This window comes from Faecalicatena sp., assembly GCF_058819085.1.
The window spans coordinates 1-57,671 of sequence record NZ_JBZUUL010000006.1 but is presented as its reverse complement, the minus strand read 5'-3'; the positions used below and the strand labels follow the sequence as shown (position 1 = coordinate 57,671).

General features: G+C 46.4%; 49 protein-coding genes (1 of these 49 running past the window's edge). 39 read left to right on the top strand and 10 right to left on the bottom strand.

Features of this window, described 5'->3' with window-relative positions; all coding sequences use genetic code 11:
* The 8 genes from prmC to AC4OGX_RS04545 form a co-directional block, all read left to right on the top strand.
* On the top strand, positions 1-781 hold the 3' portion of the coding sequence (gene prmC / locus AC4OGX_RS04580) for a peptide chain release factor N(5)-glutamine methyltransferase (protein WP_493328759.1). Its footprint begins 86 nt before the window's first position; 781 of the gene's 867 nt are visible here — the last part of the coding sequence; its start codon lies off the left edge, out of view; the stop codon is at positions 779-781.
* A 42-nt stretch (positions 782-823) separates the two neighbouring features.
* Positions 824-1,897 carry a peptide chain release factor 1 gene (prfA, locus tag AC4OGX_RS04575; protein WP_493328758.1) on the top strand — a complete coding sequence of 358 codons (1,074 nt, stop codon included), beginning with the start codon at positions 824-826 and terminating at the stop codon, positions 1,895-1,897.
* Positions 1,898-1,991: 94 nt separating this feature from the next.
* Complete coding sequence (locus AC4OGX_RS04570) at positions 1,992-3,191, top strand: helix-turn-helix transcriptional regulator (RefSeq protein WP_493328757.1); 1,200 nt, start codon at positions 1,992-1,994, stop codon at positions 3,189-3,191.
* A gap of 360 nt (positions 3,192-3,551) precedes the next feature.
* A complete protein-coding gene (locus tag AC4OGX_RS04565; RefSeq protein ID WP_493328756.1) occupies positions 3,552-4,964 on the top strand; it encodes an MFS transporter in 1,413 nt (470 codons plus the stop codon).
* A 16-nt stretch (positions 4,965-4,980) separates the two neighbouring features.
* Positions 4,981-7,758, top strand: coding sequence for a family 78 glycoside hydrolase catalytic domain (locus AC4OGX_RS04560; RefSeq protein ID WP_493328755.1), 2,778 nt, complete (start codon positions 4,981-4,983; stop codon positions 7,756-7,758).
* A complete protein-coding gene (locus AC4OGX_RS04555) occupies positions 7,755-8,597 on the top strand; it encodes an MBL fold metallo-hydrolase (protein ID WP_493328754.1) in 843 nt (280 codons plus the stop codon). Before AC4OGX_RS04560 ends, AC4OGX_RS04555 begins: the two co-directional genes overlap by 4 nt.
* Positions 8,594-9,508 (top strand): ROK family protein, encoded by a 915-nt coding sequence (locus tag AC4OGX_RS04550; protein ID WP_493328753.1) that lies wholly within the window; start codon positions 8,594-8,596, stop codon positions 9,506-9,508. The genes AC4OGX_RS04555 and AC4OGX_RS04550 overlap by 4 nt, the downstream gene beginning before the upstream one ends.
* Entirely contained in the window at positions 9,495-10,901 is a 1,407-nt protein-coding gene (locus tag AC4OGX_RS04545) for a glycoside hydrolase family 1 protein (RefSeq protein WP_493328752.1), read from the top strand. Before AC4OGX_RS04550 ends, AC4OGX_RS04545 begins: the two co-directional genes overlap by 14 nt.
* A gap of 75 nt (positions 10,902-10,976) precedes the next feature.
* Here AC4OGX_RS04545 and AC4OGX_RS04540 read toward each other — a convergent pair whose 3' ends face one another.
* Positions 10,977-11,594, bottom strand: coding sequence for a VanZ family protein (locus tag AC4OGX_RS04540; protein WP_493328751.1), 618 nt, complete (start codon positions 11,592-11,594; stop codon positions 10,977-10,979).
* A gap of 296 nt (positions 11,595-11,890) precedes the next feature.
* Between AC4OGX_RS04540 and AC4OGX_RS04535 the strand changes: the two genes are divergently transcribed.
* The 5 genes from AC4OGX_RS04535 (at position 11,891) to AC4OGX_RS04515 (ending at position 17,593) form a co-directional block, all read left to right on the top strand.
* Positions 11,891-13,633, top strand: coding sequence for an ABC transporter ATP-binding protein (locus tag AC4OGX_RS04535; protein ID WP_493328750.1), 1,743 nt, complete (start codon positions 11,891-11,893; stop codon positions 13,631-13,633).
* A gap of 182 nt (positions 13,634-13,815) precedes the next feature.
* Entirely contained in the window at positions 13,816-14,712 is an 897-nt protein-coding gene (locus AC4OGX_RS04530; RefSeq protein ID WP_493328748.1) for a DUF2156 domain-containing protein, read from the top strand.
* 47 nt (positions 14,713-14,759) lie between these two features.
* Complete coding sequence (locus AC4OGX_RS04525; protein ID WP_493328747.1) at positions 14,760-15,947, top strand: pyridoxal phosphate-dependent aminotransferase; 1,188 nt, start codon at positions 14,760-14,762, stop codon at positions 15,945-15,947.
* A gap of 58 nt (positions 15,948-16,005) precedes the next feature.
* Positions 16,006-17,070, top strand: coding sequence for a histidinol-phosphate transaminase (gene hisC, locus AC4OGX_RS04520; protein WP_493328746.1), 1,065 nt, complete (start codon positions 16,006-16,008; stop codon positions 17,068-17,070).
* A gap of 13 nt (positions 17,071-17,083) precedes the next feature.
* Positions 17,084-17,593 (top strand): COG2426 family protein, encoded by a 510-nt coding sequence (locus tag AC4OGX_RS04515; protein ID WP_493328744.1) that lies wholly within the window; start codon positions 17,084-17,086, stop codon positions 17,591-17,593.
* Between the two features lie 7 nt (positions 17,594-17,600).
* Here AC4OGX_RS04515 and AC4OGX_RS04510 read toward each other — a convergent pair whose 3' ends face one another.
* Positions 17,601-17,945 carry a helix-turn-helix domain-containing protein gene (locus tag AC4OGX_RS04510; RefSeq protein WP_493328743.1) on the bottom strand — a complete coding sequence of 115 codons (345 nt, stop codon included), beginning with the start codon at positions 17,943-17,945 and terminating at the stop codon, positions 17,601-17,603.
* Between the two features lie 187 nt (positions 17,946-18,132).
* On the opposite strand from AC4OGX_RS04510, the gene AC4OGX_RS04505 reads away from it, so the two are divergent.
* The 10 genes from AC4OGX_RS04505 to AC4OGX_RS04460 all read left to right on the top strand — a co-directional run bounded on the left by AC4OGX_RS04505 (position 18,133) and on the right by AC4OGX_RS04460 (position 33,019).
* A complete protein-coding gene (locus AC4OGX_RS04505; protein ID WP_493328742.1) occupies positions 18,133-18,591 on the top strand; it encodes a hypothetical protein in 459 nt (152 codons plus the stop codon).
* A gap of 84 nt (positions 18,592-18,675) precedes the next feature.
* The gene (gene ispG / locus AC4OGX_RS04500) at positions 18,676-19,737 is read left to right on the top strand and encodes a flavodoxin-dependent (E)-4-hydroxy-3-methylbut-2-enyl-diphosphate synthase (RefSeq protein WP_493328741.1); all 1,062 of its coding nucleotides are present in this window, start codon (positions 18,676-18,678) and stop codon (positions 19,735-19,737) included.
* A complete protein-coding gene (locus AC4OGX_RS04495) occupies positions 19,725-24,236 on the top strand; it encodes a PolC-type DNA polymerase III (protein ID WP_493328740.1) in 4,512 nt (1,503 codons plus the stop codon). The genes ispG and AC4OGX_RS04495 overlap by 13 nt, the downstream gene beginning before the upstream one ends.
* Positions 24,237-24,987: 751 nt before the next feature.
* Entirely contained in the window at positions 24,988-26,223 is a 1,236-nt protein-coding gene (gene glyA, locus AC4OGX_RS04490) for a serine hydroxymethyltransferase (RefSeq protein WP_493328739.1), read from the top strand.
* Positions 26,224-27,109: 886 nt separating this feature from the next.
* Positions 27,110-28,420 carry a phenylacetate--CoA ligase family protein gene (locus tag AC4OGX_RS04485; protein WP_493328738.1) on the top strand — a complete coding sequence of 437 codons (1,311 nt, stop codon included), beginning with the start codon at positions 27,110-27,112 and terminating at the stop codon, positions 28,418-28,420.
* A gap of 3 nt (positions 28,421-28,423) precedes the next feature.
* Complete coding sequence (gene iorA / locus AC4OGX_RS04480; protein WP_493328737.1) at positions 28,424-30,169, top strand: indolepyruvate ferredoxin oxidoreductase subunit alpha; 1,746 nt, start codon at positions 28,424-28,426, stop codon at positions 30,167-30,169.
* A gap of 2 nt (positions 30,170-30,171) precedes the next feature.
* On the top strand, positions 30,172-30,741 hold the full coding sequence (locus AC4OGX_RS04475) for an indolepyruvate oxidoreductase subunit beta (RefSeq protein WP_493328736.1): 570 nt from the start codon (positions 30,172-30,174) through the stop codon (positions 30,739-30,741).
* Positions 30,742-30,760: 19 nt separating this feature from the next.
* Positions 30,761-31,180, top strand: coding sequence for an ACT domain-containing protein (locus AC4OGX_RS04470; protein ID WP_493328735.1), 420 nt, complete (start codon positions 30,761-30,763; stop codon positions 31,178-31,180).
* Between the two features lie 49 nt (positions 31,181-31,229).
* Positions 31,230-32,561 (top strand): phenylacetate--CoA ligase family protein, encoded by a 1,332-nt coding sequence (locus tag AC4OGX_RS04465; protein ID WP_493328733.1) that lies wholly within the window; start codon positions 31,230-31,232, stop codon positions 32,559-32,561.
* A gap of 14 nt (positions 32,562-32,575) precedes the next feature.
* The gene (locus tag AC4OGX_RS04460) at positions 32,576-33,019 is read left to right on the top strand and encodes an ACT domain-containing protein (protein WP_493328731.1); all 444 of its coding nucleotides are present in this window, start codon (positions 32,576-32,578) and stop codon (positions 33,017-33,019) included.
* Between the two features lie 231 nt (positions 33,020-33,250).
* Here the strand turns inward: AC4OGX_RS04460 and AC4OGX_RS04455 are convergent, their stop codons facing one another.
* Positions 33,251-33,448 carry a cold shock domain-containing protein gene (locus AC4OGX_RS04455; RefSeq protein WP_493328729.1) on the bottom strand — a complete coding sequence of 66 codons (198 nt, stop codon included), beginning with the start codon at positions 33,446-33,448 and terminating at the stop codon, positions 33,251-33,253.
* A 352-nt stretch (positions 33,449-33,800) separates the two neighbouring features.
* Between AC4OGX_RS04455 and AC4OGX_RS04450 the strand changes: the two genes are divergently transcribed.
* From AC4OGX_RS04450 to AC4OGX_RS04390, 13 genes are all read left to right on the top strand, one after another.
* Positions 33,801-34,226: an RrF2 family transcriptional regulator gene (locus AC4OGX_RS04450; protein ID WP_493328728.1), complete on the top strand. Its 426-nt coding sequence runs from the start codon at positions 33,801-33,803 to the stop codon at positions 34,224-34,226.
* Between the two features lie 144 nt (positions 34,227-34,370).
* Positions 34,371-34,811 (top strand): RrF2 family transcriptional regulator, encoded by a 441-nt coding sequence (locus tag AC4OGX_RS04445; protein WP_493328727.1) that lies wholly within the window; start codon positions 34,371-34,373, stop codon positions 34,809-34,811.
* A gap of 111 nt (positions 34,812-34,922) precedes the next feature.
* The gene (gene cysK, locus AC4OGX_RS04440) at positions 34,923-35,852 is read left to right on the top strand and encodes a cysteine synthase A (RefSeq protein WP_493328726.1); all 930 of its coding nucleotides are present in this window, start codon (positions 34,923-34,925) and stop codon (positions 35,850-35,852) included.
* Positions 35,853-36,000: 148 nt separating this feature from the next.
* Complete coding sequence (locus tag AC4OGX_RS04435) at positions 36,001-36,258, top strand: HPr family phosphocarrier protein (RefSeq protein ID WP_493328725.1); 258 nt, start codon at positions 36,001-36,003, stop codon at positions 36,256-36,258.
* 24 nt (positions 36,259-36,282) lie between these two features.
* Positions 36,283-37,905, top strand: a complete 1,623-nt coding sequence (gene ptsP, locus AC4OGX_RS04430; protein ID WP_493328723.1) for a phosphoenolpyruvate--protein phosphotransferase — start codon at positions 36,283-36,285, stop codon at positions 37,903-37,905.
* A 282-nt stretch (positions 37,906-38,187) separates the two neighbouring features.
* Positions 38,188-39,519, top strand: a complete 1,332-nt coding sequence (locus AC4OGX_RS04425; protein ID WP_493328722.1) for a putative DNA modification/repair radical SAM protein — start codon at positions 38,188-38,190, stop codon at positions 39,517-39,519.
* 16 nt (positions 39,520-39,535) lie between these two features.
* Positions 39,536-40,297 carry a TIGR03915 family putative DNA repair protein gene (locus tag AC4OGX_RS04420; protein WP_493328721.1) on the top strand — a complete coding sequence of 254 codons (762 nt, stop codon included), beginning with the start codon at positions 39,536-39,538 and terminating at the stop codon, positions 40,295-40,297.
* Between the two features lie 126 nt (positions 40,298-40,423).
* Positions 40,424-40,867 (top strand): NfeD family protein, encoded by a 444-nt coding sequence (locus AC4OGX_RS04415; RefSeq protein ID WP_493328720.1) that lies wholly within the window; start codon positions 40,424-40,426, stop codon positions 40,865-40,867.
* Between the two features lie 3 nt (positions 40,868-40,870).
* Positions 40,871-41,803, top strand: a complete 933-nt coding sequence (locus AC4OGX_RS04410; protein ID WP_493328719.1) for an SPFH domain-containing protein — start codon at positions 40,871-40,873, stop codon at positions 41,801-41,803.
* 118 nt (positions 41,804-41,921) lie between these two features.
* Complete coding sequence (locus AC4OGX_RS04405) at positions 41,922-42,644, top strand: LytR/AlgR family response regulator transcription factor (RefSeq protein ID WP_493328717.1); 723 nt, start codon at positions 41,922-41,924, stop codon at positions 42,642-42,644.
* Positions 42,637-43,488, top strand: a complete 852-nt coding sequence (locus tag AC4OGX_RS04400; protein ID WP_493328716.1) for a sensor histidine kinase — start codon at positions 42,637-42,639, stop codon at positions 43,486-43,488. Before AC4OGX_RS04405 ends, AC4OGX_RS04400 begins: the two co-directional genes overlap by 8 nt.
* 136 nt (positions 43,489-43,624) lie before the next feature.
* Positions 43,625-46,003 carry an ATP-dependent DNA helicase gene (locus AC4OGX_RS04395; RefSeq protein WP_493328715.1) on the top strand — a complete coding sequence of 793 codons (2,379 nt, stop codon included), beginning with the start codon at positions 43,625-43,627 and terminating at the stop codon, positions 46,001-46,003.
* A 46-nt stretch (positions 46,004-46,049) separates the two neighbouring features.
* On the top strand, positions 46,050-46,715 hold the full coding sequence (locus tag AC4OGX_RS04390) for a helix-turn-helix domain-containing protein (protein WP_493328713.1): 666 nt from the start codon (positions 46,050-46,052) through the stop codon (positions 46,713-46,715).
* On the opposite strand, the gene AC4OGX_RS04385 is transcribed toward AC4OGX_RS04390, so the two are convergent.
* The 6 genes from AC4OGX_RS04385 to lysA form a co-directional block, all read right to left on the bottom strand.
* Positions 46,712-47,635 (bottom strand): sensor histidine kinase, encoded by a 924-nt coding sequence (locus tag AC4OGX_RS04385; RefSeq protein ID WP_493328712.1) that lies wholly within the window; start codon positions 47,633-47,635, stop codon positions 46,712-46,714. The genes AC4OGX_RS04390 and AC4OGX_RS04385 overlap by 4 nt on opposite strands.
* A gap of 10 nt (positions 47,636-47,645) precedes the next feature.
* Complete coding sequence (locus AC4OGX_RS04380) at positions 47,646-48,476, bottom strand: ABC transporter permease (protein ID WP_493328711.1); 831 nt, start codon at positions 48,474-48,476, stop codon at positions 47,646-47,648.
* The gene (locus tag AC4OGX_RS04375; protein WP_493328710.1) at positions 48,469-49,383 is read right to left on the bottom strand and encodes an ATP-binding cassette domain-containing protein; all 915 of its coding nucleotides are present in this window, start codon (positions 49,381-49,383) and stop codon (positions 48,469-48,471) included. Before AC4OGX_RS04375 ends, AC4OGX_RS04380 begins: the two co-directional genes overlap by 8 nt.
* An 87-nt stretch (positions 49,384-49,470) precedes the next feature.
* Positions 49,471-50,151, bottom strand: coding sequence for a response regulator transcription factor (locus AC4OGX_RS04370; protein WP_493328834.1), 681 nt, complete (start codon positions 50,149-50,151; stop codon positions 49,471-49,473).
* A 272-nt stretch (positions 50,152-50,423) separates the two neighbouring features.
* Entirely contained in the window at positions 50,424-50,843 is a 420-nt protein-coding gene (locus tag AC4OGX_RS04365; protein WP_493328709.1) for an Hsp20/alpha crystallin family protein, read from the bottom strand.
* 84 nt (positions 50,844-50,927) lie between these two features.
* Complete coding sequence (lysA, locus tag AC4OGX_RS04360) at positions 50,928-52,166, bottom strand: diaminopimelate decarboxylase (protein WP_493328708.1); 1,239 nt, start codon at positions 52,164-52,166, stop codon at positions 50,928-50,930.
* Positions 52,167-52,296: 130 nt separating this feature from the next.
* On the opposite strand from lysA, the gene AC4OGX_RS04355 reads away from it, so the two are divergent.
* Positions 52,297-53,130, top strand: coding sequence for a LysR family transcriptional regulator (locus AC4OGX_RS04355; RefSeq protein ID WP_493328707.1), 834 nt, complete (start codon positions 52,297-52,299; stop codon positions 53,128-53,130).
* Positions 53,131-53,189: 59 nt separating this feature from the next.
* On the opposite strand, the gene AC4OGX_RS04350 is transcribed toward AC4OGX_RS04355, so the two are convergent.
* Positions 53,190-54,062, bottom strand: coding sequence for a LysR family transcriptional regulator (locus AC4OGX_RS04350; RefSeq protein WP_493328706.1), 873 nt, complete (start codon positions 54,060-54,062; stop codon positions 53,190-53,192).
* A 139-nt stretch (positions 54,063-54,201) separates the two neighbouring features.
* On the opposite strand from AC4OGX_RS04350, the gene AC4OGX_RS04345 reads away from it, so the two are divergent.
* Positions 54,202-54,903: a TIGR01906 family membrane protein gene (locus AC4OGX_RS04345; protein ID WP_493328705.1), complete on the top strand. Its 702-nt coding sequence runs from the start codon at positions 54,202-54,204 to the stop codon at positions 54,901-54,903.
* Between the two features lie 286 nt (positions 54,904-55,189).
* The coding region (locus tag AC4OGX_RS04340; protein WP_493328704.1) for a phosphoribosylformylglycinamidine synthase at positions 55,190-57,671 on the top strand (2,482 nt) is incomplete at its 3' end.

Sequence of the window (57,671 nt, the reverse complement as noted above, 5' to 3'; positions counted from 1 at the left end):
TTTGGAGCATGTGACCGGAGTCAGCCGGGCGAGGTACTATGTCATGCCGGGAAAAGAGCTGAGTGAAGCCGAGGAGCAGAAGTATCTATATTATATAGAAGAAAGAGCCGGGCGTGTCCCGCTTCAGCATCTGACCGGGGTGCAGGAGTTTATGGGACTTTCGTTCCGGGTGAATGAACACGTATTGATTCCAAGACAGGATACAGAGACCGCTGTGGAAGAGGCGGTCAGGGTGATCAGACAGGAGGCTTCGGACATTCCTGTCTTCCGTATTCTGGATATGTGTACAGGGTCCGGCTGTATTCTTTTAAGTGTTCTGCATTATGGCAGGAAAGAGGGCACAGTCAGATTGGAGGGCATCGGAGCCGATATTTCCGAAGAGGCCCTGCAGGTTGCACGGGAAAATGCGGGAGCACTTCATATAGAAGCTGGTTTTCAGAAAAGCGATCTGTTTGAGAAAATAGACGGCACATATCAGATGATCATTTCCAATCCGCCCTATATCAGGACGGATGTGATTGAAACTCTCCAGGAGGAAGTGAAGCGCCACGATCCCTGGATCGCATTGGACGGGAAAGAAGACGGTCTTTATTTTTACAGGAAGATCACTGTACAGGCAGGACGATATCTTACCCGGGGCGGTACACTGATCTTTGAGATCGGATCTGACCAGGGGGAAGCGGTGAAGACACTGATGCAGGAAGCCGGTTACAGGAATATCATGGTAAAAAAGGATCTCGCAGGTCTTGACCGTGTCGTCATTGGCGTGTATGATAGGTAAGTAAGCGTTGGAAACGCAGGTAGTGAGAAAGGATAGAGAAAGATGTTTGACAGATTAGAAGATTTGCTGATCCGTTACGAAGAAGTGATGGGCGAATTACAGGAGCCGGATGTGGCGAATGACCCGGAGCGTTTTCGGAAACTGATGAAGGAACAAAGTGATTTGGGTCCGATCGTAGAAGCATTTAAAGAATATAAGCAGTGTAAGCAGAATATAGAGGACAGCCTTGTTATGCTGGATGAGGAGTCTGACGAGGAGATGCGCGAGCTGGCAAAGGAAGAGCTCAATGAGTCCAAGGCCCGTGTCGAAGAGTTAGAGCAGGAGCTTAAGATTCTGCTTCTTCCAAAAGACCCGAACGACGACAAGAACGTTATCGTAGAGATCCGTGCAGGTGCAGGCGGAGATGAGGCTGCATTGTTTGCGGCAGAGGTTTACCGCATGTATGTACATTATGCAGAGGGACGCCGCTGGAGGATCGAGATGATCTCCCTCAACGAGAACGGCATCGGCGGTTTCAAGGAGTGTGTCTTCATGATCACAGGACAGGGTGCGTATTCCCGTTTGAAGTACGAAAGCGGTGTACACCGTGTACAGCGTGTGCCTGAGACAGAGAGCGGCGGAAGGATCCATACCTCCACGATCACGGTTGCGATCATGCCGGAGGCGGAGGAAGTGGATGTAGTGATCGATGATAAGGATATCCGTATCGACGTGATGCGTGCGTCAGGTAACGGTGGACAGTGTGTCAATACGACGGACTCCGCGGTACGTCTGACCCACTATCCGACGGGGATCGTCATCTACAGCCAGACAGAGAAGTCCCAGTTGCAGAACAAAGACAAGGCATTCAGGCTGCTGCGTTCCAAGCTGTATGAGCTGGAGCTTGAGAAGCAGCAGGCATCCGAGGCTGAGGCAAGAAGAAGCCAGATCGGAACCGGTGACAGATCCGAGAAGATCAGAACCTACAACTTCCCGCAGGGAAGAGTCACAGACCATCGGATCAAGCTGACACTGCATAAGCTGGATACGATTATGAACGGAGATCTGGATGAGATCATCGACAGTCTGATCGCGGCAGACCAGACAGCGAAGCTGGCGAAGATGAATGAAGAATAAGAGATAGAGGCAACGATCAGGAAAGAGGAAATTGGACGTTTGAAAAAATGACCAGTTTCCTCTTTTAAAAATATGGGAAAAGAAGGACAGGCGGATGGATACACTTTACTACGTCTTAAAACGGCTCTCCGGATTACTAAATGTGGGTATTTTCTGCATGAACAGCCAGGACAGAAGCCTTATGAGTTATCAGGAGAATTTGGACAGCAGTCCAATCTATCACAGTGCGCCTCTAAGAGAGGGACTTCTGGAAGGGGCTCAAAACCAGGAGGAACCTTATATCTATCGGGATGAGTATAAGGTTTATTTTGCCTGTATACGGGCCGAAGACTTATTTTATCTGATCGGTCCGATGAGCCTGGAACTGTTAGAACGCATGGAGCTGCACCAGTTTTACAGGGCCTATGGGATTGAGGCCGCGAATGAGAAGAGATTGAAGCACTTTACATTTTCAGAAATGCTGGACATCGTCGAGACAGTTACGAATCTGGTGACAGGCAGAGAGTATACAGACAAGGAATTGATCTATGCGAACCGGATCGTGACAGATACGAAAGAGCAGGAGGAACGGGAACATGTGATGTTCCGTAAGGAAACGGGGGAGGAAGAGCTGTACCACCACACCTATCAGGAAGAGCGCAAACTCTTAGACAGCGTGAGAGAGGGGCGGGTTGAGGATGCCTTAAGCTACAGCAGGAGTATGGATGCTGACCTTGGAAAACTTTCCAAAAAGGAGCTGAATCACTGGAAAAATGTGGCGGTCGTTGCGATCACGCTCTGTACAAGGGCGGCGATAGACGGCGGGATCTCGCCTTACATTGCCTATCAGATCAGTGATTTCTATATTCAGAAAAGCGACAGCTGTACGGATATTGCCAGGATGATCCGGTATCGTGACCGTGCAGTGGAGGAGCTTACCCGGCAGGTGCGGCAGAAAAAGGGGAGAAGGACATCGAACTATGTGGAACGCTGTAAGGATTATGTGGACAAGAACTACCGGAAGAAAATATATCTTTTCGATATCGCGGAAAACCTTGGCCTGAGTGAGACCTATCTGTCCCGGCTGTTTAAGAAGGAGACTGGTGAAAGGCTGCAGGATTACATTGTCGGTGTCAGACTGGAACATGCGGCCAATCTTTTAAAGTATTCCAGGGAGCCAATATCGGATATTGCAGAATACGTTAATTTCCCGTCCCAGAGTTATATGGGGAAAGTATTTCAGAAAAAGTATAAGATGTCGCCGAAGCAGTACCGGGAGAGCCAAAGCCCATCGGAGTATTTCGATGAAGCATAATAATATTATGGGCTGTATGTTTAAAGTGGATGATATAACCATCAGGACAAAAAATAGCTATCCTCTACGGCAATAGAGGATAGTTGGTAACTATAAATTACTATGATATCCGAAGCGTAATCATCAGACGATGCAAGGTCTTTTGATAACTTCTAAGTAAATTATACCCGGGGGACTTGAATTTTTCAAGTCCCCTTTTTAAAACATTTTACAAACAGCGCGGGTGAACTGCAGCACATTTCTAAAATAAGGACAAAATAAATACAAAAACTGCAAAATAATGATATTCCAATAGTGACATTTCAAGTATCATATAACCACTGAAAGGCAAAATGAAAGATTCACTAAAGGAGGAGTACTATGTTAAACCTGGCTACAAAACATAATGACCCGGAAAAGACTCTGGGCTGGAATGAGAGGATCGGTTACGCATCCGCGGCATTTGGATGGAATATGATCAACGGAATCATCGGAACCTTCCTGACCGTCTACTTTACCAATGTTGCATTTTTGGACGCTGCGATCATTTCTACCATCATCGCAGTTTCCAAGGTGTTCGATGGAATCTCTGACCTGATCGTCGGACGTATGGTTGATAATACGAAGTCTAAAATGGGAAAGGCCCGGCCATGGCTGATGAGGATGTGCATTCCCTTCGCGATCGCGACGCTTCTGTTATTCTTTGTACCACAGAGTTTCCCGGCAGCAGTAAAGTATGTATATGTGTTTATTATGTATAACATCGTAAATACGGTCTGCCTGACCTGCATACAGGTCCCGTATTATTCTATGATCTCACTGTTGACGAGAAATGCGTATGAGAGAGGCTTTTTAGGAAATATCCAGCAGATCTTCCAGACGCTGGGAAATGTATTTATCAACTCTGTGTTTACGATCATGCTGGTAAAATTCTCAAGCAGCACAGAGACGTATTTTACACAGCAGGCATTTACTGTAACGATCGCGATTCTGTGCCTGCTCATGGTGATCGCAAACTTTATTACTGTATTTGCTACAAAAGAGCGTGTAACAGACCAGCCGGCAGGAGAAAGCAGACAGCAGGTGGAAAAGGTCAGCGCCATGACCGCGGTGAAGTCACTGCTCTCTAACAAATACTGGGTTATGATGTTCCTTGCTATGCTTTGCATTTTCTTTGTTATCATATTCTACTCCATCGGCGGGGTCTACTATGCGATCTATGTTCTCGGCGACATGGGACAGGTCAGCTGGATGAACAATGCGATTTCCATCGCGCAGTTCGCCGTGATGTTTGCAACACCGTTCTTCATGAAAAAGTTTGGAAAACGGCCGATCTATGCGGCAGGCATGCTTTGTCTGAGCATTGGATTTTTCGCTTTCGGACTGTTTGAGGACAGCGTACCGCTGATGATCGCATGCAATGCATTAAAGGGAGTCGGACTTGGAATGTCCGGTGGAATGGCCCTGGGAATGGTTGCAGATGCCATCCTGTACGGAGAGTTAAAAACAGGAGTCAATGCAGTCGGCATGGGAAATGCGGGTACTTCTGCTGCGCAGAAGCTGGGCCTTGGGCTTGGTCAGGCAATCTTCGGATGGGTTCTTGCAGGTGCAGGATTCGACGCTTCCCTGGATGCGCAGGGGATCGCACAGCCTGAAAGTGTGATCACAGCGATCAAGTTTATGTATAACTACATACCTATGATCATGTGTGCTGTTATCTTTGTCATGATGCTTTTGTTCTTCCATCTTGATAAGGATTTAAAGAAACTGAAAATAGAAAAAGGAATGGAATAAAACAGGAGGAAATCGGATGAAGGTATCAGAAGTTCGAATCAATGGGATGGATCATCCGCTTGGATATCTGACAGAATGGATCAGCTGTTCCTGGAGGGTGACCGAAACGGCCGCAAAGAGTCAGAAGATGGCAGAGATCACAGTGGCAGCGGATGAAAAGATGCAGGATATCATCTTTGTAAAGAGTGGGGAGGATCTGTGCCAGGCGGGTGAAACCATAGAGCTGGAGCTAAGGCCCTATACCAGATATTATGTGCAGGTAAAAGTGACGACAGACTTAGGGGAGACCGCGGTGAGCACTCCTGTCTGGTTTGAAACGGCGAAACAGGAGGATGAATGGACCGGTACCTGGATCACGACGGACTGCGATGACACCTTTCATCCCACATTTATCAAAGAATTTGCTGCTGAGAAGGAGGTCGTATCCGCACGGCTTTTTATCTCCGGGCTGGGACTCTATACGGCATTTTTAAACGGCAGAAGGATCGGAGAAGAGGTCCTGACTCCCTATTACAGCAATTATCATGATGAGATACAGTATATCACCTATGATATTCTTGACCTGTTAAAGAAAGAGCCCGGGGCAGCCAACAGAATTGAGGTCTCTCTCGGCAACGGCTGGTATAAGGGCCGTTTCGGTCTGGGGGACCGCAGGGAAAACTTTGGAAGCAGATTTCAGATAATCGCGGATATCCGCCTTGTTTATACAGATGGAACGAAAGAAACCATCGGCACCGATGCTTCCTGGAAATATCAGGGATCTGACACCGCATTCAGTGACATTTATGACGGCGAGGTCATTGACCGTCTGCTCTGGGAAGCGAAAGAAAATCCGGAGAAGAACGCTGTTCCCACCAGGGCAGAGGGAAAACTGACGGCCAGATACAGCCTGCCTGTACTGGAGATGGAGACCCTTCCGGTCAAAGCGATCCTCCATACCCCGGCAGGCGAGACTGTGCTGGATTTTGGACAGAATTTCGCAGGTTACGTGGCATTTCATTCCAGAGCGCCAAAGGGGACGAGGATCGTGCTGGATTTCGGAGAGATCCTCCAGCATGGCAGTTTTTACAACGAAAACTATCGGTCCGCAAAGGCACAGTTCACCTACATTTCCGACGGAAGAGAAGAAGTTGTGAAGCCCCAGTTTACTTTTTACGGGTTCCGCTATGTGAGAGTCACCGGATGGGAAGGAGAGCTTAAGGCGGAGGATTTTACCGGGATCGCCGTGTATTCGAAGATGAAGGTGACAGGGTATATCGAAACCGGACATGAGGGTGTGAACCAGCTGTTTTCCAATACTATGTGGGGGCAGAAATCCAACTCCATCGACTTCCCGACAGACTGTCCGCAGAGAGACGAACGGCTGGGCTGGACCGGCGATGTCCAGATCTTCTCCGGGACGGCCAGCTATCATATGGATACGGCCGCATTTTATCATAAATTTCTCCATGATCTGCGAACGGAGCAGAAGAAGCTGGATGGGATCGTGCCGGGAGTCATTCCTGTATTCGAGGCTGAAGCTGCGATATTCAGCAGTATCTGGGGAGATATCGCCACGTTCCTTCCAATGGTGCTGTATGAGCATTACGGGGATAAAAATGCGTTAGAGGCGTATTATCCGATGATGAAGGAGTGGGTCGATAAGATCACAAGGGAGGATCAGAAAAGAGGACAGAGATTTCTCTTTGATTTCGGTGACCAGCTGGGAGACTGGCTGGCACTGGACGGGCGTACGCAGCAGAGCATGAAAGGCGGGACAGATGATTACTATATCGCCTCCTGTTATTATGCAATGTCGGCCAAAAAGACGGCCGATGCGGCAAAGGCGCTTGGGCTGCCGAAGGAGGAAGCGGTCTATCGTAAGCTTCACGAAAAGATACGTCAGGCGGTGATCCGGGAATATTTTTCCGCTGCAGGCAGGCTTTGCATCGATACGCAGACCGGCTATATCGTAGCTTTATACAGCGGCATCTATCCTGACAAAGAGCGGATCCTTGAGGGGCTTAAGGACCGTCTTTATAAAGATTGTTATAAACTCAAAGGCGGCTTTGTGGGGGCACCTGTTATGTGCCGCGTGATGGCGGAAAACGGCCTGGAGGAGGAAGCTTTTTATTTCCTGATGCAGGAGGAATATCCGGGCTGGCTGCACTGTGTGAATCTGGGCGCAACGACCGTATGGGAGAGATGGAATTCAGTCCTGGATAACGGCCTGGTAAGCGGAATCATGATGAACTCCCTGAACCATTATTCCTTCGGCACGGTGATGGAGTATCTCTACCGGAATGTGGCAGGACTAACGGCACTTGAACCAGGATTTAAGCGGGTGAAGATCAATCCGCTCATCCACAGGAAGCTTGGATTTATAAAGATGTCCTATGAATCTGTTTACGGAACTTACCGGGTGGAATGGGAGATCAAAAAGGATGGAAACGTGCATGTGCTGGCGGAGGTGCCTTTTGGCTGTACAGCAGAGATCCATCTGCCATTTTATAAGGGCGGGATAGAAAAGGTGGATGCCGGAATCTATGAATATGACTACCAGCCGGACCGTGATCTGCGCACCTTGTACACGAGAAAAACTCTGTTTAAAGAGATGGTGAAAGATGCAGAGGCAATGGAGATCATCGGCAGGATCTCTCCGGCTCTGAAGCATTTCCTGGAAAGCGGCGAGGAAGAGTTCTTACATGAGAGTCTGTCAACACTCTCAAGGATGGCTTTCCTGGGATTCCCTAAGGAAATGGTGGAAGCACTTGCCGGGGAGCTGACGAATTTAAAGGAGGTGCAGCAACGATGAATTTCTATACAAGCGAAGCGGTAAATGAGCATCTGACCTGCATCCGAAGCAGATCAGGAGAGCTTTTGTATCTGTTAGAAGGAGAAAAGGAGGCACTGCTGATCGACAGCTGTGCGGGAGTCGGTCATTTAAAAGAATATGTATTAAGCCTCACAGACCTTCCTGTTTCCCTGGTGTTGACCCACGGGCATGTGGATCATGCCATGGGGGCACCGGAATTTGAAACAGCCTACTTAAACCGAAAGGATCTGCCCATCTATCAGAGGCAGTGTGTCCTGGAGGAGAGGAAAGGGTACCTCGCAGCAGCCCTGAGAGAAGAGGCGGCAGAGATTGGGGACGGCGAATATGTAAAGACAGACCCGGACAAACACTTTCATCCTTTGACGGATGCAATGACAATAGATGCAGCGCCCTTTCACCTGGACTGTTATGCATTCCCGGGGCACACACCGGGAAGTATGGCTTTTCTGATCCGTGAGATGGGGATTTTGATTCTGGGGGATGCCTGTAACAATTCTACCTTCTTATTTGATCAGGACAGTTCTTCACTGGAAGCATACCGGGAGAGTGTGCTGAAAAATAAAAAGCGTCTGGAGGGAAGGTTCCAGCGGGTGTTTTTATCCCACCATGTGATGGAAACGGACACTGCTATCCTGGACAATATCCTGGAAGTCTGCGATCAGGCTTTAGCCGGAAAAGCGGATGATCTTCCTTTTGAATTCATGGGGATGACGGCTTATATTGCCAAAAAGTGCAATGAGCGGTTCGAGAGGGACGATAAAAAGAGCGGGAACATCATTTATAATAAGAGTAAACTTTATAAGGAAGGATATCGATGAAATATTTGGCGATAGATGTAGGGGGCACATTTACAAAGTATGCAGTCATCACGCAGGAGTGCCGGATCACAGAGAAGGATAAAATACCGACGACGATAGAACCGCTGGAGGATTTTCTTACATCCCTCGTAAAGATCTACGAGAAATATAAGGGAGAGGTGGAGGGAATTGCTCTGAGTATGGCCGGGATCATTGACAGTGAGGCCGGCTTCATGCATACAGGGGGGAATCTGACCTGTATCAAAGACCTGAATATTGTGGACATATTGGAACAGCGGTGCGGTGTGCATGTGACGGTGGAAAATGACGCAAAGTGTGCCGCACTGGCAGAGGTGTGGAAGGGATCCCTTGCAGACTGCAGCGATGCAGTGGTAGTCGTCTGCGGAACCGGGGTCGGCGGAGCAGTGATCCATGACCGAAAGGTGTTAAGAGGGTTCCACAATATGGCAGGCGAGTTCAGCTACATACTGACAGAGACTGCCCTAAAGTATTCCCTGGATCATACACTGGCAGGCAGCACAGGGATCAAAAACCTGCTTCGATTCGTGTCGGAAAGTACCGGGATACCCGCGGATGAGTTAGACGGGGAGAGAGTCTTTGCCATGGCTGAGTCAGGCGATGAAAAGGCTGTCTCGGGGATCCGGAGGTTTGCGCGTCGTCTTGCCGTCCAGATCAATAACTATCAGTTTATGTTTGACCCACAGCGTATCGCCATCGGCGGGGGGATCAGCGCACAGCCCTTATTTTTAAGGCTGATCAGAGAAGAACTGAAGAAGATCAATGAGGTGTATCCGTGGGATCTTCCGATGGCCGATGTGACGGCATGCAGATTCTTTAATGATGCAAATCTGATCGGAGCGGTTTATGCGCATATACAGGCAGTAAAGGAGGAGAAACATGTTTCCGGATAATTTTCTATGGGGCGGGGCAGTGGCCGCCAATCAGTGTGAAGGTGCTTACAACGAAGACGGAAAGGGGCTGTCCATACAGGATGTGATGCCCCATGGGATCAAAGGGCCGAGAACTGCCGGACCGACAGAAGATAATATGAAATTGACCGGCATAGATTTCTATCACCGCTATAAAGAAGATATCAAATTACTGGCGGAGATGGGATTTAAGGTATTTCGAACATCTATAGCCTGGAGCCGGATCTTTCCGAAGGGGGATGAAAAAGAGCCGAATGAAAAGGGGCTTTTGTTCTATGACCGCCTATTCGATGAGTGTCACAAATATGGAATCGAGCCTTTGGTCACGCTGTCCCATTATGAGACCCCCTTGTATCTGGCAGAGCATTATGACGGCTGGATCAATCCGAAGATGATCGGTTTTTATGAGAAGTATGTCACCACGGTATTTCAAAGATATAAGGACAAGGTCAAATACTGGCTGACCTTCAATGAGATCAACTCGATTATGAACTCTCCGTTTATGAGCGGCGGGATCAGCACACCAAAGGAGAAGCTCTCAGAATCCCAGCTCTATCAGGCCATCCATCATGAGATGGTGGCAAGCGCATCGGCAGTTAAAATTGCACACGAGATCAATCCCGATTTTCAGGTGGGATGTATGATCCTGAGTATGCCGGTGTACCCCTTGTCACCCAACCCGGATGATGTGATCAGGGCAATGGAAGAAACCCATCTGCATGAGATGTTTACGGAGATCCATGTGCGCGGAGAATATCCCGGATATATGAAGCGGTATATGAGAGAGCACGGGATTCGGATCAGGTTTGCCCCCGGTGATGAGGAGATTTTGAAGCATACGGTGGATTTTATCTCTTTCAGTTATTATGTCAGTGTCTGTGCGACTGCGGACGAGGAAAAAAATATCCGGGGAGAGGGCAATCTGCTGGGAGGGGTTCCGAATCCGACTCTAAAAGCAAGTGAGTGGGGATGGCAGATCGACCCGAAAGGACTTCGGTACATTTTAAATCAATTCTGGGATAAGTACCGAAAGCCGTTATTTATCGTGGAGAACGGACTTGGCGCGAAAGATCAGCTTGTGGATGATGGCAGCGGCGGGAAGACCGTGATCGATGATTACCGGATCAAATATATGAGAGATCATCTGCTTGAGGTCGCGGAGGCGATCGAAGACGGTGTGGAGGTGATGGGATATACAAGCTGGGGGTGTATCGATCTGGTAAGTGCATCGACAGCAGAACTAAAGAAACGTTATGGAATGATCTATGTGGACCGCAACGATGATGGGAGCGGAACGCTAAACAGATATAAGAAGAAAAGCTTTTACTGGTATCGGGATGTGATCGCGAGCAATGGGAAAAGTCTTTTTGATTAAACGGGGCCTTCATGGGCCCCGCTTTTTCGTTCATTTTCAGACCGGATTTATATAGAAGGAGTACATAGAAGGAATTTACATAAAGAATGTACGGATCATCCATCTCCAATTGTAGAACAGAAATTCCCCCAGAATACTCAGCACCAGATAGGCAGCCGCTTCCTTCTCTGAAACAGCGGCTTCCCGTTTTCCACCTTTAGGATGGAAGATACATACGAAGATGATCCAGGTGACATATCCAAGTACTGCGCCAAGTGTGTTCATGATCAGATCATCAATATCTGTCACACGGTTATTGAATAGCTGGCAGATCTCAATGGCAAAGGAGTACCCGGCCCCTGCACATAACACCTTAATCGGGGAGCGCATCTCCTTCCAGATAAAGGGAAGGAGGAATCCCAGAGGCATAAACATGAAGATGTTCAGGATCTGCGAAAATCCCGTTACATCTGTCAGAGGGATCAGGTTCATCTTATCAAAAGTCAGGATACTGTCATAATGTCCGATATCCCAGATTGTTCCGATTCCGGTCACAGACAACACCATGTATAGATATACAAGGAGGATTACGACCCAGATAAAATGCGGTCCTGTCAGATAATGGCTGCGCTTTTTCAGACGCAGAGCCATGTAAACAAAGCAGGGCAGCATAATACAGAGAAGTGGATAAAGGATCGTGATAATTGTGCTCATATGATTTCCTCCTGTGGGGTATTCTGAATTTGGTTGGTTTGCTTAAAACAGCAGCATTGCTGTGAAGAGCAGATCACATATTGAGATACTTTCATTTTTACAGATTCTTTTTAACATTTACTGGCTATTTTATTAAGAATTGTTTAATTAAGTGAAAATCCAAGGAACTGTGTGCTGGCCTGCCAGCAGTCGGTGAAATGTCAGATGAAGCAAAAATCAGGGGTGAGAGGTTTACAAATATGGTAAAACAGGAGTAATATGGTATTCGTAAAATGTTTTACAGGAGAGGAAAGATAATGAGAGAGAAATTGAAGAAGTTATTTGCCTATTATAAGCCTTACAGGGGGTTGTTTTACAGTGATATGTTTTTTGCCATTTTAGGAGCCGCAGTTACGCTGGTTCTGCCGCTGATCGTCAGATATATTACGAATGAGGTGGTATTTTTTGATGCGGCAGAGGCGAAGCATGCGATCGTTGTACTGGGGGCAGTGATGATCGGACTTGTGCTCCTGGAGGTTTTCTGTAATTTTTATATTGCGTATTTCGGACATATCATGGGAGCGAAGATGGAAGCGGATATGCGCAGTGATATCTTCGGACATTATCAGAAGCTGACATTTGCCTTCTATGATAACCAGAAGGTGGGACATCTTCTGTCCAGGATCACCAGTGACTTGTTCGATATCAGTGAACTTCTGCATCACGGGCCGGAGGATCTGGTGATCTCTATCATCAAGATTATCGGTTCTTTTATCATATTACTTACAGTCAATGTAAAGCTGGCGCTGGTCGCGTTTGCCTTCATCCCTGTGATGGCGGTGTTTGCTTTCTATTATAATGGTAAGATGAAGCGGGCGTTCAGGCGGACCAGAGAGCGGATCGCGGATATCAACGGGCAGATCGAGGACAGCCTTTCCGGGATCCGTGTGGTAAAATCTTTCGCAAATGAAAAAGTAGAAATGAAAAAGTTCAAAGTAGGGAATGATAACTTTGTGGCCGCAAAGAAACAGAATTATAAATATATGGGAATCTATTATTCAGGACTTGGAGCCATGAGTACATTGATCACCGTTGTTGTGCTGCTTTCCGGTGTGGGGATGATGCTCTCTAAGAGTATTGTTGTGACGGACCTGATCACATTCCTTCTGTATATCAATAATTTCACAGAACCTGTGAAAAAGCTGGTGAACTTTACAGAGCAGTTCCAGAACGGATACTCCGGATTTGAGAGATTTCTGGAGGTGCTTTCCATTGCACCGGATATTGCAGATGAACCGGATGCGGTTTCACTGGAACAGGTAAAGGGTGAGATAGAGTTTAAGGATGTTTCCTTCTATTATGAAAACGAGGACGATAAAGTGCTTGAGGATCTGAACCTGAAGGTGGGGGCAGGAGACTATATTGCACTGGTGGGCCCATCCGGTGTAGGGAAGACCACACTGTGCAGCCTGATCCCGAGATTTTACGAAGTCAGCGGAGGCAGTATCTATCTGGACGGCACGGATATCCGTCATATCAAGCTGGATGAGCTGAGAAATCATATTGGAATTGTACAGCAGGATGTTTACCTGTTCGCAGGGACGATCATGGATAATATCCGTTACGGAAGGCCGGAGGCGACGGATGAAGAGGTGATCCGTGCAGCAAAATGTGCGAATGCCCATGAGTTTATTATGAACTTTCAGGACGGGTATATGACAGATATCGGGCAGCGCGGCGTGAAGCTGTCAGGAGGACAGAAACAGCGTTTATCCATTGCACGGGTATTTTTAAAGAATCCGGAGGTCCTGATCTTTGACGAGGCAACCTCAGCGCTGGACAATGAGAGTGAGAAGGTGGTTCAGCAGTCCATGGAAAACCTGGCGAAGAACAGGACTACCTTTGTCATTGCACACAGGCTTTCCACGATCCGCAATGCTCAGCGTATCCTTGTTCTGACAGAAAAAGGGATCGCAGAAGAAGGAAATCATGAAGAACTGATGGAAAAGCAGGGGATCTATGCGGCACTTTACGCTATGCAGTTTAGAAAAAGCGAGTAAAGAGAAAAAACGAGTAGACATTGTCAGGCGGACAGAAATTTGTTATACTGTCAAAGTATATACCCAAAAAGTCATATAGTGATATTTGTGTTATGGGTAGATCCGCAGCATCAGCTGCAAAAGAAAAGACATTGATTAGGAAAAACATTCATCAAAAAACATTCAGAAAGAGAAGGTTAAGAATGGACGAGATTAAATTTAAACGGCCGGAATTAGAGGATAGAGAGATCATAGATTCTTATTTCGCGAAAGCACCCAGCAGAAGCTGTGAGAGAACATTTGCCAATGTATATCTCTGGTCCCGCCATTACCATGTGAAGTATGCAGTGATAGAGGATGCGCTGATCTTCCAGGATGACGAGGTGGATCTTGCATTTGCATATCCTGCAGGGGAAGCACAGTGTGTTAAGAATGCGCTAGAGTTTCTGTCAAGATATAGCCAGGAGCGGGGATATCCGTTAAAACTTTATAATGTGACGAAGGAGAACTTTGCCCAGCTTGAGACCTGGTATCCCGGTGAATTCCAGGTAGAATATGACCGTGATGCGGCGGACTATGTCTATGAGTCTGAGAAGCTTGCGCTGCTGCCTGGAAAGAAGCTGCACAGCAAACGTAACCATATTAACAAGTTTAAAACATTATATCCGGACTGGAGTTATGAGAAACTCTCAGATGAGAATCAGGAGGAGTGTTTCCAGATGGCGCTCAAATGGCGGAACCAGAACGGCTGTGATGATGACCCGGATAAAAATGCAGAGATGTGTGTGACACTCAATTCACTCAGGCTTTACAAAGAATTGGGCCAGACAGGCGGGGTTTTAAGGATCGGCAATGAGATAGCCGCATTTGCCATCGGAGAGCCGATCTGTGAGGATACCTTCGTTGTACACATTGAAAAAGCATTTCCTCATATAGACGGTGCTTACCCGATGATCAACCAGCAGTTTGTATTACACGAATGCAAGGATTATAAGTATGTGAACAGAGAAGAGGATACCGGTGCCGAAGGGCTGAGAAGGGCAAAGATGTCATATCGTCCGGCATTCATGGTTGAGAAGGGAGTCGTTACGAGAGTATAACGGCAGGAAACGTACAAAAAAGAGTGAAAAGAAAAGGAGAGAGGATCATGATTTCAAAGAAAATGGAAAATATGGTTGCAAACAGTTCTGCGATCCGTGCAATGTTTGAAGAGGGAAACCGTCTGGCAGGTATCTACGGTGCCGAAAACGTATATGATTTTAGCCTGGGTAATCCGAACGTTCCGGCACCGGAGAGTGTAAAGGCTGCGATCCGGGAGCTGATCGACGAGGAAGATCCGGTTGTTCTGCACGGCTATACCAACAGCAACGCAGGATACGAGGATGTAAGAACAGCTGTGGCAGAGTCTTTGAATGAAAAATTCGGAACAGATTTTGCGGCGAAGAATATCACGATGACCGTGGGAGCTGCAGGCGGCTTGAATGTTATCCTGAAATCCCTGCTGAACCCAGGCGATGAGGTCATTGCTTTTGCGCCATATTTCGGTGAGTACAGAAGCTATACGAACAATTACGACGGCGTGCTTGTGGAAATCTCACCGGATACGGAGACATTCCAGCCAAAACTTGACGAATTCGAGGCTAAGATCACTGCAAAGACAAAAGCTGTAATCGTAAATACACCGAACAATCCGACCGGAGTGGTATATTCCGAAGAGACTATCAGGAAGATGGCTTCTATTATGGAAGCAAAGCAGAAGGAATTCGGAACAGAGATCTACCTGATCTCTGATGAGCCATACAGGGAACTGGCTTATGACGGAGTGGAGGTTCCTTATCTGACCAAGTATTACGCCAACACGATCGTCGGCTATTCTTACAGTAAATCACTTTCCCTCCCGGGAGAGCGTATCGGATATCTGGTGATCCCGGATGAGGCTGCTGACAGTGAAAATCTGATCGGTGCGGCGAATGTTGCGACAAGAATACTGGGCTTCGTCAATGCCCCCACTCTGCAGCAGAAGGTAGTCAAGAAATGTCTGAATGAGAAGACAGATATTTCCTACTACAACAGAAACCGTGAGACATTGTACAACGGCTTAAAAGAGCTGGGATTCGAGTGTATCAAGCCGGAAGGTGCCTTCTATCTGTTCGTGAAGTCTCCGGTGGCAGATGAAAAAGAATTCTGTGCGGCAGCAAAGAAATATAATATCTTGATCGTGCCGGGCAGCTCCTTCGCGTGTCCGGGGTATGTGCGTCTTGCATACTGTGTATCTTACGAGACGATCGTCAATTCTCTGCCGAAGTTTGCAGAGCTGGCAGCAGAGTATAAGTAAGTGACAGAGCAGGCATAGGTTAAGTACAGTATGAGTCAGAAGAAGTAGGAGTCAAAAGATGGAATTAAACCCGAAGATTTTAGAAAATATCCGAAAAGTAGAACCTTATGTTCCGGGTGAGCAGCCGCAGAATAAGGTCATCAAGCTGAACACGAACGAAAATCCATATCCTCCGGCCCCGGGCGTTGCCGAGGCACTCAAAAGCATGGATGTGGACCGTTTCCGGCTGTACCCGGACCCGGCAGCATCCGGTCTGGTGGATGTACTGGCCAGGTATTATGGGGTAGGAAGTGACCAGGTCTTTGTGGGCGTGGGGTCAGATGATGTGTTGGCTATGTGCTTTTTGACCTTTTTTAACTCAGAAAAACCGATCCTTTTCCCGGATATCACCTATTCCTTTTATAAGGTCTGGGCAGAACTTTACAGGATTCCATATGAGTGCCAGGAGTTAGATGAGAACTTCCGCATCCGCAGGGAAGACTACTATAAGGAAAACGGGGGGATCATTTTCCCGAATCCGAACGCCCCGACAGCGGTATATGAGGAATTGGATTTTGTGGAGGATATCGTCAGATATAATCAGGATGTTATTGTGATCGTGGATGAGGCATACATAGACTTTGCAGGAAGATCTGCACTGGAACTGCTCGGGAAATATAAAAATCTCCTTGTTGTCCAGACATTTTCCAAGGCAAGGTCCATGGCAGGAATGCGGATCGGCTATGCAATAGGTGCACCTGAGCTGATCCAATATCTCAATGATGTGAAGTATTCCTTTAATTCTTATACGATGAACCAGCCGTCACTTATCTATGGGGTGGAGGCTGTGAAGGACAAGGAATATTTTGAAGAGACAATCAGAAAGATCGTTGAGACAAGAGAATGGGCGAAGGGAGAGTTAAGGAAGCTGGGCTTTGAGTTTCCTGATGCAAAGGCTAATTTTATCTTTGCAGCGCATCCTGAGTATGATGCAAAAGAGCTGTTCGAGGCATTGAAAAAAGAGAACATCTATGTCAGATACTGGGGAAGTAAGAGAATCGAACAGTATCTGCGAATTACCATCGGTACGAGAGAAGAGATGGAGACCCTTTTTGCATTTTTAAAAACATACATGAATAAATAGGAGAATATGATATATGAAAGAAGCTTTAATTGACTGGTTTGTTGTGAATCTGGGGGGGAAGGTGAGCAAGCAGTTTATTGTTTTTGTGATTTCCATGGTACCTATCCTGGAATTGAGAGGTGGCCTGATCGCGGCAGGTCCGGCAGTGCTGGACGTAGAAAAATGGCAGGCGATTCCGATCTGTATTATCGGGAATCTGATTCCGATCCCATTTATATTACTGCTGATCACAAAGGTTTTTGACTGGATGAAGGGGACGAAAAAGCTGCGTCCGATGGTTGAAAAGCTGGAAGCAAAAGCAATGAGCAAGAGTAAGAATATTGAGAAATACGAGTTTTGGGGCCTGGTGGCTTTTGTGGGAATCCCGCTTCCGGGCACAGGTGCATGGACAGGGTCTTTGATCGCGGCACTTCTTGGGATCAGGTTTCGGAAGGCATTCCCTGCGATCGTGCTGGGTGTGCTGATCGCCGCAGTTATAATGACCATTTTATCCTATACCGTGATCGGAGGGATTTTTGCTTAGTCTTTAGCTATTGCTTTTTATCCTGTTCTTTAAAGCTTAAGTATTCCAGATAGTCAAGGCCTTTGTCCTGGGAATCCGGGGAGAGAGAGGTATATATTTTTAGTAGTTTTTTAAGATTGGGATCAGGCCTTCCCTCGACAGAGAGAGGATAGTATTCGCAGCCGGTCAGCAGGTAGTCTATGGATACACCGAAAAACCTTGCGATTTCTATCAGCCGTTCATAATCAGGCTGCTTGCCTTTCGTCTCATATCCGGCTACAGTGGAACGGGTGATCCCCAGTTCATCGGCCAGCTCTGACTGTGTAATGCTTTTTTCTTCCCTTAATTCTTTTAACGTGGCTGCAAACCTCATAAAGCACCTCCTAAATACTGGAATATTTTAACAGTTCTTCTCTATTTATTAAGGGAATGTGTCAAAAATCAACGAAATATATCATAATGAGCCCATACGGCACATTGCTGTCCGCAGGGGCTACCCGTTGACAGAGTACCTGAAAATCCGTATAATAAAGTGGAAGAAAAAGAAGGGAAGACCATGGATGATCGCGAATAATAACGAAGAAAAGAGAAATCAAATCTGGAAAGCCGTTATGGCAGTTTCCACAGTGCTGATTATCATCATAGCAGCCTTTTTTGTGGTGAAGCTGTTTACTGCCAATCCACTGGAGGGCAGATGGAGCCATGAGGACAGCAGCCTTGTTATGACGGTGGAGAGTAATGGGACGGCTGTGATCGAATGGCCGGATGAATTTGATGGTGCAGATGTGTCAGTAGAGATGGATTACAGCATTGATAAAGACACCAAGACATTTACCTTAAGCGTCAGCGATGAAGAATTAAAAAAAGCAGCCGAAGCTTCTGGCAAGACTGTGACGGCAGAGGAGCTATCGTCTTTTGTACGCACTCTGGAAGCAAGCTATGACTACAGTATTGAGCAGAAGGAGCTGACACTGACAGAGAGAGAATATGGGAATCAGATGGTATTTGATAAGAAGTAATGGATAAACAGGGAAGATACTCCCTGTTTATTCTGCATTCTGGTTATATTTTTAATACACATTTCATCGAGAAAGGAGTTTATTATGGAGAATTTGCGTGAGAAGACAAGAGAAGTCAGAATCGGGAATGTAGTGATCGGCGGAAGTAATCCGATCGCGATCCAGTCCATGACCAATACGAAGACGGAGGATGTTCAGGCTACCGTAGCTCAGATCCTGAAACTGGAGGCAGCGGGGTGCGAGATCATCCGCTGTGCAGTCCCCACGATGGAGGCTGCCCGGGCACTCTCTGAGATCAAGAAACAGATTCACATCCCGCTGGTTGCGGATATTCATTTTGACTACCGTCTTGCCATTGCTGCTATCGAAAATGGAGCGGACAAGATCCGAATCAATCCGGGCAATATCGGGAGTGAAGAACGTCTGCGTGCGGTCGTTGAAAAAGCAAAGGAATACAAGGTGCCGATCCGGGTCGGAGTCAACAGCGGTTCTCTGGAAAAGCCCCTGCTTGAAAAATACGGCGGCGTGACGGCGGAGGGGATCGTAGAGAGTGCACTGGACAAGGTTAGAATGATCGAGGAAATGGGGTATCACGATCTGGTCGTCAGCATTAAGTCTTCGGATGTTATGATGTGTGTCAGAGCCCATGAATTGATCGCCAAAGAGTGCCCATACCCTCTGCATGTGGGGATCACAGAGGCTGGAACAGTATATTCCGGCAATGTAAAATCTTCGGTCGGCCTGGGAATTATCTTACATGAGGGGATCGGTAATACGATCCGTGTTTCTCTGACAGGAGATCCGCTGGAGGAGATCAAGACGGCCAGGCTGATCTTGAAGACACTTGGCCTTAGAAAAGGCGGGATCGAGGTCGTTTCCTGCCCGACCTGTGGAAGGACCAAGATCGATCTCATCGGCCTTGCAAACCAGGTAGAGAACATGGTTGCCGATATTCCGCTGGATATCAAGGTGGCTGTCATGGGATGTGTCGTGAACGGCCCTGGGGAAGCAAAAGAGGCGGATATCGGGATCGCAGGCGGAATCGGGGAAGGTCTGCTGATCAAAAAAGGTGAGATCGTGAAGAAGGTAAAGGAAGAAGAGCTTTTGGAAACGTTACGTCAGGAGTTGTTAAATTGGAAAAGATAGGAAACGCAAAGATATTTTTTGAGGTATTTCCGACTTTGAAGGTGGAGGATGATATCCAGCTGCTGTTTGAAGATGTGGAGGTAAAGAAGATCACAACGAATTCAGACCGTGATTTTCTGCGCGTCCACATTTTCAGCCGCCATTTGATCCAGAAAAAGCATATCTGGCAGATGGAGCAGAAGATCAAGGAGCAGCTTTTCGGAAAGACGAAGGTCAGTATCAGGATCATAGAAGAGTATTCCCTGTCCGAGCAGTATACAGTGAGCACTCTGATGATGGAATATAAGGACAGTATCGTACAGGAGCTGAAACTTCAAAGTGTGCTTGCAGCGAATATGTTTGAGCAGGCTGAGATGAGCTTTGAGGGCCGCGAGATCATGAACCTGGAGCTTTTAGATACCATCGTGTCTGAAGGGAAGAGAGATTATATCGTGGATCTGCTTCACGAGATTTATGACCAGCGGTTCCATATCAAAGCGGACATCCGTGTTACATACCGGCAGGAAGAGGAAAGGAAGACGACCCGCGAATACGATGAGCAGAGGATCCAGCAGGAAATCAATGCGATCTTTGAACGCCGTGCCAGACAAAAGGGTGAGGAGCGTCCCAAAGACGAGGATGCACAGCAGTCAGGTAAGAAACAGGAGGGTGCAGGCGAAAAGAAGAGTGCTTCTGGCGGGAAGAAAGAGTTTAAGAAGGATTTCAAGAAGAAGGACTTTTACAGGCCTCTGAAACAGGGAGACGATCCGAGCCTGATCTACGGCAAGAGCTTTGAGGATGAGCCGATCACTCTGGACCAGGTGGTTACGGAGATGGGTGAGATTACGATCCATGGCAAGATCATTAACTTTGATACCCGGGAGATCCGAAATGAGAAGACAATCCTGATGTTTGCAGTCACGGATTTTACAGATACCATTACAGTCAAGATGTTTACGAGGAATGACCAGCTTCCTGAGCTGCTGGGCGACTTGAAAAAGGGGGCCTTTGTTAAGATCAAGGGAATCACCACGATCGATAAGTTTGATGGGGAGCTCACCATCGGTTCCGTCACCGGGATCAAAAAGAGCGGGGATTTTACCGTGTCCAGGCAGGATCTAAGCCCGCAGAAGAGGGTGGAGCTGCACTGCCATACAAAGATGAGCGATATGGACGGCGTATCCGAGGTCAAAGATCTGGTAAAAAGAGCGCATGACTGGGGGCATCCCGCGATCGCGATCACGGACCACGGTGTAGCACAGTCTTTCCCGGATGCGAACCATTATATCGAGACCCTGGATAAAAACGACCCGTTCAAGGTGCTTTACGGCGTGGAGGGATATGTCGTGGACGATCTGACAGAGATCGCCGTGGGAGCAGAGGAGGAGACTCTGGATGACACATTCATCGTATTTGACCTGGAGACGACAGGATTTAGTGCGATCAAGGATAAAATCATCGAGATCGGTGCGGTGAAGGTGGTCAATGGAGAGATTGTGGACCGCTTCAGTACTTTTGTCGATCCAAAGCGTCCGATCCCATTTGAAATCACGCAGCTTACCAGCATCACGGACGAGATGGTGATCGGCCACCCGGATATTGAGACGGTCCTGCCGCAGTTCCTTGCATTTATCGGGGATGGAGTTCTGGTCGCACATAATGCGGGGTTTGATGTCGGCTTCATAGAACAGAACTGCCGCAGGCAGGGCATTGAGCCTAAATTCACCTATGTCGATACCGTTGCCATGGCACGCGTCCTGCTTCCCACTTTGTCCAAATACAGGCTGAATGTGGTTGCAAAGGCACTCGGCATCTCTCTTGAGAATCACCATCGGGCGGTAGACGATGCGGCAGCAACAGCAGAGATCTTCGTGAAGTTCGTAGAAATGCTGAGGGAGGAGAATATCACTACTTTAAAGGCCCTGAATGAGTTTGGTGATATGAACCCGAATGCGATACGAAAGATGCCTACCTATCATATCATTATTTTAGTGAAGAATGATATCGGGCGCTACAACCTGTATAAGCTGATCTCGGATTCCCACCTGATCTACTATGCAAGGCGGCCAAGAATCCCGAAGAGTGTGCTGAACCAGCACAGGGAGGGTCTGATCATAGGAAGTGCCTGTGAGGCGGGAGAACTCTATCAGGCGATCCTGGAGAAAAAGTCCGCAGAGTCCATAGCACGGCTTGCTGATTTTTATGACTATTATGAAATACAGCCTCTTGGGAATAACCGGTTTATGGTGGAGAGTGAAAAGTTTCCCGATATCAATTCGGATGAGGATCTGCAGAATATAAACCGTGAGATCGTAGAGCTGGGAGAAAAGTTTAAAAAGCCGGTTGTTGCGACCTGTGATGTGCATTTTCTGGATCCGGGAGATGAGGTATACCGCCGGATCATTATGGCGGGAAAGGGATTCAGTGATGCAGATAACCAGGCGCCTCTTTATCTTCGGACAACCGAGGAGATGTTGGATGAATTCGAGTATCTGGGGTCTGCCAAGGCGCGTGAGATCGTGATCGAGAATCCGAATAAGATCTGTGATATGATCGAAAAAATGTCTCCGATCAACCCGAATAAGTGTCCTCCGGTCATTGAGAATTCCGAGCAGGATCTGAGAGATATCTGTTACAACAAGGCCCATGAGATATATGGGGAAGATCTTCCCGAGCCTGTTTCCACCCGGCTTGAGAAGGAATTGAACTCGATCATATCCAACGGCTACTCCGTGATGTATATCATCGCGCAGAAGCTGGTGTGGAAATCCAATGCGGACGGATATCTGGTTGGATCCCGTGGTTCCGTAGGTTCCTCCTTCGTAGCCACCATGGCGGGGATCACGGAGGTAAACCCTTTAAGTCCCCATTATTACTGTAAGAAATGTCATTATAACGATTTTGATTCAGAGGAAGTAAGAGCTTTTGCGGGAGGCTGTGGATTTGACATGCCGGACCGGGTCTGCCCGAACTGTGGGGAAACGCTGGTCAAGGCGGGATTCGATATCCCGTTTGAGACCTTCCTTGGATTCAAGGGAGATAAAGAGCCTGATATCGACCTGAATTTCTCGGGAGACTATCAGTCCAAGGCCCATAAGTATACGGAAGTAATTTTCGGGGAAGGACATACATTTAAGGCCGGGACTATCGGTACCCTGGCGGATAAGACCGCCTATGGATATGTGAAGAATTACTATGAGGAACGGGAGCAGAGAAAACGAAGATGCGAGATCGAACGGATTTCTGTAGGGTGCACCGGGATCAGAAGAAGTACCGGGCAGCACCCGGGCGGTATCGTCGTACTGCCCCACGGCCATGATATTAACGAATTTACTCCGGTGCAGCATCCGGCCAATGATATGACCACGGACATCACAACAACGCACTTTGACTACCACTCCATCGACCATAACCTGCTGAAGCTGGATATTCTCGGACACGACGATCCGACCATGATCCGAACGCTGGAGGAGTACATCACTTCGGATGCCATGGACAACGAATATAATGAGGAAAATCCATTCAATGCAACGAATATTCCTTTGGATGATAAGAAGGTACTGTCCTTGTTCCACGATACAAGTGCGCTGGGGATCAAGCCGGAGGATATCGACGGCTGTAACCTAGGGTGCCTTGGAATCCCTGAATTCGGTACGGATTTCGTAATCCAGATGGTACAGGATGCAAAGCCACAGTCACTTTCCGATCTGATCCGTATTTCCGGTCTGTCCCACGGGACAAATGTGTGGCTGGGAAATGCGCAGGAGCTTGTAAAGTCGGGAAAGGCAACTATTTCTACCTGTATCTGTACCCGTGACGATATTATGATCTACCTGATCAATCAGGGGGTGGACAGTGCGCTGTCCTTTACGATCATGGAGAGCGTTCGAAAAGGAAAGGGCTTAAAGCCGGAGTGGGAAGAGGCTATGAAGGAAAAAGATGTGCCGGACTGGTATATCTGGTCCTGTAAGCAGATCAGCTATATGTTCCCGAAGGCCCATGCGGCGGCGTATGTCATGATGGCATACCGGATCGCTTATTGTAAGATCAACTATCCGCTGGCATATTACGGCGCTTATTTCGGAATTCGCGCAAATGCGTTTTCCTACGAGATCATGTGCCAGGGAAAAGAGAAACTGAATTATTATATGAAGGACTATAAGAAGAGGTCAGATTCGTTAAGCAACAAGGAGCAGGATGTGTTAAAAGACATGAAGATCGTGCAGGAAATGTATGCGAGGGGGTATGAATTCCTTCCTTTGGATATCTACAAGGCAAAGGCAACGAAATTCCAGATCATAGACGGAAAGCTGATGCCTCCGCTCTCCAGTATCGACGGAATGGGAGATAAGGCAGCAGAGGCAGTGGAGGATGCGGCGAAAGACGGACCGTATCTGTCACTGGATGACTTCCGGCAGAGGACTAAGGTCAGCAAGACCGTGATCGACCTGATGGCAGACTTAGGGCTGTTTGGAAACCTGCCGCAGAGCAATCAGCTGTCACTGTTCGATTTCGGATAAGAGGGCGCTTCGAAGAGAGGGGCGCTTCGCGGACAAAAAAGCCGGAGCGCTTATGGATGACACATGCCGCTTCGAATACAGGCGCTACGCTAAGCAGCTGTAGGAGAAAAACAGACGGATGACCGGGCACCGAACGCATTCACCGTGTAAGCTTGATGCTTACGACGGTTCAGGCGTTCTTGGAAATTGATTCGGGATCAATTTCCAGCCCGGTCATCCGTCTGTTTTTCTCTAACGGCTGCTAAGCTTGCTGGATGTATCCGAAGCGGCATGTGTCATCCTTAAGCGGCTCCGGCTTTTTTGTCCACTGCGCTTGGGAGTTCAAGGCGGGAGGTAGAGTGGCAGCGGAGGCGTGGCGAAAGCAGGAGTGTAAGGGCGGCAGTGTGGGGGATGCCAGACCAGGCGTTTTGCTAGTCGGTGGTGATGTTGCCGTTGCTTATTCTAGTTTCCCAGTCTCGTTGAAGAAACAAGGATCAATTTAAAAAAGGGGCAATATCATTTCTATTATTGTCCTGCCTGGGCCATTATGATGATTAGAAGAGCAGTTAAAACCGCTGTCCTGAAAAAGATTTACAAAATTTTGATGTGGACAGAAAAGTCTGGTAATAATAGAATGGCAGATGTTTAGATTAGAAAGAAATACTTGAAAAACAAAGTAGACTTTCTATTCTATGCTGTGATATAATGCTTCAATAGCGTAACAGGAGCTAATCACTCCAAGAGGGTATTTTAAATTCAGGAGGTAAGGACTATGTACGATTTCGAGGAAATTGTGAAGGAAGATATGGAAGTTGCAAACGCGATCCAGGCGGAGATGGAGAGACAGAATTCACACATCGAGCTGATCGCTTCCGAGAACTGGGTAAGTAAGGCTGTCATGGCAGCGATGGGCAGCCCTATGACGAATAAATATGCAGAAGGCTATCCGGGCAGAAGGTATTACGGTGGATGCCAGTGTGTTGACGTGGTTGAGAACCTTGCCAGAGAGAGGGCGAAGGAACTTTTTCACTGCGAATATGCCAATGTGCAGCCCCATTCAGGTGCTCAGGCCAATATGGCAGCGATGTTTGCAATGGTAGAGCCGGGAGACAAGGTCCTCGGAATGAATCTGGATCATGGCGGACATTTAAGCCATGGTTCACCGGTCAATATTTCCGGCAAATACTTCAATTTTGCTTCATACGGTGTCAATGATGACGGCTTCATAGATTATGATAAAGTACTTGAAGCTGCAAAACAGCACCAGCCCAAATTGATCATTGCAGGAGCAAGTGCCTACGCAAGAACCATCGATTTCAAACGTTTCCGCGAGATTGCAGATGAAGTCGGCGCTTACCTCATGGTAGATATGGCGCATATCGCAGGACTTATTGCAGCAGGTGTGCATCCAAGTCCTATCCCATATGCACATGTTACCACAACAACAACTCATAAGACCCTGCGCGGCCCAAGAGGCGGCATGATCCTTTCCAGCAAAGAAATGGATGAAAAGTTCAACTTCAACAAAGCCGTATTCCCGGGAACCCAGGGAGGTCCGCTGATGCATGTGATCGCAGCCAAGGCAGTCAGCTTCAAAGAAGCCCTTCAGCCGGAATTTAAGGAATACCAGATCCAGATCGTAAAGAACGCCAAGGCTCTGTGTAAAGGCCTGATGGACCGCGGAATCAAGATCGTATCCGGCGGCACAGATAACCACCTGATGTTAGTAGACCTCACAGGCTTCGATGTGAGCGGAAAAGAATTAGAGAAGCGCCTGGATGAGGCTCATGTGACCTGTAACAAAAACACCATCCCGAACGATCCACGTTCCCCGTTTGTCACCAGCGGCGTAAGGCTCGGAACCCCCGCTGTAACCACCCGTGGAATGGTAGAGTCCGATATGGATCAGATCGCGGAGATCATCGCGATGGTGATCGAAGATGAGGCAAACGTAGAAAAAGCGAGAGGACTCGTCCAGACACTTACAGCGAAATACCCTTTAAAGTAAGGGGGACGCCCGTCAGAAGCTCCGGCGGCAGAGGCTGGAACGGGGCTTTTTAAAAGCTGACCACTTATGTAAGAATTGTTAACGAAAAACGCCATGCCCCAAGGGGAACCAGCGGGATTCACCGCATAATCCTGATGATTATGCGGATCAGCCCGCTTAAAAATTTGTTTTTGAAAACAAATTTTTCCCCCTCAGGACATGGCGTTTTTCGCAAACAATTCTAACATGCGTTATACGCTTTCTAAAAAGCCCCGTCCCAGCCTCAGCCGCCGAAGCTCCTGACGGGCTCGGCTCCTTCCGGGGGGAAACGGTGGAAGTGGATGGATTCGTCTGGTGGAACAAACAGCCTGCAAGACAGAACCTGTTGTGCATGATCTTCTCCACGGAAAAAACTTCCGTAAGTTCGTAACCATACGCTTGGCCCGGTCCGAAAATCCCCGGTAAACAGGCTTACTGCAATATGGATGAGCCAGCTGTGGGGAATGTGGGACAGGGATGGCAGGGGTGGGAGGGATGGCTTTTCGGATGTCTTAGAACGCGCGCTAGAATCTGTTAAAGAAAAGGCGGGGGAAAGGAAGGCCGGAATTTGCCGTTCAACGGCAGAATTCCGTGGCATACTTGACGGGAAATCATCAGGATTTCCCGTCAAATATGCCAGTGCCGCCCTTTCCCCCGCCTTTTCTTTTACAGATTCTAAGCAAGTGGCCCGACATCCGAAGAGCCATCCCTCCCACCCCTGCCATCCCTGTCCCGTATTCTCCACAGCGTCCCCCTCCTCTATATTCACAAGCCTGCTTACAATTTTTCAAATTAATGCTTTAAATGGGCGAAGTGTTGTGTTATACTTATCTGAAACGAATGTTTTATGGCTAAGGAGGATTTTGGAATGATTTGGGCAAAGGAAGAGACTCTGCCAAGGGCTGAGATCGAGAAGATCCAGTTGGAACGATTGAAAGAGACGGTATCGTATATTTATGAGCGTGTTGAGCCTTACCGTAAGAAGATGGATGAGGCGGGTGTTAAGCCGGAAGAGATCCGGACATTGGATGATTTAAGAAAGATGCCGTTTACATATAAAGCAGATTTCAGAGACCACTACCCGGACGGACTGTTTGCAGTCGACAAGAAGGAGATCGTCAGATACCATGCCAGCTCCGGGACGACAGGAAAGCCGACGGTAGTAGGATATACCCAGAACGACCTGGATATCTGGCTGAACAATGTGGCAAGGATTGCCTGCATGGGTGGTGCGACTTCCGAGGATGTGGCGCAGATTTCATTTGGATACGGAACCTTTACAGGAGCACTGGGGCTGCACGGGGGATTGGAGAAGATCGGAGCATCCGTGATCCCGATGTCATCAGGCAACACGAATAAGCAGATCATGTTTCTTCAGGATATGGGAGTAACGCTTTTAGTTGCAACACCATCCTATGCACTGCATTTAGGTGAGGTATTAAGGGACCGGGGAATCGACCCGTCTAAGGATCTGAATATACATATCGGGCTTTTTGGCGGTGAGGGAATGACGGAACCGATGCGCGACGAGATGCACAAGGCCTGGGGCGATCAGTTTGTCTGTACACAGAACTACGGAATGAGTGAATTATGCGGACCGGGCGTGGCAGGAGAGTGTACCGAATTATGCGGAATGCACATCAATGAGGATTGGTTTATCCCGGAGATCATCGATCCGGAGACAGAAGAGATCCTTCCGCCGGGAGAGACCGGAGAGCTGGTTATTACCTGCCTTGGCAAGGAAGCGCTTCCGCTGATCAGATACCGTACAGGAGACTTGACAAGGCTTATGTATGAGCCGTGTAAATGCGGCAGGACAACGGTACGCATGGCGAACCTGTCAGGACGTGCGGACGATATGCTCGTGATCAGAGGAGTCAATGTATTCCCTGGACAGATTGAAGAGGTATTGTTCAAGATCGATGAGATCGGACCTCATTATGAGATCCTGGTAGAGAGAAAGAACAGACTGGATGTGATGACGATTACCGTTGAGCTGATCGATGACAGGCTTCTGGACAGCTACGCACTGCTGAGTGAACTGGAGCAGCGCATCAAGTCAGCATTAAAGTCACAGCTTGGACTTGCGACCCATATCAGGCTGGTCGCACCGAATTCCTTAAGGCGTTTTGAAGGGAAAGCAAAGAGAGTGACAGATTTACGAAAGGATGGTTTATAAAAGATGTCAGAAAAAGTGATCATGTTGGGTAATGAAGCCATTGCCAGAGGGGCTTATGAAGCAGGGGTAAAGGTTTCCTCTGCTTATCCTGGTACTCCAAGTACGGAGATCAGTGAATATCTGGTAAGGTACAAAGAGGATCTTTATGAAGAGTGGGCGCCCAATGAGAAGGTAGCTGCTGAGGTTGCAGTAGGCGCCAGTTTAGCCGGTGTGCGTTCCATGGCATGTATGAAGCATGTGGGACTGAATGTGGCGGCTGATCCGCTGTATTCTGTTTCTTATATGGGAGTAAACGGTGGTCTTGTACTTATGGTTGCGGACGATCCGGGATTATACAGCTCCCAGAATGAACAGGATACGAGAATGGTGGCAAGGGCTGCACAGATCCCGGTCATCGAGCCGTCCGATAGTGCAGAAGCAAAAGATTTTGTGAAGGTTGCGTTCGAGCTGAGTGAAAAGTTCGACAGACCGTTCATTTTCAGAATCACCACAAGGCTTGCACATTCCCAGGGACTGGTAGAGCTCTGTGAGCGTGCAGACATTGAAGATAAGCCTTATGAGAAGAATATCCGCAAGAATGTCATGATGCCGGGCAATGCAAAGCTTCGCCACATTGAGATCGAGAAAAGGAACCTGGAGCTGGCAGAGGCAGCCAATACACTTTCTATTAATAAGATGGAGATGAATGACACCAAGATCGGAGTCATCACAAGCGGAATCCCATATCAGTATGTGAAGGAGGCACTTCCGAATGCATCTGTATTGAAGCTGGGAATGGTAAATCCGCTCCCGAGAAAGATGATCGAGGAGTTCGCATCCAAGGTGGATACCCTCTATGTGGTGGAAGAGTTAGATCCTGTGATCGAGGAGCAGGTGAAGTCCTGGGGGATTCAGGTGACCGGCAAGGAGATCTTTACCGTGCAGGGCGAGTACAGCGCTAATATGTTGAGAAAGGCCATCCTGAAAGAGGACCAGGATATCAAGGCTCCTGCAGAAGCACCACAGCGTCCGCCGATCCTATGCCCGGGATGTCCGCACCGCAGTGTTTACTATGTGTTAAACAAGTTAAAGATGCATGCTGCCGGGGATATCGGATGCTACACTCTGGGAGCGGTTGCACCTCTGAGTGTTGTCGATACAACGATGTGCATGGGCTCCAGTATTTCCACTTTACACGGCATGGAAAAGGCAAAAGGAAAGGAGTACATCAAGAACTGGGTGGCAGTGATCGGTGATTCTACATTTTTACATACAGGAGTGAACTCCCTGATGAACATGGTTTACAACAATGCCACAGGAACCGTCATGATCCTTGACAACTCCACAACAGGAATGACAGGACACCAGGATCATGCAGCTACAGGTAAAACGCTCCAGGGTGATCCTACTTATGCGATTGACATTCCGGGACTCTGCCGTGCCATGGGTGTGAAAAATGTGATCGAGGTAAATGCGTTTGATATTGCCACACTGGAGAAGGTAGTAAAAGAAGAGACCGCAAAGGATGAGGTTTCTGTTATCATTACCAAGTCACCATGTGTTCTTCTGGATAAGTCCAAAAAGCCGCTCTACACTGCCCATGAAGACAAATGTAAGAAGTGCGGCATGTGTATGAAGCCGGGATGTCCTGCAATGACAAGAAATGCAGACGGAACGATCCACATTGATGACACCATGTGTACCGGATGCGGCCTGTGTGAATCCTTATGTAAATTTGATGCGATAGAACTGGTAAAGGCGGGTGAATAGAGATGGCAACGAAGAATATCATGATTGTAGGTGTAGGCGGTCAGGGAACCCTGCTTACCAGTAGGATTTTAGGGGGACTCCCTCTTGCAGCAGGCTATGATGTCAAGCTTTCTGAGGTACACGGCATGGCACAGCGGGGCGGAAGTGTGGTAACTTTTGTCAGATATGGAGAAAAGGTTGCAGAACCGATCGTGGAAGAGGGGCAGGCGGACGTCATTATCGCGTTTGAGCGTCTGGAAGCCCTGAGATATGCACATTTCCTGAAAAAAGACGGAGCATTAATCGTGAATGACTGGCGGATCGATCCGATGCCGGTGGTGATCGGAGCGGCAGAGTATCCGGACGGAATCCTGGAGAAGTTAGAGGCCGAGTATAAAGTATACAAGGTAAATGCGACAGAAGAGTCCAAGAAGCTTGGAAACCCGAGAGTATTCAATCTGATCGTCCTCGGAATCGCAGCGCAGCATATGGATTTCACAAAAGATCAGTGGTATGATGTAATTGAAAAGACTGTACCGCCGAAAACAATTGAGATCAATAAGAAAGCGTTTGATGTGGGATACGCATTATAAGGTAAAGGCAGGTGAGAGGATGATTAAGCAGTTATCAGTATTCGTGGAAAACAGACCGGGCAGCCTGATGCAGGTGACCTCCGCGCTGACAGAGGCACATATCAACATCCGGGCGGTGGCATCATTTGATACGCCGGAGTTTGGAATCTTGCGCATGGTGGTGGATCAGCCGTCAGAGGCTAAGGATTATCTGACATCACGGGGATTTGTTGTAAGGATACACGATGTGATCGGGGTGGAGCTAAAGGATGAGAAGGGGAATCTCAATCGTATGCTGTCCATCCTGGCAGACGGGGAGATCAATGTAAGCTACATTTATTCCTTCGTGATCCGGCAGGAGAAGGCGCCGGTCATGGTGTTCAGCACGGATGATTATGAGAAAGCAGCAAAGGTATTGGAAAGCGCAGATGTAAAGATGATAGAGGATACGGATTTATAAGACATACGTCTTTATAAGTTAGAAAAAAAGACAAGGAGTTATCAGGGATATGGCGGCAGTGACATTAGAAAACTGGGTGGAGAGGATCAGAGACCCGAAAATTGAGTGCATGAGTGCTGATGAGATGGCAGCTCTGCAGAGTAAGCGGCTGGTAGATGTTGTAAGCAGGGTATACAACAATGTAGAGTTCTACCGCAAAAAGATGAAAGACCTGGGTGTGGAGCCTGGGGATATCAAAGGAATCGAGGATATTAACAAGCTTCCGTTTACCACAAAGGAAGACTTGAGAGACAACTATCCATTTGGGCTTCTTGCGATTCCGAAGAAGGATGTTGTCCGTGTGCAGGGGACATCCGGTACAACAGGCAAGCTGACGCTGGCTTCCTATTCCCAGAAGGACGTGGATGTCTGGGGAGAGTGTGTGGCAAGATGTCTGACCATGGCCGGATTGACAGAGGAAGACATCATCCATGTCTGCTATGGCTATGGATTGTTTACCGGAGGCATGGGGCTGGATTATGGTGCGAAGGCGCTGGGAGCTACGGCAATCCCCATGTCCGCCGGGAATACCAAGCGTCAGATGATGTGTATGGAAGATTTCGGTGCAACTGCATTTGCCTGTACCCCGTCCTATGCACTTCACCTAGCAGAGTCTCTGGAGGAGGCCGGGGCAGTAGACCGCCTCAAGTTAAAAGCAGGAATCCACGGTGCAGAGCCATGGACCGTGGAGATGCGCAAGAAGATCGAAAGTATCCTGAATATCAACTGCTTTGATATCTACGGACTGTGTGAGATCTCCGGCCCGGGTGTGGCACAGGATTGTATCCATCATGCAGGACTGCATATCAATGTAGATTATTTCTATCCGGAAGTATTGAACCCTGCTACTCATGCGTCCTGTGCGGATGGTGAGACAGGTGAGCTTGTATTTACCACACTTGCTAAGGAGGCAATGCCTCTCTTACGTTACCGTACAAAGGACTTGACCAGCATCGATCACAGTACCTGCGCATGTGGAAGAACCACCCCCAGGATCTCCAAGTTCACCGGACGTACCGATGACATGAAGGTCATCCGCGGAGTCAATGTATTCCCGACCCAGGTGGAGACAGCGCTTCTTAGCATGGGCGGTGCAGTAGCGCCTCATTATCTGATGATCGTAGACAGAGAGGATAACCTGGATGTTCTGACCGTCATGGTAGAGGTGGATGAGAGCATGTTCTCTGATGAGATCAGAAAGCTGGATGCACTCAAGAATAAGATCAGCGGTGTCTTAAAACAGGCACTCGGAGTATCTGCCCGCGTTAAACTGGTAGAACCAAAGACAATACAGAGAAGTGAAGGAAAAGCGGTACGTGTCATTGACAAACGTAACCTGTAAAGGAGGTAAGCACGATGGGAATTACAATACAGCAATTATCCGTATTTCTTGAAAACCGTGAAGGAAGACTGGATGAGGTCCTTGCAGTACTTGCCAGCAATGATGTCAATATCGTAGCATTGAGTCTGGCAGACACATCGGACTACGGAATGCTCCGCATGATCGTATCTGATCCGAATAAAGGAAGGGCCGTACTCAAAGAGAACGGGATCACAGCCATGCTGACAGATGTGGTGGCACTGCGTGTACCGCATGCTACAGGATCTTTAAGCAAGGCCATGCATCAGATCGTGGAAGGAGAAGTCAACATCGAGTATATGTATGCATTTGCCAACGGGGAGGATGCATCCGCAGTCTTAAAGACCGATGACCCGGCGAGGGTAGTGGATATCCTGCGAGGAAGCGGATTTGATGTCTGGGAGGCAGCGGAGGCATATGTCTCCAATGTGAAGATTTAAGGAACGGTTATAAATTTTCATACACAACGATACGGGGAGAGAGTCTTGGGAGGAAGATTCCTCCCCGTTTTGTGCCTGCTGTCAATAGATTTCATTAGATGTGAAAAAAAGAGTATCCGGAATGCATCCAGATACTCTCCTGTGTTCTTAATCTCATTTTTGATGTATTGCTTTTAAATATTTAAATCTGATACTAAATTTATATATTTAAAGGTACAATTAAAATTCTGATTAAAGTTTCACTACGTTCGTTGCCTGAGGTCCTTTAGCGCCTTCTGTTACTTCAAACTCAACAGCCTGGCCTTCTTCTAAGGATTTGAACCCATCCATCATTAATCCTGAATAGTGTACGAATACATCATTGCCATCAGCATCAGAGATGAATCCATAACCTTTTTGGTTGTTAAACCATTTTACTGTACCTGTCATTGTGTTACCCTCCATAAATAAAAAATAAATGATAAAGTGTTTATATGATTCCTGTTAGACAGGATTCATACGGTGTAAGAGTAGCATATTTAACAATGAAAGTCAATGTATTTATAAAATGTTCCACAAAAATACACAAAAAGTGTCGAAAAAGGATGCGTGTGTGATTTGAAATCTCAAAATAATGGCGGAATAAAGATTGTATTTCTCTGCTTTTTTGCTTAAAATGGGAATGTAGTGAAAAATAAACGGTAGGATCAGGATAAGAAAGAAGGATTATGGTGTGAACATAACAGGACTGTCATAAGATTCAAAAAAGACCGGAATGAACGTTAAAGGAGCACTGCATATCATGAAAATGTCAACAAAAGGACAGTATGCTTTGGAGGCTGTCGTAGATCTGGCGCTGCATTCAGGCTCAGGCAGCCTTGTCAGTCTGAAGAATATTGCAGATAGGCGCTGTCTTTCAGAAAAATATCTGGAGCGGATCGCCCGTGCTTTGAAGAAGCAGGGGATTCTGAAAAGTGTAAGGGGAGCTTACGGCGGCTATTGTCTTGTAAAGTCTCCTGACGAATTGAGCGTTAAGGAAGTGCTGACAGCGGTGGAGGGGGAACTGGCACCTGTACACTGTCTGACGCAGGAAAGCGACTGTGGTATCCCCTGCAGTCTTTGTCCCACGAGAAATACATGGGGAGATATGTGGGAGACGATTACCGATATTGTGGGAAAGGTTACGATCGCCGATATCCTTGCCAGGGAAAAAGAGATGGAAAAATAGACAGATAAGACACAGGAGATAAGCAGAGGAGGGAACTTCTCTGTTTTCTTTTTTAAAAAATAGATTGACAGGTAAAAGAAAAGAGTGTATAAATAAAACATATAATACTTATCAATTTAGTAGGAAATAAAACGGAGGTGTTATATGAAGGTATCTACAAAAGGAAGATATGGTCTGCGCGCCCTGGTGGATGTGGCGGCGAATTCCCAGGGGAATCCAGTGTCCCTGGTGCAGACGGCTAACAGGCAGAATATATCTTTGAACTATTTGGAGCAGGTTTTTGGCGTTCTGCGTAAGGCCGGGATCGTAGTGAGCGTGAAGGGCGCCGGGGGCGGTTATATGCTTGCACGCAGTGCTGACAGCATTACTGTGAAGGAGATATTGGAAGCTCTGGAAGGAGAGTTCTCCATTATCGACCGTGGCACGGTCAAGGAACAGGATGCGGTGCAGAAAGCCATCCGGGAACTCGTCTGGGACGAGATCGACGAGAAGGTGAATACGCTCCTGGCCCGGCGAACACTGGCCCAGCTGGTGAAGGAGTATAAAGAGAATCTCGATTATAGTTCGAACATGTATTATATTTAAACCAAAAGAGGGATGGATGCAGTCCTGTTTTTGGTGTGAGCCGCGTAAGATAAAGTAAAAAGCGGCATAGGAACAAAGTAAAACAGACAGATCAAGAAAGTGAGGAAGAATATGGGAAACATTTATAAAAGTATTACAGAGCTGGTAGGAAGAACACCGATCCTGGAGGTGTCAAACATTGAGAAGGAACTGAATCTTGAGGCAAGGATCCTTGTGAAGCTGGAGTATTTCAACCCGGCAGGAAGCGTGAAGGACCGCGTTGCCCTGAGTATGATCGAGGACGCAGAAGCGCGCGGCCTGATCCGGCCGGGAGCGACGATCATTGAGCCGACAAGCGGCAATACAGGGATCGGCCTGGCATCCGCAGCGGCAGCGAAGGGATATAAGGCGATCTTTGTTATGCCGGAAACGATGAGTATAGAAAGACGGAAGCTGCTGCTGGGTTATGGTGCGGAAATTGTCCTGACAGAAGGAAAGAGGGGCATGAACGGCGCCATCGAGAAGGCGGCAGAGCTGGAGAAGGAGCTGGATAATGCGATCGTTCTGGGACAGTTTGTCAACGGTGCTAATCCAGAGGCGCATATCAGGACAACGGGGCCGGAGATCTGGGAAGATACAGATGGAGAGGTAGATATTTTCGTGGCAGGCGTAGGAACAGGCGGGACCATCACGGGAACCGGAAAGTATCTGAAGGAGAAAAAGGATACGGTACAGGTTATTGCAGTAGAGCCGGTAGGATCTCCTGTATTGTCAGGTGGAAATCCGGGACCTCACGGGCTTCAGGGGATTGGAGCAGGATTTGTCCCGGAAGTGCTGGATACGAAGATCTATGACAGCATTATAAAGGTGGCAGATGAGGAAGCTTATGCGGCAGAGCGGCTGCTTGCACACAAAGAGGGCGTCCTGGTCGGAATCAGCTCGGGTGCCGCACTTCATGCAGCGATCGAGACCGCAAAGCTTACGGAGAATAAGGGGAAGACAATTGTGGCATTATTACCGGATACAGGAGAGAGATATCTGTCTACACCGTTGTTTTCTTAATATTCATTCATAGGTTCTCAAAATGTAGTACTGTGAGATGGCTGTAAAATTATTTTAGTCAACAAAAAAATTCCAGATGATTGAAAAAGTCGGAAATATGTTATATACTGGACTAAGTTAAAATTAAGAACAGGAGGAAAATTGTACTATGAAAGAATTTAAATATGTCATCACTGACCCAGAGGGGATCCACGCAAGGCCGGCAGGGCTGTTAGTAAAACAGGCAGCAGGCTACAAATCAGATATTAAAATCGGAAAAGGTGAGAAGACAGCAGATGCTAAGAGGATCTTTGGTGTTATGGGCTTAGGCGTTAAGACCGGAGAAGAGATCGTTATGACAGCAGAGGGTGAAGATGAAGAGACAGCGATCGCAGAATTAGAAGCATTTTTCAAAGAGAACTTATAATTCAAATAGTTTAAGGATGGTATTATGATCACATTAACAGGTAAAAGTGTATTCGGTGGAGTATCCATCGGAAAACTCTCTTTTTATAAGAGGAACCAAAAAGTAATCAAACGTGCGCATGTAGATGATGTAGAAGCAGAATGCACCCGTTTTCAGGATGCAAAGGCAGAGGCTGTAAGCCAGCTCAAAGAGCTTTATGATAAAGCGCTCGAAGATGTTGGTGAAGCCAATGCTATGATTTTCGAGATCCACCAGATGATGCTTGAGGATTTGGATTATATTGAATCCATCGAGAATATCATCAGGACTCAGGAAGTGAATGCGGAGTTTGCGGTTGCGACTACTGCAGATAATTTTGCACAGATGTTTGCCTCTATGGACGATGCTTATATGCAGGGACGTGCGGCAGATGTCAAGGATGTGTCCGAACGTGTCCTGGACATCCTTTGCGGTGTGGGAGAAGGTGTGAAGCAGACAGATGAACTTTCTATCATCGCGGCAGACGATCTGGCACCAAGTGAGACTGTCCAGCTGGACAAGAGCAAGGTACTCGGATTTGCGACGATGTATGGTTCTTCCAACTCTCACACAGCGATCCTGGCAAGGACTATGAATATCCCAGCTGTGATTGGCCTGGGAGAAGCTTTAAGCCAGGATTATGACGGTAAGATGGCAGTCATAGATGGTTTTACAGGAACATTGTATATCGATCCTGACGAAGAGACTCTCACAGTCATGAAGGAAAAGCGTGCAAAGGACTTAGAGCAGAAGGCGCTTCTTGAGCAGCTCAAAGGAAAAGAGAATGTTACCAAGAGCGGCCAGAAGATCAATGTATATGCCAATATCGGTAATGTTTCTGATGTGGGTGCAGTATTGAAGAATGATGCCGGCGGAATCGGTCTGTTCAGAAGTGAATTCTTATATCTTGAGAATGATACATTCCCGACAGAAGAACAGCAGTTTGCCGTTTATAAGCAGGTTGCAGAGAATATGGCAGGCAAGAAGGTCATTATCCGTACTCTGGATATCGGAGCGGACAAGCAGGTAGATTATTTCGGGCTGGATAAGGAAGATAATCCGGCACTTGGATATCGTGCGATCCGGATCTGCCTGACAAGACCGGAGATCTTCAAGACACAGCTGCGTGCTTTATACCGTGCGGCAATGTTTGGCAATATTTCCATTATGTTCCCTATGATTATTTCCATTGGTGAGATCCATAAGATCAAGGAGATCATCGCAGAGGTAAAGGCGGAACTGAAATCAGAAGGAATTCCTTATAAGGAAGATGTGGAGCTGGGTGTGATGATCGAGACCCCGGCGTCCGTTATGATCAGCCGTGAACTGGCAAAAGAAGTGGATTACTTTAGTGTGGGAACCAATGACCTGACACAGTATACCCTTGCAATCGACCGTCAGAATTCTAAGCTGGATGAATTCTATGATCCGCATCACCCGGCAGTGCTGGCCATGATCAGAATGGCTGCTGAGAATGCTCATGCGGAGGGCAAGTGGATTGGTATCTGCGGTGAGCTGGGCGCTGATCTGGAATTAACAGAAGAATTTTTGAAAATGGGACTGGATGAGCTTTCCGTGTCTCCGTCTATGGTTCTCCCTCTGAGGAAGAGGATCAGGGAATGTGAATAGAAGATGCCTGTTTCAGTAAATTAGGCAGTACATCAGAAGTTTCGGGAAATCCTTTTAGGATGGACCGGAACTTCTTTTTTTATTTTTTTAATGAAAAACATTTTGATAAAAGCGAACAAATGTTCTTGAAAGTACGCTGGATATATGCTATTATAATAAAAACAAACACATGTTCTAAAATGGAATGATGAATATTGGTCCGTTTGGGTTAAGTTTGGGTCACAGTGCTTACGAATCGGAGTGCCTGTGTATTTTAGAGGGAACGAAAGGAAGTATAGGAAGATGGCAGAGATAATTCAGGAACAGATGTCAATGTATGATAAGCTGCAGATCCTGAGTGATGCGGCAAAGTATGATGTTGCCTGCACCTCAAGCGGCGTCGACAGACAAGGTGACGGGACAGGCATGGGGAATTGCTTTAAGGCTGGGATCTGCCACAGCTTTTCAGCAGATGGAAGATGTATTTCCCTGCTGAAGATCCTGTTCACCAATGAATGTATTTTTGACTGCAAGTATTGTATTAACCGTTCTTCTAATGATGTTGTGCGGACTTCCTTTACCCCGGAAGAGATCTGTACGCTGACGATGGAGTTTTACAGGAGGAATTATATAGAGGGCCTGTTTTTGAGCTCAGGAGTATTGAAAAGCCCCAACTATACGATGGAGCTGATCTATGCAGCCTTGTATAAGCTGCGTTATGAACGTAATTTCCAGGGATATATCCATGTAAAAGCGATTCCCGGGGCAGACCAGGAGCTGATACAGAGAGTTGGTTTTTTGGCAGACAGGATGAGTGTGAATCTGGAACTGCCCACAGCAGAGAGCTTAAAACTTCTGGCGCCTCATAAGAGCCGGAAGAATATACTGGCCCCTATGCGGCTCGTACAGCAGAAGATGCATGACAATAAGCAGGAGATCACGGTGTATAAGAATGCACCACGTTTTGTTCCTGCGGGGCAGAGTACACAGATGATTATCGGTGCTACCCCGGAATCGGACTATCAGATCCTGAATGTGGCCGAGTCTTTATATCAGAAGTTTGAGTTAAAGAGAGTGTTTTATTCTGCCTTTATCGCAGTGAATGAGGACTCCCTGTTGCCGGCGCGCACGAATGAGGGTCCGCCGCTTTTGAGGGAACACAGGCTCTATCAGGCGGACTGGCTGCTGCGTTATTATCATTTTGAGGCGAAAGAGCTTCTGGATGAAAAGAATCCGAATTTTAATATTTTTCTGGATCCGAAGTGTGACTGGGCGCTTAAGCATTTGGAGTATTTTCCGGTAGAGGTGAACCAGGCTGATTATCGTACACTGCTCAGGGTCCCGGGGATCGGCTATAAGTCTGCTGAAAGGATCGTAAAAGCCAGAAGAATGGGGAGATTACAGTTTGAAGACTTGAAGAAGATGGGAGTGGTACTTAAAAGGGCGCTCTATTTTCTTACCTGCAACGGCAGGATGATGTATAACACAAAGATAGAGGAAGACTATATTATGAGGAATCTTCTGAATACCAGGGAGAAGCTGCCGGATTCTGTGACAGGCATGACATATAAGCAGCTGTCGTTGTTTGATGATGTGAATTTCCGGGAGTCGCAGGTCCAGACAATAGTAGGGTGAAAGAGGGAAGGAAGCAATGAAGCAGGTATACATTTGCCATGATACGATCACAGGCATCTTTTCGGCAATATATGATGCCTGGAAAAAAAGCCGGGATCAAGAATCAGGGATAGCGCTGCGGGGATTTATGATGCCTCAATTATTTTGTGAATATCGGGAAGTAGAAGAGACGGAACAAAAATCTATTGCTGTAGAGCGGTTGATAAAGAACCATCTTGGGTATAATGCTTATTGGGATATTTATCATGCACTGCTGTCAGACGATGCTGATAAGGCAGATGCTGCCTATCAGACCATGCTTGCAGCCAGGAAAGCAGGTGACAGCCGAAGGATCATGGAGCACCTGAGCAACTCTTATGTGGCCAAGGTATTTGAACTTAGCAGAAGAGTGGCAAATGAGGCACATATGTTTAGAGAATTTATCCGTTTCCGGGAGTTAGAAAATGGTGTACTGCTTTCTGAGATCACACCAAAGGGACGGGTCCTTACCTGCATAGCGGATCATTTTACAAACCGGTTCCCGCTGGAGAACTGGATGGTCTATGACAAGACCCATAAGGAGTTTCTTGTACACCGGGCTAAGGCTGACTGGGTGCTTGTGCAGGGAGAGGAGCTGGATCATGAGGCAGCAGGGCGGATCTCGGCATCGGAATCCGAATATGCGAGAATGTGGAAAGGCTTCTGCAGTTCGATTGCCATAAAGGAAAGGGAAAATCCAGACTGCCAGAGAAACCATTTACCCATTCATTTCAGACAGGATATGACAGAATTTCATTAAAACAAGAAATCACTGCATTCACGCAAAAAGTATTGTATAATAGAACCAGCTGGATTAACATATAACTATCATCGGGAGGGAAATCATAAGCCGGATGAAATATGAAGTCTGAGAGAAGGGAGAAGTATGGAGACAGAAGCTTTTGTATGGCTTGGACTGTTGATCGTTTTTCTGGTTATCGAGATCATCACGGTAGGGTTGACATCGGTCTGGCTGGCCGGAGGAGCCCTGGCGGCACTGCTCCTTAATATTGCCGGTCTGAATCTGATATGGCAGGTTGGCGTGTTTTTCGTAGTCTCATTTTTACTTTTGTTTTTTACCCGTCCTTTTGCGGTAAAATACATAAACGCTCATCATGAAAAGACGAATTATGAGGGTGTGATCGGTAAAATAGTCAGGGTTACGGAGACGGTAGATAATCTGGCACAGACAGGAACGGCCGTAGTGAACGGCCTGGAATGGACGGCAAGGGCAGAGAAGGATGAAGAGGTCATAAGCCCCGGATCATTGGCTAAGGTGGTCAGCATATCCGGAGTGAAACTAATCGTAAAGAAATATGAGGAGGAATAAAGGATGGGACTTTGGGTTGGAATAGCTATTTTAATTATCGTGCTTTTGATTTTAGTTACAAATGTAAGGATTGTACCGCAGGCACACGCATATATCCTGGAACGTCTCGGAGGATATAAGGAGACCTGGAGCGTGGGACTGCATTTTAAGATTCCGATCCTTGACAAAGTTGCAAAGCGAGTATCATTAAAGGAGCAGGTGGTAGACTTTGAACCACAGGCTGTGATCACGAAAGACAATGTAACAATGCAGATCGATACTGTTGTATTTTTCCAGATCACAGACCCTAAGCAGTATGCATATGGGGTGGAAAGCCCGATTGCTGCGATCGAAAATCTGACGGCCACAACACTGCGTAATATTATTGGTGATCTGGAACTGGATGAGACACTGACATCCAGAGAGACGATCAACTCCAAGATGAGGACATCACTTGATATCGCAACGGACCCTTGGGGAATCAAGGTAAATCGTGTGGAATTAAAGAATATCATGCCGCCTAAGGCAATCCAGGATGCTATGGAGAAGCAGATGAAGGCAGAGCGTGAACGAAGAGAAGCGATCCTAAGAGCAGAGGGTGAAAAGAAGTCTACGATCCTTGTTGCAGAAGGTGAGAAAGAGTCTGTGATTCTGGAGGCGGAGGCGTCCAAGCAGGCTGCGATCCTGAAGGCAGAAGCTGAGAAGCAGAAGAGGATTAAAGAGGCAGAAGGTCAGGCAGAGGCGATCAGAAGCGTACAGAAAGCAACGGCAGAAGGTATCGAGTTTATCAAAGCAGCCGGCGCAGATAACGCGGTATTGACGATCAAGAGTCTGGAGGCATTTGTAAAGGCAGCAGACGGCAAGGCAACGAAGATCATTATCCCGTCAGAATTGCAGGGGATTGCGGGTCTGACTAAGACGATCGCAGAGGTTGCAGGAGTCGATAAAGCAGAATAGCAGCAGCGGCATAAAAGTAAAATAATATAGAGAAACGTGGTGATACCACTTTCATCGGTTACGCCCCGGCCTGAAGTCTGCCGGGGCGTAACTATAATTAAGAGACAGGGAGCATACGATGGCAGGAATACTTGTTTTAGAGGATGATAATGTCAGCAGGATCGCATTAGTATCCATGCTTGGTAAATTGGGAGAAGAGGTCAGAGTCGATGCAGCATCGGATCTAAAGGAAGCAGAAGAACTGCTTGATTCCGGGAAGAACTACGACTTGTTTTTGCTGGATGTGAATCTGAACAGAGAGGATAGGGAGGATGCATCCGGTATTACATTTGCTGAGAAGGTCAGGGCTGTCATGAAGTATGAACTAACACCGATTGTCATGCTGACATCAGTGAGTGCACTGGAGATGGAGGCTTACAGAAAGATTCACTGCTATCAGTATATATTGAAGCCTTATGAGGAAACAGAGGTCTGCAGAGTTGTAAGAAAGGTGCTGGCTCATACGCGTTCTTATGAAAAGCCATTCATCATTGTAAAAAAGAATGGGATCAACTATAAAATTTTGTGTGAAGATATCGTTTTCTGTAAAGCGATCCCGCGGGGAGTGTGCATTTATCTGAAGACAGAGCAGATGGAGATTCCGTATCTTTCTATCCGCCAGCTTTTAGATAAGCTGCCAAAGAATGGTTTTATCCAGTGTCACAGGATGTTTGTTGTGAACCAGGACTTTGTGAAATATTATGATCTGGTCAATCAGATGATCCAGATGGAAGGATATCCGGACCGTATCGATATCGGGGTCACCTACAAGGCAGAGGTCAGGAGGCTGTTGAATGAGTAAAGAGATCAAAAAGGTTTTATATCGTGTGTTCTGCTTCTTTTCATTGGCGATTGCCGTTTATCTGGTCATAGATCTTAAGGTGAGCCGGACTCTGGACTTAAAGATGATCATTGTATTTATCCTATTTTTGATCGTCATCATATGGGGAACGATTGATTGGAAAATGAGCAGTGATATCATAAAAGAGCAGCAGAAGGAATTGATCATGTATCAGCTGTATATACAGCCCCTGGAGGAATTAGTTAAGGAGATCCGGGCCAGGCAGCATGAGTTTGACAACCACCTCAATGCGATATTGAATATGCATCTGACGGTAGATAATTATGATGAACTGGTCAAGCAGCAGTCCGAGTACATTAAGGAGATCAGCAGGGACGGAGTCAATCAGTATCTGCCGCTTTTACGGATCAGTGATAAGGTGCTGGCTGGCTTTTTATATAGCAAGATCGTCAGCTCCAGAGAGGAAATCACAACAGAGATAGAAGTCCGCAGCAGAGAAATCATATCAGGAGTGTCTGAGCATAGGCTGATAGAGATCGTAGGGGTATTGGTTGATAATGCCTATGAAGCCTGTCCCAAGGAAGGCAGTAAAGTCAGGATGATCCTGGATTCTCAGTATGATCATTTGTTTTTCCAGATTCTGAATCAGCACGAGAAGGTCTCTTTCGAGGAGATCGGACATTTCTTCGAAAATGGATATACGACAAAGAGCAAAAAGACAGGAGAACGTGGCATTGGGCTATACCGTGCAAAAGCAATTGCCGAAAAGGCCGGTGGTGAGATCACTGTAGGCCAGGAAGAAATCGGTGGAGCAAATTATATCCAATTCACTGTTGTCATATGACATGATATCATATTTGGACGCAGAGAAAATTTGAGGTATCGTAAGACATCTGTCCAGAAGTATCCATCCAAATGCATCTGCCAAAGCAGTTAATAGGGGCTTTTGCGAAACTGCTGTTTATGATATACTAGGAAACATGGACGAGAAAGAGTTAATTAAAATATCGGTCCGCAGTCTCGTAGAGTTTATTCTGCGGGAGGGGGACTTAGACAATCGAAGATCAGGCGGCATGGACAAGGATACCATGCAGCAGGGAAGTAGAATCCATCGCAAGATACAGCGGCGCATGGGTTCTAATTATCGTGCAGAGGTTCCTCTGAAAATACAGATACCATGCGAGAGCTTTACCCTTCAGGTAGAAGGAAGAGCAGATGGGATTATAGAAGACGAAGCTGAGGTCACGATCGATGAGATCAAAGGAGTTTTGAGGGAATTGATCCATATCGAGGCTCCTTCTAATGTACATTTGGCGCAGGCAAAATGCTATGCATATATTTATGCGAAGCAGGAGGAGCTTGAGAGTATCCATGTGCAGATGACATACTGCCATCTTGAGACAGAAGAGCTGAAACAGTTTACCCAGAGTTTTTCTTACGGGGAGCTGGAAAACTGGTTTCTGGACCTGGTTGGAAAATATGAGAAGTGGGCCAGATTTCAGATGGAATGGAAGGAAAAACGGAATGCTTCGATCAAAGGAGTGGAGTTCCCGTTTGAGTATAGAGATGGACAGAGAGATCTTGTAACCTCTGTATACCGAACTATCCTGAGAAAGAAAAAGCTGTTCATCCAGGCGCCTACAGGAGTTGGGAAGACAATGGCGACGGTGTTTCCCGCGGTAAAAGCAGTGGGGGAAGGACTGGGAGAGAAGATTTTTTATCTGACGGCAAAGACGATCACACGGACCGTGGCAGAACAGGCTTTTCAGACGCTGAAGAGGCAGGATCTGAGCCTAAAGGTCATTACACTGACAGCCAAGGAAAAGATCTGTTTTTGTGAAGAAACAATCTGCAACCCGGATCACTGCCCATATGCAAAGGGGCACTATGACAGAGTGAATGATGCTGTCTTCGATATGATCGTACATTCAGATGATATGAGCCGCGAAGCTCTTGAACGGCAGGCTGAAAAGTACAAGGTCTGCCCCTTTGAAATGGCTTTGGATGTCTCGATATGGGTAGACGCAGTTATTTGCGATTACAATTATGTGTTTGATCCAAATGCTCACCTGAAACGGTTTTTCTCCGAGGGGAATAAAGGTGAATACCTGTTTTTGATCGACGAGGCCCACAACCTGGTAGAACGGGGACGGGAAATGTACAGTGCAGCACTTTATAAAGAGGATATCCTGGAGATGAAGCGGCTTGTGAAGACGGAGGATCCCAGCCTAGCTAAAAGATTGGATGAGTGTAACAAGCAGCTGCTCGCTTTGAAGAGGGAGTGTGAGAATTACCAGATACTCGACGGTGTCTCTCATATCGCGGTAAAGCTGATGAATGTGATGTCAGGGATTGAAGAGTATCTGGAAGAAGTGCAGAGTGAGGAAAAGAGGGAGCAGGTTCTTAATTTTTATTTTCAGGTCAGAGATTTCCTGAATATCCATGATATTTTGGATGAGAATTATGTGATCTACACGGAGCTGGAACGGGATGGACGGTTTAAATTAAAACTGCTCTGTGTGAATCCTGCGGTAAACCTGAAAAATTATCTGGATCAGGGGAATAGTACGGTTTTCTTTTCTGCAACGCTCTTGCCGATTCATTATTATAAAAAGCTGTTGAGTGTGGAAAAAGATGATTATGCGATTTATGCAGAATCCTCTTTTCCCAAGGAGAACCGGCTTCTGCTCATGGGAACTGATGTCAGCACAAAGTATACCATGCGGGGGGCAGGGATGTATGAAAAGTTTGCAAAGTATATCCTGCAGGTCGTAGAAGCGAAAAAAGGGAATTATATGATCTTTTTCCCTTCCTATCGTTTCATGGAAGATGTATACGAGTACTTTCAGGTTGAGATATGCGGCCGGGAGGATATCGAATGTATTATCCAGTCACAGTTTATGGGGGAGGAGGCCAGGGAAGTCTTTTTGGAAACCTTTGAGGAGGACCGTGACAGTTCTCTGGCCGGATTCTGCGTGATGGGCGGGATTTTTTCGGAAGGGATCGACCTGACGGCAGACAGGCTGATCGGTGCGGTCATTATCGGAACAGGACTGCCCCAGGTATGTAATGACCGGGAGATTCTAAAGCAGTATTTTGACAGCAGAGGGATGAGAGGATTCGACTATGCATATCTCTATCCGGGAATGAATAAAGTGCTTCAGTCAGCGGGACGGGTAATCCGGACGGAGAAAGATAAGGGTGTGATCGTGCTGCTCGACGAACGGTTTCTGGGAAGGCAGTACAGAGAAATTTTCCCAAGGGAATGGGAAGGACTTAAGGGATGCAGACTGGAAAGTATGAAGGGGCATCTCGATGATTTCTGGAGTGAACATAAGTTATTATCAGAAAAGTATTGACATTCAAGCCACTTGATAGCTTTTAATGTTAGCGAAGGAGGACACCATGAATATTAAAGAAGCAGAAAAAGAAGTGGGAATCCGAAAGGCTAACATCCGCTATTATGAAGAACAGGGGCTGATCACACCTCATCGCAATTCGGATAACAATTATCGGGATTACTGTGAAGAAGATATTATCTGTCTGAAGAAAATCAAGGCACTTAGAATGCTTGGAATTTCGGTGGCAGAGATCAGGGAACTTAAGACGGGAGGCGAATCGCTGAATGAAGTTGTTTCAAAACGGATTTCGGAGATTGAAGGTGAGATTGACGAGCTGGGAGAGATAAAGGAAATGTGCGGGATATTCTTAAAACTGGACCAGACGTATGAAACAATGGATCCCTCTCTTCTGGATATGCGGGAAAGCCTTTCTTTTAAGAAAGGAGCTTTATTTATGAAAACAGACAGAAGTAAAAATTATGAAAAAGCTTATCAAAGATCCATTAAGATCCTGACATTTTATGCGCTTCTAGTGATGCTGCCAACTTCCTTAAATTCACAGCATCTTCTACACTACAGCCTGCCTGAGTGGATGAGACTGTTGGGAATGGGAGGAACCATACTTGGAGGAAGCGCGGCAGCCGTATTTTATCTGCTGATGTACAGGCAGAAGAGGAAAGAGCGGGAGCGCTCAGAGATCGAGTTATCTTTGAAGACCGGAAAGCATTAAGAGAGAAAAACAGCAGACTGTTTGGAGGCTGCTATGGGGAACGCGACACAAATACTTAATCTATCCCCCTTATACTGTGCCGATATAGTACCGTCCATTTGTTCAACCAACGCTTTTGAAATGGCAAGACCCAAGCCCGCAGAGTTTCTTGCTGCCTCGACAGAAAAGAAACGATTGAACAGCTTTCCAACTTGTATTTCATTTAGCTTACAGGCTGTATTTGAAAATATTAGTTCCCCGCTTTCAAGCAGCTCAACTTTTAAATCGCCATCGCTATATTTCAACGCATTGCTTAAGATATTTTCGAAAACACGCATAAGAGCCGCTTTGTTCACATAGCATAAGATTTGTTTTTCAGTGATTTCTATTTCTGGGGAGATACTGCGTTCTGTTAAAACTGCATAAAACGCCGCAAGGCTTTCTTCTAAAACGCGATTTACACACACTGTTTCAAGCCGCATAGGCTCTTGCGCTGACATAATAACCGAATACCTAAATAGTTCTTCAGTCAACTGCTTTAGTGCCTGTGTGCGGTTTTCAATGAGTTCAAGATAGCGTGTTGCGTTTTCAGATTTGTTCTCATTTTGAAGCAAATCCAAGTATCCGCAAATGGCGGTAAGAGGTGTCCGTAAATCGTGAGAAATATTTGTAACGGCATTTTTGAGTTCCGTATCTCCCTGCTGAAAACGATGCTGCTGCACACGGAGCTTACGGAGCTCAACATTGATGGCATTGGCCAGTTTACGCATATATCTGTCATTGCAAGAAATATCGATCAGCGTATTTGTATCAGTTATGAGCCTGTCAGCAAAGGCATTTGCAATTTCTTTTGCAGCTTTTTGCAGGAAATAGATTTTAATTAGCAGCGCAGTGACAATCAAAGCCATAATACCGATAACAGCCCATAACCATACTTCCATAGTAATCTCCTTACTTTAAATCTTTTCTTTTAAAAACAAACAGCCCGCCTAATGTTGTCAAAACAATAATGACAACAGACGATACAAGCATACGGACAGCATGATCAATTTTCAGCTGCGACATTTGCAGCCCCTGTCCTGTAGGCAAAAAGTCAACAATAAATTCATAGATTGTCCGTTGAACTCCGCTGATGTAATTCGGATTGGGAGTTGGCTCGGACATATCAATTCCATTTGCAGATATTTGAACCCCACTTGTCATTTCCGGCTGACTAAGACCGTTATTTATCATACTTGCAAAAACAATCAGTCCAAGAAACAACAGTATAGAAATAACAACAGTAGTAGCTTTGTTGGCAGTCTGCATACAGACGAAGGTAAATATTGCTGCAAGAGCCGCTTCAAACATAACCGCAATTAGCAGGTATGCAAATAAATTGGGGACACCCATTTCCCAAACTCCGAGAGTAGGAATGGCAGCCAATGCTCCAATCAGCCATACCAACATCAGCAGCAAAGTAGCGGTGAATGAAGTAATCAAATTAGCAATATAAATGCTCGTTCTTGTATGTCCAACAATAATTTTATTTCTAATTGTTCCGTCACTATATTCAGTTCCTAAAAACATACTACTGAATAACGCACAAAATGCACCGATTACTACTGCAAAATGAAAATAATACTTATCAAGACTGTAATTGTATTCTGATAAATCAGCGGCTGCCTGTCTGCAGCCATTCATCATATACACAACCGAATAAATCAGCATCGCTCCCATGCAGAGCCAAAAGAATTTATCTTTCCAAAGGCGGGAAAAATTAGCAGATAGTAGTTTACGCATTTTTTTCACCTCCTACAAGACTGACATAGTAACTTTCCAGACTTTCATCGCGCTCCTGCATTGAAATCACTTCGCAATTTTCTTTTGTCAATGCGGCAGTTAACTGGGATATATTAACTTTCGCATACACATCAGCAGTTTTGCCTGTGATAATCTTATAATCAATTTTCATTCCATCAAGCACACGGGCAAGTGCTTTTGTATTGCTTACTTCCATACGGACACACTTTTTGCAGTCGGCAGCTAATTCGTCTGCACTCATTTCCTTCACAATGCGTCCGTTATCAATAAAGCCGTAATATGTTGCCAGTTTAGAAAGTTCATCAAGGATATGGCTGGAAATCAAAACTGTAATTTGCTGTTCCCGATTGAGTTTTAATATCAGTTCTCGAATATCAATAATTCCTTGCGGATCAAGACCATTTACAGGTTCGTCCAAGACTAAAAAATCCGGGTTACCTACAAGGGCTATTGCAATCCCCAATCTTTGACGCATACCGAGAGAAAAGTTTTTCGCTTTCTTTTTTCCCGTATTGCCAAGACCAACCAACTTCAAAATTTCAGTCAATCCATCAAACGATGGCAGTCCCAATATGCGATACTGCTGTTTGAGATTATCCTCTGCTGTCATATCCAGATAGATAGACGGTGTTTCAACAACCGCACCTATTCTTCTGCGCGATTTCATAATATCCTTTTCGGTGTTTTTTCTGCCATATAAAACATATTCGCCCGAATCCGGCTCCTGCAGACCGCAGATTAACCGAATAAGAGTTGTTTTGCCGGCACCATTTTTCCCGACAAAACCATAGATCGCCCCTTTTGTAACGTGCATAGAAAGACCGTTTAACGCTTTGAATGTACCATATTGCTTACACAAAGCATTGGTCGTCAGAACATAGTCCATATATAAGCCTCCTTTTTCGCATGAAATATCACATGTTCGATGTTGATATTCTAATGCGAAACAGTCATGAAAGCAGTTAAGAAAAAGTCAAGATTTAGTCAAGATTTCACTCTGCCTTAATTTGAAACCAATTCCCCAAACCGCCTCAATATATTCTTTACCGCCCACATCCCGCAATTTCTTTCGCAGATTGCTGATATGCGTTTTCAGTGAATTATCCGTACAGTCGGGAGTGTCCTCACTGATACGGTCAAGTAATAATGATTTCGTTATGACTTGTGACGGATTCTGCATAAGTATTTTCAAAATAGCATATTCCGTTCTTGTGAGTTTTACAGCTTTTCCTCCGGCAGAAACTTCTTGTGTATTTGTATCAAGACACAAATTATCAAAGGATAATACGTTCTTTGCCGGCGTATATGGATTACGAAGTGCAACGGCAATTCTTGCAAGCAATTCTTTTGTTTCAAATGGTTTTGTAATATAATCTACAGCACCGCCGAGCAATAAATCAACCTTATTATCAATATCTACTTTTGCACTAACAATAATAACGGGTATTTCTTTTATTTTTGGCAGGACTTCTTCCCCCGATAGCCCGGGAAGCATTAAGTCAAGCAAAACAAGGTTCGGATTTGATGTTGAAAGCAGTAGCAATGCTTCTGTTCCAGAATATGCTCGCAATACCTTGTAGCCTTCTTTTGAAAGAACCTCATCAAGCATATTACCAATGTGAATATCGTCGTCAATTATCAAAATATTTTTCACTTTCATTTACCTCGCATTTCTTCCGATCTGGCATCTTCCGGACAAGATATATTCCATGCTGCCCCCACTCTTTTGCATTGCAATACAAGCATAATTATATATGGATAGACGAATAAAAGCAAATGCCGGAGAAGTCAGGCGGAAAACAAAGAAACGGCGTAGCCCGAAAGCTATGCCGTTCCCGAAAACAATCCTATGCTCTTTTATGAGTGCCGCCCCTTATGAGCTGCTGTTTCTCTTATAGTACTTATGATACGTTCTGCATATGCAGATTATTCGATAGTGATATACTTCGGCTGTTCTTCGATTGCCTTTGGTACTTCTTTCGGAATATACAGGTAAAGGATGCCGTCTTTGAAAGAAGCCTTAATGTCTTCCTGAGTCAGCTGTTCGCCAACATAGAATCTGCGGTTGCAGGAACCGGTGTAGCGCTCCTTGCGGATGCAGTTGCCTTTCTGGTCCTTCTCTTCCTGTGTCTCCTCGTGTGTTGCTGTGATTGTGAGATAACCATCCTTTAAATCAGCTTTGATATCTTCCTTCTGATATCCTGGAAGTTCCATCTCTACGAGATAATTCTCGTCTTTCTCGTGAATATCAGTCTTCATGATCTGTGATGCTGAGTTATCAAAAGGCCTTTCGAAGAATGGGTCCTTGAAAAAATCATTAAAAAAACTTCTGTTTGATAATAACATAGTCCATACCTCCTAAATTCAATCTGTTATCTTTGTTCTATATGTAATATAGCACATATTATTAGCACTGTCAACAGGTGAGTGCTAAAAAATATAATTTTCAATCAGATTTTCGTAGGAATCTCGTTTCCGTATTAGTTTTGATGTACCGGATGATGTGATCAGGACTTCTGCAGGACGCAGCCGGCCGTTATAATTGGAACTCATGACATATCCGTATGCCCCGGCGTTTTTGACGGCTAAAATATCCCCTTTCTTTATAGAAGGCATCGATCGGTCTTTTGCCAGAATATCTCCGCTTTCACAGATGTTTCCTACAATCGTAACCGGCTTTCTATCAACGGTATCTTCGATAAGAGTGCCGTTTCTATACAGGTCAATCTCGTGATAGGAGTCATACAGTATGGGCCTCATCAGTGCGTTGAATCCGATATCTGTACCGATATAGGTTGCGTGATTTTCCTTGACTGCATGAACCCGGCCCAGTAAACACCCACACTCGGCAGCGATATATCTTCCGGGTTCGATCCGGTAATACAGCTCTTTGCCATAACGCAGATTAAATTCCCGAATGTGTTTTAACAAGGAGTGCCCCAATTCGTCCAATGGCAGGCGGTGCCGGTCAGTGCTTTTGTTATACGGCACCCCAAATCCCCCTCCAAAATCTATAAAATCTAAATCGTGAAAGTTTAACGAGAATTCGAAGAGTGAATCAATACTTTTCAGGTACTCATCACACTCTAAGAAAAGCGAGCCAATATGCTGGTTAATTCCGGTTACCTTTAAGTTATATTTTTTACAGATATCCTCGATTTCATCCAGCATGTCCGGATTGATTCCGAATTTTGTGGACTTACCGCCTGTCACCACTTTTGCATGGTGCCCCGCACCAATCCCCGGATTGATACGAAGCGCCACTTCCGAGCCGGGAGCTAATTGTCCATACTGCTCCAGCTGTGATAAGGAATCGACGCTGATCTTAATGCCCTTATCGATGGCGAACTTCATTTCGTCCTCAGACACATTATTACAGATAAAGAAAATCTCATCTGGTTTGAATCCTGCTGACATGGCTATATAAATCTCACCGGGAGACATGACGTCAACTTCAACAGATTCTTCACGCAGCAGTTTTAGAAGCGCCGGATTAGAGTTTGCTTTCATAGAATAATCCACAATGAATTTATCGTAGTTTACCAAACGCTTCATTTCCTTCACTCGTTCTCTTAAAATTGTTTCATTATATACATACAATAGCGTACCATATTTTTGAGCCAGCTGTTCGGGATTTTCTATTCCCCAGAAATGATTCGAATTTTCCATATACATACCTCACTTTTTAATATAATCGTTACTGGAACTTATTGACTTATTATATAGAATGCTCTACGATAAGTAAAATAGATTATATAGATCATATCAATTCGAAAAATCGATAATAGAGGGGGTACGAATGAATATTGAAATCCTGGAGACATTTGTTTCTTTGTGCCAGCTGAAAAATTTTACTAAGACGTCCGAAAGCTTATTTATTGCACAGTCGACGGTTACGAATCGGATTATGGAGCTGGAAAAGGAGCTTGGGCATTCGCTGTTCATAAGGAACAATAAGGGACTTATGATCACAGAAGCAGGTAAAGTCTACTATGAATATGCAGTAAAGATGCTTGAACTAAATAAAGCAGCAGTCGCATGCCTGAATGAAAACGGATTTTCCAGGAAAATGATACATATAGGGACAACAAATACCATTTATGAATGCCATCTGAAAGAAAAGCTGATTCGCTTGGCCGCAGATGCCCCGGATACAGCGTTAAAAATAGTGATCGGACATTCCCAGGAATTATTGGAGAAATTACAGATGGATCAGCTGGACTATGTGTATACATACATCCCATTGAAAAGAAAATCCTTTACCTGCAGATGTTTTTCGGTCGATGAACTGGTTCTGGTCTGTCATTATGAGAACAGGGACTATGAGAAAGGAATCTATAAGAGTCAGCTTCCGGCGCTGAAATATTTATACTGTGACTTTGCGCTGCAGGGGGTGGGGATATTCGTGAGACAATTGTTTCCGCAGTATTATCAGTTCGCATTCGAAATAGATAACAGTACGAAATTACTGGATTATATTCTAAATGGGGCAGGGTATTCATTTTTGCCACTAAGTCTTGTGGAAAATTTCATTGCACAGCAAAAGATCAGAGTGATACCTCTGCTTGACTTTGAATCTCCTAAAATTAATAACTATTTTGTCTCAAAAAATGAAAAGGATCCTCTCTGCTGATTCAGCATGACAGGCTCTTTGTTACAGGAGCCTTGCTGATCCGGAAGGATCCAGTCAATCTAAAAATATCCAAGAAATTCACGTGCTGCTTTGGAAAGTGGGATCTGTTCGTTATAGGCAATCACGAGCTCCCTTGGCGGAAGTTCTTCTAATGTCTCTACGATGAACAGATCATCCCGTGTGTTTTCAAGGCAGTAATCGGGGATAAATGCGATCCCCAGGCCGATGCGTGCCAGGTCGATCAACAAATCGTTGCTTGTAAGTTCGATCTCCGGGACCAGATCAAGCTGGTGCTGCTGGAACAGTCTGTGCAGGAATTCACTCGTGGTACTGTGGCGGTCCAGCATCAGGATCGGATATTTGGAAAGCTGCTGATAAGTCAGCTTTTTCCCGTGAAGGTCCTGAAAGGAGCTGTTCGCGATGAAGACGTCACGGAAGGTTTTAATTTTCTTGATCGAGGAGACATTACTTAAATAATTGTTCGGATAGTTGACGACTACCAGGTCTACTTGCCCGGTTTCTAAAAGCTCCACACATTTAATGGAGGTCTGGTTGATCACTTTAATATGGGCGCTGGGAAACTCTTTATGAAATCTTTCCAGGTAGGGCACCAGAAAATAGCGGCAGATGGTATCACTGGCCCCAATACGGATCTGGCCTCCGGTAGAAGCAGCGTCTAAAAGCTGGGCCTCCCCGCGCTGGATCAGGTGCATGGCCGGTTCGATGTGGCGGAGCAAAATCTCCCCTTCTGGTGTGAGCTGCACCTTCTTTGTACTTCTGATGAACAGGGTCTGGTCCAGCTTTCTCTCCAGAGTCTTGATGGATTGGCTCACGGCAGACTGGGATATAAAAAGCTGCTTAGACGCTTCTGAGAAGCTTAAGGTTGATGCTACGTGATAAAATACCTTGTACAGTTCATAGTTGATGTCCATTATTAGACCTCCTAATAAGTGTTATGTGTATTATAAGTCAAATTGAGATGAATTACAATCCGAATTATGATAAAATATAAGAATTAGCATACCAGGGATTACAGCAGCAATGCTATGCATGATGATTGGAGAGATGAAAATGAAGAAGTTACACTGGTTGTTGGGAGTGGCAGCGTCTATCGCGGTGATCATAATCCTACTGATGTCCAGCTTTCAGGCGGCGATGTACGCAGATTTTGGTTTCTATGAGAAGGAATATGAAAAGTATCAGGTTCTGCCGGAATTAGATATGAAGATGGAAGATGTGATGTACGTGACCCATGAGATGATGGACTATCTGAAAGGGGACAGGGAGAACCTGGATGTCTTTACTACGGTAGAGGGAAAAAAGCAGGACTTCTTTAATGAGCAGGATAAGCTCCACATGGCAGACGTGCAGGGATTGTTTATTGGAGGTCTGCGTCTTCGGATGGGAAGCCTGATCGTGCTTATGCTCTGTCTGGCAGCGCTTCTTCTTATGAAAGCTGACTGGAAGTATATACTTCCCCGGGCATTCCAGATCGCTGTGGGGGCATCGGGTGTCATATGTGCGGTTTTAGCTTTTCTGGTTTCACGGGATTTTGACGCTGTATTCACAAAATTTCATGAGATTTTCTTTTCCAATGACCTGTGGTTATTTGACCCGGCAGAGGACTATATGATTCGGATGCTTCCGGAAGGACTGTTTTTTGATATGGTGATAAGAATCGGGATTCTTTTTATTGGTGGGCTTGTAATTCTGCTGATCGGAAGTGCCGTCTGGCGGAGAAAGACAAGAACATCTAAGAGAAATGCAAACTAGCGTGATGGTACAGGTGCACAGAGAGGAACAGCAATGCATTAGCAATTCTAATGAATTAGTTTAAGTATATTAATTGTACTTATCAGAAAAAGTGTGATAATATGAGAGAGAAGTTAAGAGTCTGCCTGTTCATTTTCCGGGGAAAAAGAAGGAGGATGGATACGGCGGGGCGGGTGCCATGGTGCGGCCGCCAGAGGCGCAAAAAGTGCAGACCAATGGCTTTGTTTTAGGAGAAGATCAGAGCGCAGGAAGCTGCGACAGAATAAAATGCAAAGGAGATTCTATAATGAGCAATGTAAAACGTGTGTATGTGGAGAAGAAGCCGGAGTTTGCCGTGCAGGCAAAGGAACTGCGTCACGAGATCAAGCATTACCTGGGAATCAGTACGGTGACAGGAGTACGTGTCCTGATCCGTTACGATGTGGAGAATATTTCCGAGGAGACCTTCGCAAAAGCATGCAACGGTATTTTTGCTGAGCCGCCGGTCGATGTTTTGTATCATGAGACATTTCCGATGGAAGAGGGCAGCCATGTATTTTCTGTGGAATATCTTCCGGGACAGTTTGACCAGAGGGCTGATTCAGCAGAGCAGTGCGTGCAGTTCATCAAGGAAGATGAAAAGCCGGTGATCAAGACTGCAACAACCTATGTAATAGAAGGAACAGTGACAGAAGAGGCGTTTGCAGCGATCAAGAATCACTGCATCAACCCGGTGGATTCCAGAGAGACAGGGATGGACAAGCCGGAGACTTTGGTGACCGTTTTCGAGGAGCCGGAGGATGTCAAGGTATTTGACGGATTTCAGGCCATGCCGGAGGCAGAGTTAAAGGAGCTGTATGATTCTCTCGGACTCGCTATGACATTCAAGGATTTCCAGCATATCCAGAATTATTATAACGGGGAAGAACACAGAGATCCGACGATGACAGAGATCAGGGTATTGGATACTTACTGGTCAGATCACTGCCGCCATACTACATTCTCAACGGAGTTAAAGGATGTTACTTTCGGCGAGGGAGACTATAAGGAACCGATCGTTGACACATATAAGCAGTACTTAAAAGATCACAGCGAAATCTTTGCAGGCAGGGAGGACAAGTTTGTCTGCCTGATGGACCTGGCGCTGATGGCGATGCGTAAACTGAAAAAAGAAGGAAAGCTTGCAGATCAGGAAGAATCAGAGGAGATCAATGCATGCAGTATCGTTGTGCCGATTAAAGTAGACGGAGTGGAAGAGGAGTGGCTCATCAACTTCAAGAATGAGACCCACAACCATCCGACCGAGATCGAACCGTTTGGAGGCGCTGCGACCTGCCTGGGCGGTGCGATCCGTGACCCGCTGTCAGGGCGTACCTATGTATACCAGGCAATGCGTGTGACCGGAGCGGCTGATCCGACCGTGTCTGTGCAGGATACCTTGAAAGGAAAGCTGCCTCAGAAGAAGCTGGTCCGCGGCGCAGCCAAAGGCTACAGCTCCTATGGAAACCAGATCGGTCTGGCAACAGGCGCAGTAAAGGAGATCTATCATCCGGATTATGTGGCAAAGCGTATGGAGATCGGTGCCGTACTAGGTGCAGCACCACGCCGTGCAGTGATCCGGGAGACTTCTGATCCGGGAGATATCATCATTTTATTAGGCGGACGTACAGGACGTGACGGCTGCGGCGGAGCGACCGGTTCTTCCAAGGTGCACACAGAAGAGTCTATCGAGACCTGCGGTGCAGAGGTTCAGAAGGGAAATCCTCCGACAGAGCGTAAGATCCAGCGTCTGTTCAGAAGAGAAGAAGTAAGTAAGCTGATCAAGAAATGTAATGACTTTGGTGCAGGCGGTGTCTCCGTAGCGATCGGTGAGCTTGCGGACGGACTGAGAGTTGACCTGGACAAGGTTCCGAAAAAATATGCCGGACTGGATGGGACGGAGATCGCGATCTCAGAGTCTCAGGAGCGAATGGCTGTTGTAGTAGATCCAAAAGACGTATCGCAGTTCCTTGCATTTGCAAAGGAAGAGAACTTAGAAGCCGTGGAGGTTGCTGTGGTAACAGAGTCTCCTAGACTGGTGCTTGTCTGGAGAGGCAGAGAGATCGTAAATATTTCCCGTGCATTTTTGGATACCAACGGTGCACACCAGGAGACAACGGTAGAAGTAGAGATTCCGGGAAAAGAAGGCAGTCTTTTTGTCAAAGAAGAAGTGGCAGATGTCAAAGAGAAATGGCTTGATGTATTAAAGGATCTGAATGTATGCTCACAGAAGGGACTCGTGGAGATGTTTGACGGTTCCATCGGGGCAGGTTCTGTGTTCATGCCTCATGGCGGGAAATATCAGATGACAGAAACACAGACCATGGTTGCCAAGGTCCCGGTACTGAACGGAAAGACAGACAGCGTATCCATGATGAGCTATGGCTTCGACCCATATTTGTCAAGCTGGAGCCCGTACCACGGTGCAATCTATGCAGTGGTAGAATCTGTAGCTAAGATCGTTGCATCAGGCGGGGATTACAGAAAGATCCGTTTCACTTTCCAGGAATATTTCCGCAGGATGACAGAAGATCCAAAGAGATGGAGCCAGCCGTTTGCGGCACTTCTTGGTGCTTACAACGCACAGCTTGGATTTGGACTGCCGTCAATCGGTGGAAAAGACAGTATGTCAGGAACCTTCCAGGACATCGATGTACCGCCGACACTGGTTTCCTTTGCGGTTGATATGGCAACGGAAAGTGAGATCATCACTCCGGAATTCAAGAAGGCCGGCAATAAGATCGTCTGGA

Bases quoted from the DNA above. Each gene is read 5' to 3' on its own strand.
- prfA (WP_493328758.1), top strand. From the start codon at position 824: ATGTTTGACAGATTAGAAGATTTGCTGATCCGTTACGAAGAAGTGATG.
- AC4OGX_RS04570 (WP_493328757.1), top strand. From the start codon at position 1,992: ATGGATACACTTTACTACGTCTTAAAACGGCTCTCCGGATTACTAAAT.
- AC4OGX_RS04565 (WP_493328756.1), top strand. From the start codon at position 3,552: ATGTTAAACCTGGCTACAAAACATAATGACCCGGAAAAGACTCTGGGC.
- AC4OGX_RS04560 (WP_493328755.1), top strand. From the start codon at position 4,981: ATGAAGGTATCAGAAGTTCGAATCAATGGGATGGATCATCCGCTTGGA.
- AC4OGX_RS04555 (WP_493328754.1), top strand. From the start codon at position 7,755: ATGAATTTCTATACAAGCGAAGCGGTAAATGAGCATCTGACCTGCATC.
- AC4OGX_RS04550 (WP_493328753.1), top strand. From the start codon at position 8,594: ATGAAATATTTGGCGATAGATGTAGGGGGCACATTTACAAAGTATGCA.
- AC4OGX_RS04545 (WP_493328752.1), top strand. From the start codon at position 9,495: ATGTTTCCGGATAATTTTCTATGGGGCGGGGCAGTGGCCGCCAATCAG.
- AC4OGX_RS04540 (WP_493328751.1), bottom strand. From the start codon at position 11,594: ATGAGCACAATTATCACGATCCTTTATCCACTTCTCTGTATTATGCTG.
- AC4OGX_RS04535 (WP_493328750.1), top strand. From the start codon at position 11,891: ATGAGAGAGAAATTGAAGAAGTTATTTGCCTATTATAAGCCTTACAGG.
- AC4OGX_RS04530 (WP_493328748.1), top strand. From the start codon at position 13,816: ATGGACGAGATTAAATTTAAACGGCCGGAATTAGAGGATAGAGAGATC.
- AC4OGX_RS04525 (WP_493328747.1), top strand. From the start codon at position 14,760: ATGATTTCAAAGAAAATGGAAAATATGGTTGCAAACAGTTCTGCGATC.
- hisC (WP_493328746.1), top strand. From the start codon at position 16,006: ATGGAATTAAACCCGAAGATTTTAGAAAATATCCGAAAAGTAGAACCT.
- AC4OGX_RS04515 (WP_493328744.1), top strand. From the start codon at position 17,084: ATGAAAGAAGCTTTAATTGACTGGTTTGTTGTGAATCTGGGGGGGAAG.
- AC4OGX_RS04510 (WP_493328743.1), bottom strand. From the start codon at position 17,945: ATGAGGTTTGCAGCCACGTTAAAAGAATTAAGGGAAGAAAAAAGCATT.
- AC4OGX_RS04505 (WP_493328742.1), top strand. From the start codon at position 18,133: ATGATCGCGAATAATAACGAAGAAAAGAGAAATCAAATCTGGAAAGCC.
- ispG (WP_493328741.1), top strand. From the start codon at position 18,676: ATGGAGAATTTGCGTGAGAAGACAAGAGAAGTCAGAATCGGGAATGTA.
- glyA (WP_493328739.1), top strand. From the start codon at position 24,988: ATGTACGATTTCGAGGAAATTGTGAAGGAAGATATGGAAGTTGCAAAC.
- AC4OGX_RS04485 (WP_493328738.1), top strand. From the start codon at position 27,110: ATGATTTGGGCAAAGGAAGAGACTCTGCCAAGGGCTGAGATCGAGAAG.
- iorA (WP_493328737.1), top strand. From the start codon at position 28,424: ATGTCAGAAAAAGTGATCATGTTGGGTAATGAAGCCATTGCCAGAGGG.
- AC4OGX_RS04475 (WP_493328736.1), top strand. From the start codon at position 30,172: ATGGCAACGAAGAATATCATGATTGTAGGTGTAGGCGGTCAGGGAACC.
- AC4OGX_RS04470 (WP_493328735.1), top strand. From the start codon at position 30,761: ATGATTAAGCAGTTATCAGTATTCGTGGAAAACAGACCGGGCAGCCTG.
- AC4OGX_RS04465 (WP_493328733.1), top strand. From the start codon at position 31,230: ATGGCGGCAGTGACATTAGAAAACTGGGTGGAGAGGATCAGAGACCCG.
- AC4OGX_RS04460 (WP_493328731.1), top strand. From the start codon at position 32,576: ATGGGAATTACAATACAGCAATTATCCGTATTTCTTGAAAACCGTGAA.
- AC4OGX_RS04455 (WP_493328729.1), bottom strand. From the start codon at position 33,448: ATGACAGGTACAGTAAAATGGTTTAACAACCAAAAAGGTTATGGATTC.
- AC4OGX_RS04450 (WP_493328728.1), top strand. From the start codon at position 33,801: ATGAAAATGTCAACAAAAGGACAGTATGCTTTGGAGGCTGTCGTAGAT.
- AC4OGX_RS04445 (WP_493328727.1), top strand. From the start codon at position 34,371: ATGAAGGTATCTACAAAAGGAAGATATGGTCTGCGCGCCCTGGTGGAT.
- cysK (WP_493328726.1), top strand. From the start codon at position 34,923: ATGGGAAACATTTATAAAAGTATTACAGAGCTGGTAGGAAGAACACCG.
- AC4OGX_RS04435 (WP_493328725.1), top strand. From the start codon at position 36,001: ATGAAAGAATTTAAATATGTCATCACTGACCCAGAGGGGATCCACGCA.
- ptsP (WP_493328723.1), top strand. From the start codon at position 36,283: ATGATCACATTAACAGGTAAAAGTGTATTCGGTGGAGTATCCATCGGA.
- AC4OGX_RS04425 (WP_493328722.1), top strand. From the start codon at position 38,188: ATGGCAGAGATAATTCAGGAACAGATGTCAATGTATGATAAGCTGCAG.
- AC4OGX_RS04420 (WP_493328721.1), top strand. From the start codon at position 39,536: ATGAAGCAGGTATACATTTGCCATGATACGATCACAGGCATCTTTTCG.
- AC4OGX_RS04415 (WP_493328720.1), top strand. From the start codon at position 40,424: ATGGAGACAGAAGCTTTTGTATGGCTTGGACTGTTGATCGTTTTTCTG.
- AC4OGX_RS04410 (WP_493328719.1), top strand. From the start codon at position 40,871: ATGGGACTTTGGGTTGGAATAGCTATTTTAATTATCGTGCTTTTGATT.
- AC4OGX_RS04405 (WP_493328717.1), top strand. From the start codon at position 41,922: ATGGCAGGAATACTTGTTTTAGAGGATGATAATGTCAGCAGGATCGCA.
- AC4OGX_RS04400 (WP_493328716.1), top strand. From the start codon at position 42,637: ATGAGTAAAGAGATCAAAAAGGTTTTATATCGTGTGTTCTGCTTCTTT.
- AC4OGX_RS04395 (WP_493328715.1), top strand. From the start codon at position 43,625: ATGGACGAGAAAGAGTTAATTAAAATATCGGTCCGCAGTCTCGTAGAG.
- AC4OGX_RS04390 (WP_493328713.1), top strand. From the start codon at position 46,050: ATGAATATTAAAGAAGCAGAAAAAGAAGTGGGAATCCGAAAGGCTAAC.
- AC4OGX_RS04385 (WP_493328712.1), bottom strand. From the start codon at position 47,635: ATGGAAGTATGGTTATGGGCTGTTATCGGTATTATGGCTTTGATTGTC.
- AC4OGX_RS04380 (WP_493328711.1), bottom strand. From the start codon at position 48,476: ATGCGTAAACTACTATCTGCTAATTTTTCCCGCCTTTGGAAAGATAAA.
- AC4OGX_RS04375 (WP_493328710.1), bottom strand. From the start codon at position 49,383: ATGGACTATGTTCTGACGACCAATGCTTTGTGTAAGCAATATGGTACA.
- AC4OGX_RS04365 (WP_493328709.1), bottom strand. From the start codon at position 50,843: ATGTTATTATCAAACAGAAGTTTTTTTAATGATTTTTTCAAGGACCCA.
- lysA (WP_493328708.1), bottom strand. From the start codon at position 52,166: ATGGAAAATTCGAATCATTTCTGGGGAATAGAAAATCCCGAACAGCTG.
- AC4OGX_RS04355 (WP_493328707.1), top strand. From the start codon at position 52,297: ATGAATATTGAAATCCTGGAGACATTTGTTTCTTTGTGCCAGCTGAAA.
- AC4OGX_RS04350 (WP_493328706.1), bottom strand. From the start codon at position 54,062: ATGGACATCAACTATGAACTGTACAAGGTATTTTATCACGTAGCATCA.
- AC4OGX_RS04345 (WP_493328705.1), top strand. From the start codon at position 54,202: ATGAAGAAGTTACACTGGTTGTTGGGAGTGGCAGCGTCTATCGCGGTG.